Origin of the sequence: Clostridium saccharoperbutylacetonicum N1-4(HMT), from assembly GCF_000340885.1 — a bacterium.
In the GTDB taxonomy this organism is placed as follows: Bacteria; Bacillota; Clostridia; order Clostridiales; family Clostridiaceae; genus Clostridium; species Clostridium saccharoperbutylacetonicum.
On sequence record NC_020291.1, the window covers coordinates 1,439,384 to 1,497,054 of the forward strand.

General features: G+C 29.9%; 55 protein-coding genes and 1 riboswitch (1 of these 56 cut by a window edge). Of the genes, 53 read left to right on the forward strand and 2 right to left on the reverse strand.

The window, feature by feature from the left end; all coding sequences use genetic code 11:
• The 14 genes from rnc to CSPA_RS06470 form a co-directional block, all read left to right on the forward strand.
• Positions 1-177 carry the end of a ribonuclease III gene (gene rnc / locus CSPA_RS06410; protein WP_015391402.1) on the forward strand. It extends 522 nt beyond the left edge of the window, so the window shows 177 of its 699 coding nt (coding positions 523-699); its start codon lies off the left edge, out of view; it ends in the stop codon at positions 175-177.
• The gene (locus CSPA_RS06415) at positions 170-1,198 is read left to right on the forward strand and encodes an elongator complex protein 3 (RefSeq protein ID WP_015391403.1); all 1,029 of its coding nucleotides are present in this window, start codon (positions 170-172) and stop codon (positions 1,196-1,198) included. Before rnc ends, CSPA_RS06415 begins: the two co-directional genes overlap by 8 nt.
• A 221-nt stretch (positions 1,199-1,419) precedes the next feature.
• The gene (locus CSPA_RS29990; RefSeq protein WP_015391404.1) at positions 1,420-1,518 is read left to right on the forward strand and encodes a hypothetical protein; all 99 of its coding nucleotides are present in this window, start codon (positions 1,420-1,422) and stop codon (positions 1,516-1,518) included.
• An 11-nt stretch (positions 1,519-1,529) separates the two neighbouring features.
• Positions 1,530-5,093 (forward strand): chromosome segregation protein SMC, encoded by a 3,564-nt coding sequence (gene smc, locus CSPA_RS06420; protein WP_015391405.1) that lies wholly within the window; start codon positions 1,530-1,532, stop codon positions 5,091-5,093.
• A 12-nt stretch (positions 5,094-5,105) separates the two neighbouring features.
• A complete protein-coding gene (gene ftsY, locus CSPA_RS06425; protein WP_015391406.1) occupies positions 5,106-6,014 on the forward strand; it encodes a signal recognition particle-docking protein FtsY in 909 nt (302 codons plus the stop codon).
• A 325-nt stretch (positions 6,015-6,339) separates the two neighbouring features.
• On the forward strand, positions 6,340-6,669 hold the full coding sequence (locus CSPA_RS06430) for a putative DNA-binding protein (protein ID WP_015391407.1): 330 nt from the start codon (positions 6,340-6,342) through the stop codon (positions 6,667-6,669).
• Positions 6,670-6,682: 13 nt separating this feature from the next.
• Positions 6,683-8,035 (forward strand): signal recognition particle protein, encoded by a 1,353-nt coding sequence (gene ffh / locus CSPA_RS06435; protein WP_015391408.1) that lies wholly within the window; start codon positions 6,683-6,685, stop codon positions 8,033-8,035.
• Between the two features lie 47 nt (positions 8,036-8,082).
• On the forward strand, positions 8,083-8,328 hold the full coding sequence (gene rpsP / locus CSPA_RS06440) for a 30S ribosomal protein S16 (protein ID WP_015391409.1): 246 nt from the start codon (positions 8,083-8,085) through the stop codon (positions 8,326-8,328).
• Between the two features lie 48 nt (positions 8,329-8,376).
• Positions 8,377-8,604, forward strand: a complete 228-nt coding sequence (locus CSPA_RS06445; RefSeq protein ID WP_015391410.1) for a KH domain-containing protein — start codon at positions 8,377-8,379, stop codon at positions 8,602-8,604.
• Positions 8,605-8,758: 154 nt separating this feature from the next.
• Positions 8,759-9,256 carry a ribosome maturation factor RimM gene (rimM, locus tag CSPA_RS06450; protein WP_015391411.1) on the forward strand — a complete coding sequence of 166 codons (498 nt, stop codon included), beginning with the start codon at positions 8,759-8,761 and terminating at the stop codon, positions 9,254-9,256.
• The gene (trmD, locus tag CSPA_RS06455; protein WP_015391412.1) at positions 9,246-9,959 is read left to right on the forward strand and encodes a tRNA (guanosine(37)-N1)-methyltransferase TrmD; all 714 of its coding nucleotides are present in this window, start codon (positions 9,246-9,248) and stop codon (positions 9,957-9,959) included. Before rimM ends, trmD begins: the two co-directional genes overlap by 11 nt.
• A gap of 116 nt (positions 9,960-10,075) precedes the next feature.
• On the forward strand, positions 10,076-10,426 hold the full coding sequence (gene rplS / locus CSPA_RS06460) for a 50S ribosomal protein L19 (protein ID WP_015391413.1): 351 nt from the start codon (positions 10,076-10,078) through the stop codon (positions 10,424-10,426).
• Positions 10,427-10,630: 204 nt separating this feature from the next.
• Positions 10,631-11,497, forward strand: a complete 867-nt coding sequence (gene ylqF, locus CSPA_RS06465; protein WP_015391414.1) for a ribosome biogenesis GTPase YlqF — start codon at positions 10,631-10,633, stop codon at positions 11,495-11,497.
• Complete coding sequence (locus CSPA_RS06470; RefSeq protein WP_015391415.1) at positions 11,484-12,296, forward strand: ribonuclease HII; 813 nt, start codon at positions 11,484-11,486, stop codon at positions 12,294-12,296. The genes ylqF and CSPA_RS06470 overlap by 14 nt, the downstream gene beginning before the upstream one ends.
• Before the next feature lie 112 nt (positions 12,297-12,408).
• On the opposite strand, the gene CSPA_RS06475 is transcribed toward CSPA_RS06470, so the two are convergent.
• A complete protein-coding gene (locus tag CSPA_RS06475) occupies positions 12,409-12,777 on the reverse strand; it encodes a YraN family protein (protein WP_015391416.1) in 369 nt (122 codons plus the stop codon).
• Between the two features lie 157 nt (positions 12,778-12,934).
• Between CSPA_RS06475 and CSPA_RS06480 the strand changes: the two genes are divergently transcribed.
• The 38 genes from CSPA_RS06480 (at position 12,935) to ltrA (ending at position 54,831) form a co-directional block, all read left to right on the forward strand.
• A complete protein-coding gene (locus CSPA_RS06480; protein ID WP_015391417.1) occupies positions 12,935-14,455 on the forward strand; it encodes a YifB family Mg chelatase-like AAA ATPase in 1,521 nt (506 codons plus the stop codon).
• 18 nt (positions 14,456-14,473) lie between these two features.
• Complete coding sequence (dprA, locus tag CSPA_RS06485; RefSeq protein ID WP_169330717.1) at positions 14,474-15,529, forward strand: DNA-processing protein DprA; 1,056 nt, start codon at positions 14,474-14,476, stop codon at positions 15,527-15,529.
• A gap of 47 nt (positions 15,530-15,576) precedes the next feature.
• Entirely contained in the window at positions 15,577-17,670 is a 2,094-nt protein-coding gene (topA, locus tag CSPA_RS06490; RefSeq protein ID WP_015391419.1) for a type I DNA topoisomerase, read from the forward strand.
• A gap of 200 nt (positions 17,671-17,870) precedes the next feature.
• Positions 17,871-18,647 (forward strand): GTP-sensing pleiotropic transcriptional regulator CodY, encoded by a 777-nt coding sequence (gene codY / locus CSPA_RS06495; RefSeq protein ID WP_015391420.1) that lies wholly within the window; start codon positions 17,871-17,873, stop codon positions 18,645-18,647.
• Positions 18,648-18,979: 332 nt separating this feature from the next.
• Positions 18,980-19,681: a 30S ribosomal protein S2 gene (gene rpsB, locus CSPA_RS06500; protein ID WP_015391421.1), complete on the forward strand. Its 702-nt coding sequence runs from the start codon at positions 18,980-18,982 to the stop codon at positions 19,679-19,681.
• A 195-nt stretch (positions 19,682-19,876) separates the two neighbouring features.
• Positions 19,877-20,794 (forward strand): translation elongation factor Ts, encoded by a 918-nt coding sequence (gene tsf / locus CSPA_RS06505; RefSeq protein ID WP_015391422.1) that lies wholly within the window; start codon positions 19,877-19,879, stop codon positions 20,792-20,794.
• A gap of 143 nt (positions 20,795-20,937) precedes the next feature.
• Positions 20,938-21,651, forward strand: coding sequence for a UMP kinase (gene pyrH / locus CSPA_RS06510; RefSeq protein WP_015391423.1), 714 nt, complete (start codon positions 20,938-20,940; stop codon positions 21,649-21,651).
• Between the two features lie 10 nt (positions 21,652-21,661).
• Entirely contained in the window at positions 21,662-22,219 is a 558-nt protein-coding gene (frr, locus tag CSPA_RS06515; protein WP_015391424.1) for a ribosome recycling factor, read from the forward strand.
• Between the two features lie 152 nt (positions 22,220-22,371).
• Positions 22,372-23,130 carry an isoprenyl transferase gene (locus CSPA_RS06520; protein ID WP_015391425.1) on the forward strand — a complete coding sequence of 253 codons (759 nt, stop codon included), beginning with the start codon at positions 22,372-22,374 and terminating at the stop codon, positions 23,128-23,130.
• Between the two features lie 15 nt (positions 23,131-23,145).
• On the forward strand, positions 23,146-23,940 hold the full coding sequence (locus CSPA_RS06525) for a phosphatidate cytidylyltransferase (RefSeq protein WP_015391426.1): 795 nt from the start codon (positions 23,146-23,148) through the stop codon (positions 23,938-23,940).
• Positions 23,941-24,086: 146 nt separating this feature from the next.
• The gene (locus CSPA_RS06530; RefSeq protein ID WP_026106433.1) at positions 24,087-25,055 is read left to right on the forward strand and encodes an AI-2E family transporter; all 969 of its coding nucleotides are present in this window, start codon (positions 24,087-24,089) and stop codon (positions 25,053-25,055) included.
• Between the two features lie 134 nt (positions 25,056-25,189).
• Positions 25,190-26,353 carry a 1-deoxy-D-xylulose-5-phosphate reductoisomerase gene (locus CSPA_RS06535; protein WP_015391428.1) on the forward strand — a complete coding sequence of 388 codons (1,164 nt, stop codon included), beginning with the start codon at positions 25,190-25,192 and terminating at the stop codon, positions 26,351-26,353.
• A gap of 14 nt (positions 26,354-26,367) precedes the next feature.
• The gene (locus CSPA_RS06540) at positions 26,368-27,390 is read left to right on the forward strand and encodes a M50 family metallopeptidase (protein ID WP_015391429.1); all 1,023 of its coding nucleotides are present in this window, start codon (positions 26,368-26,370) and stop codon (positions 27,388-27,390) included.
• Between the two features lie 74 nt (positions 27,391-27,464).
• The gene (ispG, locus tag CSPA_RS06545) at positions 27,465-28,514 is read left to right on the forward strand and encodes a flavodoxin-dependent (E)-4-hydroxy-3-methylbut-2-enyl-diphosphate synthase (protein ID WP_015391430.1); all 1,050 of its coding nucleotides are present in this window, start codon (positions 27,465-27,467) and stop codon (positions 28,512-28,514) included.
• Between the two features lie 335 nt (positions 28,515-28,849).
• A complete protein-coding gene (gene rimP / locus CSPA_RS06550) occupies positions 28,850-29,311 on the forward strand; it encodes a ribosome maturation factor RimP (RefSeq protein ID WP_015391431.1) in 462 nt (153 codons plus the stop codon).
• 16 nt (positions 29,312-29,327) lie between these two features.
• The gene (gene nusA, locus CSPA_RS06555; protein WP_015391432.1) at positions 29,328-30,494 is read left to right on the forward strand and encodes a transcription termination factor NusA; all 1,167 of its coding nucleotides are present in this window, start codon (positions 29,328-29,330) and stop codon (positions 30,492-30,494) included.
• 14 nt (positions 30,495-30,508) lie between these two features.
• Positions 30,509-30,775: an RNase P modulator RnpM gene (gene rnpM / locus CSPA_RS06560; RefSeq protein WP_015391433.1), complete on the forward strand. Its 267-nt coding sequence runs from the start codon at positions 30,509-30,511 to the stop codon at positions 30,773-30,775.
• Positions 30,768-31,082, forward strand: a complete 315-nt coding sequence (locus CSPA_RS06565) for a 50S ribosomal protein L7ae-like protein (protein WP_015391434.1) — start codon at positions 30,768-30,770, stop codon at positions 31,080-31,082. Before rnpM ends, CSPA_RS06565 begins: the two co-directional genes overlap by 8 nt.
• A 22-nt stretch (positions 31,083-31,104) precedes the next feature.
• Positions 31,105-33,183, forward strand: coding sequence for a translation initiation factor IF-2 (infB, locus tag CSPA_RS06570; RefSeq protein WP_015391435.1), 2,079 nt, complete (start codon positions 31,105-31,107; stop codon positions 33,181-33,183).
• 17 nt (positions 33,184-33,200) lie between these two features.
• The gene (rbfA, locus tag CSPA_RS06575; protein ID WP_015391436.1) at positions 33,201-33,551 is read left to right on the forward strand and encodes a 30S ribosome-binding factor RbfA; all 351 of its coding nucleotides are present in this window, start codon (positions 33,201-33,203) and stop codon (positions 33,549-33,551) included.
• Positions 33,551-34,537 (forward strand): DHH family phosphoesterase, encoded by a 987-nt coding sequence (locus tag CSPA_RS06580; RefSeq protein ID WP_015391437.1) that lies wholly within the window; start codon positions 33,551-33,553, stop codon positions 34,535-34,537. Before rbfA ends, CSPA_RS06580 begins: the two co-directional genes overlap by 1 nt.
• Before the next feature lie 21 nt (positions 34,538-34,558).
• Entirely contained in the window at positions 34,559-35,434 is an 876-nt protein-coding gene (gene truB / locus CSPA_RS06585) for a tRNA pseudouridine(55) synthase TruB (protein WP_015391438.1), read from the forward strand.
• A 147-nt stretch (positions 35,435-35,581) separates the two neighbouring features.
• Positions 35,582-36,508: a bifunctional riboflavin kinase/FAD synthetase gene (locus tag CSPA_RS06590; protein WP_015391439.1), complete on the forward strand. Its 927-nt coding sequence runs from the start codon at positions 35,582-35,584 to the stop codon at positions 36,506-36,508.
• Positions 36,509-36,637: 129 nt separating this feature from the next.
• Entirely contained in the window at positions 36,638-36,901 is a 264-nt protein-coding gene (gene rpsO, locus CSPA_RS06595; protein WP_015391440.1) for a 30S ribosomal protein S15, read from the forward strand.
• Between the two features lie 105 nt (positions 36,902-37,006).
• A complete protein-coding gene (locus CSPA_RS06600; protein WP_015391441.1) occupies positions 37,007-39,112 on the forward strand; it encodes a polyribonucleotide nucleotidyltransferase in 2,106 nt (701 codons plus the stop codon).
• Positions 39,113-39,161: 49 nt separating this feature from the next.
• Positions 39,162-40,469 (forward strand): M16 family metallopeptidase, encoded by a 1,308-nt coding sequence (locus CSPA_RS06605; protein ID WP_015391442.1) that lies wholly within the window; start codon positions 39,162-39,164, stop codon positions 40,467-40,469.
• 67 nt (positions 40,470-40,536) lie between these two features.
• Positions 40,537-40,818 (forward strand): YlmC/YmxH family sporulation protein, encoded by a 282-nt coding sequence (locus tag CSPA_RS06610; RefSeq protein ID WP_015391443.1) that lies wholly within the window; start codon positions 40,537-40,539, stop codon positions 40,816-40,818.
• A gap of 15 nt (positions 40,819-40,833) precedes the next feature.
• Positions 40,834-42,030 carry an aspartate kinase gene (dapG, locus tag CSPA_RS06615; protein WP_015391444.1) on the forward strand — a complete coding sequence of 399 codons (1,197 nt, stop codon included), beginning with the start codon at positions 40,834-40,836 and terminating at the stop codon, positions 42,028-42,030.
• Positions 42,031-42,120: 90 nt separating this feature from the next.
• Entirely contained in the window at positions 42,121-42,828 is a 708-nt protein-coding gene (locus tag CSPA_RS06620) for a ClpP family protease (protein ID WP_015391445.1), read from the forward strand.
• 112 nt (positions 42,829-42,940) lie between these two features.
• Positions 42,941-45,325 carry an FtsK/SpoIIIE family DNA translocase gene (locus CSPA_RS06625; protein WP_015391446.1) on the forward strand — a complete coding sequence of 795 codons (2,385 nt, stop codon included), beginning with the start codon at positions 42,941-42,943 and terminating at the stop codon, positions 45,323-45,325.
• Between the two features lie 243 nt (positions 45,326-45,568).
• Entirely contained in the window at positions 45,569-46,888 is a 1,320-nt protein-coding gene (rimO, locus tag CSPA_RS06630; protein WP_173682154.1) for a 30S ribosomal protein S12 methylthiotransferase RimO, read from the forward strand.
• A complete protein-coding gene (pgsA, locus tag CSPA_RS06635; protein WP_015391448.1) occupies positions 46,872-47,462 on the forward strand; it encodes a CDP-diacylglycerol--glycerol-3-phosphate 3-phosphatidyltransferase in 591 nt (196 codons plus the stop codon). The genes rimO and pgsA overlap by 17 nt, the downstream gene beginning before the upstream one ends.
• A 201-nt stretch (positions 47,463-47,663) precedes the next feature.
• Complete coding sequence (gene recA, locus CSPA_RS06640; RefSeq protein ID WP_015391449.1) at positions 47,664-48,755, forward strand: recombinase RecA; 1,092 nt, start codon at positions 47,664-47,666, stop codon at positions 48,753-48,755.
• A 268-nt stretch (positions 48,756-49,023) separates the two neighbouring features.
• Positions 49,024-50,565 carry a ribonuclease Y gene (gene rny / locus CSPA_RS06645; RefSeq protein ID WP_015391450.1) on the forward strand — a complete coding sequence of 514 codons (1,542 nt, stop codon included), beginning with the start codon at positions 49,024-49,026 and terminating at the stop codon, positions 50,563-50,565.
• A gap of 157 nt (positions 50,566-50,722) precedes the next feature.
• On the forward strand, positions 50,723-50,983 hold the full coding sequence (locus tag CSPA_RS06650; protein ID WP_015391451.1) for a stage V sporulation protein S: 261 nt from the start codon (positions 50,723-50,725) through the stop codon (positions 50,981-50,983).
• Between the two features lie 115 nt (positions 50,984-51,098).
• Positions 51,099-51,359 carry an HPr family phosphocarrier protein gene (locus CSPA_RS06655; RefSeq protein WP_015391452.1) on the forward strand — a complete coding sequence of 87 codons (261 nt, stop codon included), beginning with the start codon at positions 51,099-51,101 and terminating at the stop codon, positions 51,357-51,359.
• Between the two features lie 147 nt (positions 51,360-51,506).
• A complete protein-coding gene (purB, locus tag CSPA_RS06660; RefSeq protein ID WP_015391453.1) occupies positions 51,507-52,937 on the forward strand; it encodes an adenylosuccinate lyase in 1,431 nt (476 codons plus the stop codon).
• Between the two features lie 478 nt (positions 52,938-53,415).
• Positions 53,416-54,831, forward strand: a complete 1,416-nt coding sequence (gene ltrA, locus CSPA_RS06665; protein ID WP_015391326.1) for a group II intron reverse transcriptase/maturase — start codon at positions 53,416-53,418, stop codon at positions 54,829-54,831.
• Positions 54,832-54,936: 105 nt separating this feature from the next.
• Here the strand turns inward: ltrA and CSPA_RS06670 are convergent, their stop codons facing one another.
• Entirely contained in the window at positions 54,937-55,920 is a 984-nt protein-coding gene (locus CSPA_RS06670; RefSeq protein ID WP_015391454.1) for an amidase domain-containing protein, read from the reverse strand.
• A 335-nt stretch (positions 55,921-56,255) separates the two neighbouring features.
• On the opposite strand from CSPA_RS06670, the gene CSPA_RS06675 reads away from it, so the two are divergent.
• Positions 56,256-57,479 (forward strand): DUF6398 domain-containing protein, encoded by a 1,224-nt coding sequence (locus CSPA_RS06675; RefSeq protein ID WP_015391455.1) that lies wholly within the window; start codon positions 56,256-56,258, stop codon positions 57,477-57,479.
• A 50-nt stretch (positions 57,480-57,529) separates the two neighbouring features.
• Positions 57,530-57,646, forward strand: a riboswitch (FMN riboswitch).
• Positions 57,647-57,671 lie beyond the last annotated feature (25 nt).

The following is a 57,671-nucleotide window of genomic DNA, read 5'->3' on the forward strand; positions in this document are numbered from 1 at the left end:
GTAGCAATTCATTATGAACTAGTAAAGTATGAGGGACCACCTCACAGAAGAAAGTTTTATACTAACGTAAAAATTGATGATAAACTCATGGGTGAAGGTTCTGGTTATAGCAAAAAGGAATCTGAACAAAATGCGGCTAAACAAGCTTTAGATATGTTGGAAGGTATACATGAGTAAAAGTTATTATATAATACCTATATTTGTACCACATGAAGGATGTCCTCATAATTGTGTATTTTGCAATCAGGATAGAATAACAGGGGTTGACGAAGAGGTTACAGCAAAAATAGTAAGAAATACAATAAATGATTACTTAGACACAATACAAAATAAAAATGCAATTATTGAGGTTTCGTTTTTTGGAGGCACATTTACAGGCGTAAAAGAAGAAAAACAAAAAGAGCTTTTAACAGTAGCGAAAGAATTTAAGGATAAGAATCTTATTAATAAAATAAGATTGTCTACAAGACCAGATTATATTAATGATTATATTTTAACTTATCTGAAAGAATATGGTGTTGATATAATAGAACTAGGAGTTCAATCTTTGGATGAAGAAGTTTTAAGAAAGGCTGGAAGAGGTCATAGTGTTGATGATGTTGTGAATGCATCCAGATTGATAAAAGAATATAACTTCGTTTTAGGGCATCAAGTAATGCCTGGGTTACCTGGAGACACTTTTGAGAAGGATATAAAGACAGCTGAGAAATCAATTAGTATGAAACCTGATATTTGCAGAATATATCCATCTCTAGTAATAAAGGACACACCTATGGAGGAAATGTATAATCGTCAGGAGTATATTCCATATTCTTTAGAAGAGGCAGTGCATATAAGCACTATTATGTATGAGATTTATAGAAGAAATGAAATAAATGTAATACGAATTGGTCTTCAGCCTACAGAAAGTATAAATGAGGGGAAAGATATTGTAGCAGGACCATTTCATCCTTCATTTAGAGAACTTGTTGAGGGCAATTTAATAGTGGATAAGATTCTTGAAAATATGGGGGCTGAAAAAAGCGCTACGCTTTATATTAATCCTAAAGATATAAGCAAGCTTTACGCTAATAAAAAAATCTATTTTAATAAGCTTAAAATGAATAATAAAGAAGTTGTGGTTAAGCAGAGTGATGATATTGCTAGAGGATGTATAAAGTTATTTTTAAAGGATAAAGAATTGGATATAATATATTAGCGAGAGGACACTCTCGCTTTTATTTACAGTTAACAGTTATGAGCTTTTGTTAGTTATGAGTTATGAGTTATGGATAAAATCCCTACAGGGATTTTTGAAAAATATAATTTAAAGGAAAGCCGTTAGGCTTTTCGTCCCAAAACTCTTAACTCATAACTGATTTAAAGTTGATATTTATTATTCTATACTATAAACTAAGTTATAATGAAGGAGTGTATAATATGAGAAAAAGAACTAGGGAAAAAATGAGAATTGGAATGGCTATTTTCGTTATAATAATATTTATTATAGGATTAATACCTACTATACTTTACTGGTAAGGAGTGGGCATATGTTTTTAAAATCTCTAGAGATACGAGGATTTAAATCTTTTGCTGATAAAACGGAATTAAAATTTAGAAAAGGTGTTACAGCAGTAGTAGGACCTAATGGAAGTGGAAAAAGCAATATTTCAGATGCTGTAAGATGGGTACTAGGTGAACAAAGTATTAAAGTCTTAAGAGGCGGGAAGATGGAAGATGTAATTTTCGCAGGAACTCAATTTAGAAAACCTGTTGGACTAGCGCAAGTTTCATTAACTCTAGATAATAGTGATGAAAAATTAGCTACAGAATATAATGAGGTTACAGTATCTAGAAGAATATTTAGATCAGGTGAATCGGAATATTTGATAAATAATTCAAAATGCAGACTTAAAGATGTAACTAATCTTTTTATGGATACAGGAATAGGAAAAGAAGGGTATTCATTAATTGGACAAGGTAAGATAGAGGCTATATTAAGTGGTAAGCCTGAGGACAGAAGAGCGCTTTTAGAAGAAGCTGCTGGAATTGTAAAATTCAAAAATAGAAAAGAAGAGGCAGAAAAAAAATTAAGTAATACTGATGAAAATTTAGTTAGAATAAATGATATATTATCAACCTATGGAGAAAGAATAGAACCATTAAGAATTGAAAGAGAAAAGGCATTAGAGTTTAATGAATTATCTAAAGATTTAAAGAAAAAGGAAGTTTCTCTTATAGTTCATAATATAGATAAGATGGAAGCGGAATTAAAAAATTACAATGACGAATTAAATCTTAAAGTAAAAGAGATTGAAGATAAGCAAAAAGAATTAGCAGACGATAAGATTAAGCTCAAAGAGTTAGAGTTTAAAATAGAGGAATTAGATAGAAAGAACTTAGAAGATAAAGAACAATATTACAATCTAAAGGAAATAGTAAGTGAAGATGAAAAAAGTATTGAGCTTTACCGTGAAAGAATTAAGGGCTTTGAAGAGCGCATTAACAGAAATAATTATGAATTAACTGATATTACAGTTAAGATAGAGCAATTAAAAGAAAATAAAATACTACTAGAGAATGAATTAGATAAAAGGTTAGAAGAACAAAAAGGTAAGAATGAGGCTATTGTAAAATTAGAAGAAGATAATATTAAAAGTTCGAAAGAACTTAAAGTTATTGAAGAGGAATTGAAAGTTTTAAAAGAGGGAGAATTCGAACTTTTAAGAAGTAATTCTGATATAAAAAATGAAATCACCATATTGAATAAGGATATTTCGCTTAGAGAGGAAAAGAGAGACACTTTAAATTCATCTATTTCATCGTTAGAGAGTAACATAGTAATTAATCTAGCAACTTATAAAGATTTAAGTGATGATATTGAAAATAGAAAAGATAAAATAAAACTATTAAACTTAAAAGTTGCAGAGGATAAGAAAAAAATAGGAATATTATCTGCTAATTTAACAAAAAAAGAAAATGAACTTAGAGAAGTAAATGGAAGTTTAACAAAGCTTGATGCAAATAGAGGAATGCTTGAAAATTTAGAGAAGCATTATGAAGGTTACAATAGATCTGTAAAATCTTTGATGGAGTCAATCCATAGGGACAGAATTGCTTCAGCTAGTGATACGAAAGTTCTAGGAGAAATTTTCTCGGTAGATAAAAAATATGAAATAGCTATTGAAATAGCATTAGGTGCAGCAATTTCCAATGTAATAACCAAAAATGAAGAAATAGCTAAAATTCTTATAGGATATTTGAAAAAGAATAATTTAGGTAGAGCAACATTTTTACCATTAAACATAATAAGAGGTAAAAAACTTGAATTAGATAAAAGTATTATTGGAGCTGCTGGTTATATTGGAATAGCAAGTGACATAATATCCTATGATAAAGAGTATAGTAATATTATGGATTATGTACTTGGAAGAACTATAATTTGTAGTAATATGGACTGTGCCTTAAATATTGCGCGAATAGGAAGATATAATTATAGAATTGTGACCTTAGATGGAGAAATAGTAAATCCAGGTGGAGCTTTAACGGGTGGTAGCATAAAAGGAAAAAATTCTAATGTCCTAGGAAGAAAAAGAGAAATTGAAGAACTGACAAAAGAAATAGATAAAAAGAAAGAACACTATAGTGAATTAATAAAGTTCGTGCAAGAGTTAAAAGAAGAAATTAAGAATTTAGATGAAGGCATATTAAATCAAAGAGATGAGGCTCATGAAAAAAGTATAGAATTAACTAAAAAGGAAAGTGAAATTAAATCTTTACAAAATGATACTGATGCTTTGAGAAGAAACTTAGAAATAACAAAAGAAGAAATTAAGCGAATAGTAAATGAAAAAGAAAGTATTTTAGAAAAAGTCAAACTTAAAGAAGCTGAAATTGAATCTCTTGAAAGTGAAAATACCGTTAATAAAAGCAAAGGGATTGAATTAGAGCAATTAATGAAAGTTAAAGCTCAAGAAGTAAATGATAATGATACTAAATTAACAGAAATGAAGATTGCTAAAGCTACTTTAGATGAGGCTATTGAAAATAGAAAGAATGAATTTTTGAGAATAGAAAAAGAAATAAATGATTTTATTTCTAAGAATGGAATTTTAAATAAAGAAAATAGTGAAAATAAAAATAGTATTGAAAGTTTAAATTCAGACATTAAAGTTAAAAATAAAGAAATAGAAGAAAATGTTAATAAAATTAATGGACTAGAATTAAAATTTAAAGATGAAGAAATAATAAAAGAAAAGCTAAAACAAGAATTTAAGGAAAAAGATAATTTTATTAGTAATCTTTTAGATGAAGTAAGAGTAAAAGAAATAGAGGTTAATAAAAGAGAAGTAATTAAGGCTAAAAAGGAAGCAGATAAAGATAATGCTTATAATAAATTAAACGAAGAATTGGAATTGACTTATGCAGAAGCAATGGATATATGTGAAGCAGTAGAAGATGAGGAAACCTTAAAGCAAGAGATTACTACTACAAAAGGAAAAATAACAAGACTAGGAATTGTAAATTTAGCTGCTATAGAAGAGTATGAGGAGATAAAGGAAAAATATGAATTTATGTCTGCTCAAGCAGAAGATTTAGAAAAGGCTAAAAAAGAATTAAATGAAGTTATTCAAGAAATGACAAATGAAATGAAAATTTTATTTAAAGAGAATTTTAAAATTCTTAATTATAACTTTAATGAAACATTTAAGGACTTATTTAAGGGTGGAAGTGCAGAACTTATTTTAGGGGAAGGCGATGAGCTAACAGCTAATATTGACATAAATGTAGAGCCACCAGGTAAAAAACTTCAGAATATTAATCTAATGTCAGGTGGAGAGAAGGTTTTATCAGCTATAGCATTACTCTTTGCAATATTAAAAATGAAACCAACACCTTTCTGTATATTGGATGAAATTGAAGCTGCTTTAGATGATGCTAATGTAGATAGATATGCGGAATTCTTAAAGATGTTCTCTACAAATACTCAATTTATAATTATTACACACAGAAAAGGTACAATGGAAGTCAGCGATATAATATACGGTGTAACTATGGAAGAAAAAGGTGTTTCAAAAGTTGTATCTGTAGACTTGACTGAAAATTATAATTAGGAGGAAATGAATTTGTTTGGAAATTTATTTAATAAATTAAAAGATGGGCTAACTAAAACTAGAGATGGATTAACAGATAAAATTAATGAGGCCTTAAAATTAGCGATAACAATAGATGAAGATTTATATGAGGAATTAGAAGAAATTTTAATCACATCTGATGTTGGTATGGATACTACAATAGACATAATAGAGAGATTAAGAAATAAAATACGTAAGGAAAAGATTAATGATCCTCAAGAAGTTAAACCAGCCCTAAAAGAAGTAATTAGGGAAATGCTCCTTGAAGGAAATTATGAAGATAATGAACAAGGGAAAAAAGTGATGCTTGTAATTGGTGTTAATGGAGTTGGAAAAACAACTTCTATAGGAAAGCTTGCAGCTAAAAATAAAGCAGAAGGTAAAAAAGTATTATTAGCAGCAGCAGATACGTTTAGAGCAGCAGCAATAGACCAATTAGAAGTTTGGAGCAATAGGGCTGAGGTTGATATAGTTAAACACCAAGAAGGTTCAGATCCTGCAGCAGTAGTATTTGATGCTATAGAAGCATCTAAGGCTAGAAATGTTGATTTGTTAATATGTGATACAGCAGGGAGACTTCATAATAAAAAGAATTTAATGAATGAACTTGAAAAGATAAATAGAATTATAGATAGAGAGTTGGAAGGTTTTGAGAAGGAGACTTTACTTGTTTTGGATGCAACAACAGGACAAAATGCTGTGATTCAAGCAAAACAATTTATGGAAGCTTGTCCTATTGACGGAATAATATTAACTAAGTTAGATGGTACTGCCAAAGGAGGAGTAGTTCTTTCAATAAAACAAAGTTTAAATATTCCAGTTAGATATATAGGTGTTGGTGAAGGTATTGATGATCTTCAAAAATTCGATGCAGAAGCTTTTGCAGAAGCTTTAATTTAGCAGTGCACAGTTTACAATTTACAGTTGGATGGGGAAATTCCAGACGGAATTTTTGCGAGTTTTGAGGTTGGATTTGATATTTCGTTCTTCGAATTTTATATTGTGAAACTGTGTAGTTGATTACATGAATTTTATTCTTGGAGTTTTAGTTATTAACTGATAAGTTAGCATTGGTAAAACACAAGGCTGAAAAAATAGCGCGAATTGAACATTGAAAATCGATAATTGATAATTGAAAAAAATAATTTTATAAGTGTTAAGTAAAAGTACTTGACACTTATAAAAAATCCTGTTAAAATCTCTTTTGTGGGTAAGGTGATTAGAAATGGAAGATAGAGTTGAAATTTCATTGCTTATGGATTTGTATAGTTCATTATTAACAGAAAAGCAAAATGAAATTATGCAGTGGTATTATGATGATGATTTATCTCTGGCTGAAATAGCTGAACTTAACAAGACAAGTCGCCAAGCTATTCACGATTTAATTAAAAGATGTTATAAACAGCTTCTATCCTATGAAAGTAAGCTTCACTTACTTGAAAAGAGTATAAACAAAGAAAAAGAGATTATAAATTTTTTAGAGGATTTAAAAAATAAATATTCCATAGATGATAAGGATATTATAAAATATAAAGAAAAACTAGAAAATTTATAAGGAGGATGTAAACATGGCTTTCGAAGGATTAGGTGAAAAGTTACAGGAAACTTTCAGAAAATTAAAAGGAAAAGGAAAGTTAACTGAAAAAGATATTAAAGAAGCCATGAGAGAAGTAAAGCTTGCCTTGTTAGAAGCAGACGTTAACTATAAAGTTGTAAAGCAATTTATTTCATCTGTTAGTTCTAAGTGTGTTGGAGACGAAGTTCTTGCAAGTTTAACACCAGGACAACATGTAATAAAAATAGTTAATGAAGAACTTACTAATCTTATGGGTGGAAGTGAAAGTAAACTTAACTACAGTAGTTCAGGTCTTACTGTGATAATGTTAGTTGGTTTACAAGGAGCAGGTAAAACTACTATGTGTGGTAAGCTTGCATTAAATCTTAGAAAAGATAATAAAAAACCATTATTGGTTGCATGTGATATATACAGACCAGCTGCTATAAAACAATTAGAGGTAGTAGGAAAGCAAATTGAGATTCCTGTATTTTCAATGGGGGATAAGGTTAATCCAGTAGAAATTGCGAAAAACGGAATTGCTCATGCGAAAGAAAATGGTAATAATGTTGTTATTATTGATACTGCAGGTAGACTTCATATTGATGAAGAATTAATGCAGGAATTAAAAAATATAAAAGAAGATGTAAAGCCATCAGAAATATTATTGGTAGTAGATGCTATGACAGGACAAGATGCTGTTAATGTAGCAGAAAACTTTAATAATGATTTGGATTTAACTGGAGTTATTTTAACGAAGTTAGATGGTGATACTAGAGGTGGAGCTGCACTTTCAATTAAAAGCATAATTGATAAGCCAATTAAGTATGCTGGTGTAGGCGAAAAAATGAATGATTTTGAGGTGTTCCATCCTGATAGAATGGCATCAAGAATCTTAGGAATGGGAGATGTATTATCACTCATTGAAAAGGCTCAAGAGGCTATTGATGAAAAGGAAGCTGCAGATTTAGGTAAGAGAATGTTAAATCAAGAATTTAACTTTGAAGATTATCTAATGGCAATGGAGCAAATGAAAAAGCTTGGACCTCTAAATAAAATATTAGAAATGATGCCTGGACTAAATTCTAAAGAACTTCAAGGAGTTGACTTTGATAAGAGTACAGAGGCGCTAGATAGAACTAAGGCGATTATTCAATCTATGACAGCTAAAGAGAGAAGAAATCCTAGTCTTATATTGAAATCAGCTTCAAGAAAAGGCAGGATTGCTAAGGGATCAGGTACAAGTGTGCAAGAAGTTAATAAACTCATGAAAGGCTATGAAATGATGAAGAAGAACATGAAACAGATGAAGTCATTTCAAAAGCAGGCTAAAAAAGGTGGATTATTTGGTAAATTACCTTTTTAGAGTTGAAATATATAATATAATTACCCTTTAAAGGAGGTGAAATAAAAATGGCAGTAAAAATTAGATTAAGAAGAATGGGTGCTAAGAAAGCTCCTTTCTATAGAATAATCGTTGCTGATTCAAGAGCACCAAGAGATGGTAAATTCATCGATGAAATTGGATACTACAATCCATTAACTGAACCAGTTGAAGTTAAAATCAACGAAGAAAAAGCTAATGAATGGTTATCTAATGGAGCTCAACCAACAGAAGTAGTTAAAAGACTTTTCACAAATGCAGGTCTTACTAAGTAATTTTTGGAGGTGAATTCTACAGTTAGTACATACTAATTGTGGACGTTTATGAAGGAATTAGTTGAATTTATAGCTAAATCTCTTGTTGAGAACCCAAATGAAGTTGTTGTTAATGAAGTAAATGGAGAACAATCCATAATACTTGAATTAAAAGTAGCTCCAGAAGATATGGGGAAGATTATCGGTAAACAAGGGAGAATTGCTAAAGCTATAAGAACAGTTGTTAAAGCTGCAGCACTTAAACAGAATAAACGAGTTATAGTAGAAATCATCTAAAAATTAAGAGTTAGGGTTAACCTAGCTCTTTTTCAATATAGATAAATAATTTATAATTAAATTTATAGATATAAAATTAACTGTCAATAATAAAGAAGGGTGTTTTAAGGTCGATCCTTGAGTGTTGATAATTAATTTAAGCAGAGGTGAAAGAATGGTAAAGTTATTTAAAATAGGCCAGATTGTAAATACTCATGGAGTTAAGGGGGAAGTTAAAGTATACCCATTAACAGAGGATGTTAATAAATTCAAACGCTTAAAAACTGTTTTAGTAGATGGAGTAGAAAAAAATATACTTGGAGTTAAGTTCCAAAAGGATAGAGTTATTTTAAAAATAGAAGGAATAGATTCTATGAATGATGCTGAAACTTATAAACAAAAGTATATTGAAATACCACGAGATAACGAACCAGAGCTACCACCAGATACTTATTATGTTGTGGATTTAAAGGAATGTACTGTTTATGATACTAATGAAAAAGAAATAGGCAGGATTTTTGATGTAATTAGTACACCTAATAACGATGTATACTGGGTTAAAGAACCTAAGGAAGTTTTAATACCGGTTCTTAGAGACATAGTTCTTAGTGTTGATATAGATTTAAAAAAGGTTGTTATTAAACCAGTAGGTGAATGGCAAGATGAAGATTAGTATATTAACATTGTTTCCAGAAATGTTTTCGATTTTTGACCATAGTATTATTGGAAGAGCAAGAGAAAATAATATAATAGATATAGATCTATTAAACATAAGAGATTATACCTTAAATAAGCATAAAAAGGTTGATGATTATCCTTATGGTGGTGGTGCTGGAATGGTAATGGCAGCCCAGCCAATAGTTGATACAATAAGGAAGGTAAAAGAAGATAATAAAGGTAAAGTTGTTTTTCTAGGACCTAGAGGGAAAAAATTTAATCAAGAAATTGCTAAAGAGTTATCTAAAGAAGATAATCTTATATTTTTGTGTGGACATTATGAAGGCATAGATGAAAGAGTTTATAAGTATATTGACATGGAAATTTCTCTTGGAGATTTTGTTCTGACTGGAGGAGAAATGGCGGCAATTCCTGTTATAGATTCTATTCTTAGGTTAATACCAGGTGTTTTAGGTAAGGAAGAAAGTTTTATGGAAGAATCTTTTTATAATGGATTGTTAGAATATCCTCAGTATACTAGGCCAGAAGAATTTGAAGGAGATAAGGTTCCAGATATTTTGTTATCAGGGCATCATGAAAACATTAGGAAATGGAGAAGGCTGAAATCTCTTGAGATAACTAAAAAAAGAAGGCCAGACTTATATAAAAATGTTGTATTAACTAAAGAAGATATTAAGCTGTTAAAAAATAAAAGATAATTTCTGTTGAAATGTGAAAAATTATGTGGTAATATTAAATTTGTGCTAGTACGGGCGTTCCTCTGTCATTAATCTGTGTTAAGAACGTCAAATTATCGTTAAGGAGGGAATGCACAATGAACGAAATAATTAGAGCTATAGAAGCTGAACAAATCAGAACTGACTTACCTAACTTTGCTATCGGAGATACTGTAAAGGTATATGTTAAAATCCAAGAAGGTAACAAAGAAAGAATTCAAATGTTCGAAGGTACTGTTATTAAGAAACAAAATGGTGGATTAAGAGAAACTTTCACTGTAAGAAGAGTTGCTTATGGAACTGGAGTTGAAAGAACATTCCCAATGAATGCGCCAATCATCGACAAAATTGAAATCGCTAGAAAAGGTAAAGTTAGAAGAGCTAAACTTTACTACTTAAGAGATAGAGTTGGTAAGGCTGCTAAAGTTAAAGAGTTATTAACTAGATAGTATAAAAAGGGGACTGTTTCAGTCCTTTTTTTATTTATATTTAAAAACAAAATATGAAATTTTAAATGTTAAAGCATAAAATAAGAATGCAGTTAATGTACACATAAGGATAAATCCAAAACTTTAAAAAAATCACGGAGTGATTTCGTCCAATACTGTGCACTGTAAGCTGTAAACTGTAAACTGAAAAAAGGGAGGGTTCATATGGCAATTAATTGGTTTCCGGGACATATGAAAAAGACTCAAAGAGAAATTAAAGAAAATTTAAAGCTGGTAGATGCTGTAATTGAAATAAGAGATGCCAGAATTCCAAGAAGTTCAGCAAATCCTGATATTGAAAAATTATTAGAAGGAAAGCCAAGAATTATACTTTTAAATAAAAGTGATTTAACTGATAGTAATGTTACTAAGGAATGGATCGACTATTTAACAAATGATATTGTTAGAGTTTTAGAAGTAAATTGTTTGAAAGGCGATGGATTAAAAAATATAAAACCTATGTTGTTAAATCTTTTAAAAGAAAAGCATGATAGATTAAGAGCAAAAGGTATGGTTAACATAATGATGAGAGTTATGGTAGTTGGTATACCTAATGTTGGAAAGTCAACATTTATAAATAAAATGGCAAGGAATAATATTGCTAAAACTGGAGATAGACCAGGTGTTACAAAAAGCAAACAATGGATAAAAACTGGAGCTGGAATTGAACTTTTAGATACACCAGGAGTACTATGGCCAAAATTCGAAGATGATGAAACAGCATTGAATTTAGCTTTTACAGGGGCTATAAAAGATGAAATAATGGATATTGAAGAATTAGCCTTGAAGCTTGTTGATAGATTACAGGAAAGCTATGAAGCTAAATTAAAGGAAAGATATAAATTGACGGAGGTTTTTGAAAACCCGTTAGATACTTTGGATGCTATTGGTAAAAAAAGAGGTACTTTAATTTCAGGTGGACAAATTGATTATAATAGATTAGCGGTTATTTTACTTGATGAATTTAGGGCAGGTAAAATGGGAAAAATTTCATTAGAGCGTCCAGGAGAAGAAGAAAATGAGGATAATTAATGAAGGGATAGCAGCATTATCATTTTCTGAAATAAAAGCTGAAATAAGTCAGATTCCAGTAATCGACTATTATAGAAATGGGAAGCTGTCAGAAGTAATAAAATGTTTTGAAAATGAAAAAAGAAAGAATGTATTATCGATAAAAACTAGGATTGAAAAAGAATTAGATTCCTATTTAACTGAAATTAATAGAGTTAAAAAAATGTATGAATTTGATAAAGCTTTTGGAAATTATAAATATGTTGCAGGCGTAGATGAGGTTGGAAGAGGCCCTCTAGCAGGACCAATTGTTGCATGTAGTGTTATATTGGATTTGAATGTTCTAGATGAGGACTTGATTTTATATTTAAATGATTCTAAAAAAGTAAAAGAATCTAAACGAGAGGAACTTTCAGAAATTATAAAAGAAAAAGCTGTGAGTTATAGTATTGCAGTTTCTTCTAATGAGGAAATTGATGAAAAAGGAATAGCTTTTTCAAATAACAAAGTATTCTTAGATAGTTGTAATTCTTTAACTGTGAAGCCTGATTTGGTATTATCTGATGGATATTTAGTGAAAAATATTCAAATAGAAAATAAATCAGTAATAAAAGGTGATACAAAAAGTGCAAGTATTGCAGCGGCATCAATTGTAGCTAAGGTATATAGAGATAATCTTATGAAGAAGTATGCTGAAAAGTATCCATATTATGATTTTGAAAAGAATGTTGGATATGGAACACCAAATCATATTGAAGCATTAAAGGCTTATGGAAAATGTGAGATACACAGAAATAGTTTTTTAACTAAGTTGTTATAAAATAAATAATATATAGCTAGGCGTATATCTATTAGAAGAGATGTACGCCTAATTGCAATGAATTTAAATAGGAAGAATTATAAACTAGTTTGGAATAGAAAAGAAATTAGAATTATAATCTGAATGCATCAGTTATATGATTTATTTTAAATAATGTATTATATGAATTTAAATAAACTTCAATAATATCAAATCTTATATTGATATTAAATAGTTTTTTATAATTAATATATGATTTAGTAATGTTTATTATGGACATTTGTTTTGTATAATTAACTGATTCTTTTGGTAATCCAAAACTGTAATTATATCTACCTTTGACTTCAAGAATTATTAATAAATTATTTTTTATACATATTATATCTATTTCTCCTAAATGATTTCTAAAATTTCTGTCTAATATATTATAATTTTTATTCTTAAGGTATTGAGTGGCTAATTCTTCACAATAGCTCCCGATATCTTTATTTGATCTTTTCAATAAATCACTCCAATTTAAAATAAATTCTTATTATATTAAAATAATTGTTGTATATGCCTACCTTAAGATTATTAACAATAAAAAATTATCTAAACAAATTTTTGTTTATAGAATTATTTTTAGAATGTGTGTCTATAATCATTAGAGGGTGATATATATGGCAGTGAAAATAATTAGTGCAACGCACAATGGTTTAGAAGGTTTCTTAATAAAAGTGGAAGTAGATATAACAAAGGGGTTACCAATGTTTAATATAGTCGGACTTCCAGATGCATCAGTAAAGGAAGCGAAAGAAAGAGTTAGGTCAGCAATTATAAATTGTGGATTTGAGTTTCCTTTAGGAAGAATTACAATAAATTTGGCTCCGGCAGATGTGAGAAAGATAGGGTCTCTTCTGGATTTACCTATCGCTATTGGAATATTAATGGAGTCTGGACAAATTTGTAAGAAAAACATCGAAAATTGTATGGTGTTTGGTGAGTTATCACTATTTGGTGAACTTAAGGGTATAAAAGGAACCATACCAATAATAATAGAAGGAGCAAAGGAAAAAATAAATAAGTTTGTTTTTCCTTATGAAAATTTAAAAGAAAGTTATTACTTTAAAGGTGTGGAATACTATCCTTTAAAGAATTTAAAGGAAGTTATTTCTTATATTACATATGAAGATATACTTCCATATGAAGAAGAGAATTGTTTACAAGAAGAGAACAATTATGAAGCATTGGATTATGGAGATGTAATAGGGCAGTATTCAGCTAAAAGAGCTTTAGAAATTGCTGCAGCTGGAAAGCATAATATTATTTTATATGGTGAACCTGGATGTGGTAAAACAATGCTTGTAAAGGCATTAATTTCAATATTACCGTCATTATCTCAAGATGAGTTAATAGAGACTGCTAAAATTTATAGTGCGTGTGGACTTATTAATAAAATTTCGCACATTAACAGACCGTTTAGATCCCCGCATCATACAATAACAAAGCAAGCATTGATTGGCGGTGGCAAAGAAATAAAACCAGGAGAAATAACTCTTGCGCATAATGGCGTGTTGTTTTTAGATGAGATTTTAGAATTTAAAAAAGAAGTTTTAGAAACGTTAAGAGAACCTCTTGAAGAGAAAAATGTAAATATAAATCGAATTAGCGGAAGCTATCAGATGCCAGCAGATTTTATGTTAGTTGGAGCATTTAATCCTATTGAAAATAATGAGGATAAAGATTTTACAGATAATAAATACTATTTTAATACAAGAATAAATAAATATAATAAAAAAATTTCTAGTGCTCTTTTAGATAGAATTGATATTTTGAATTATGTGCCTAGGTTAAATTATGAGGAAATTGAAAATAATAAAGATTCGTATAATTCAGAAGTAATGAGGGAAAATGTTTTTAGAGCAAGAGAAACTCAAAAGGAAAGGTTTAAGAATACAGGGTATAAATATAATTCTGATTTAAGAGGAAAGGATATATTTGAAATCTGTAGAGTTGATCAAAGATGTACTGATATTTTAAAACAATATTATAATACATCAAATGTGTCTTTAAGAGGGTTTGGTAAAGTTATTAAATTATCAAGGACGATAGCAGATATTGATAATAAAAAAGATATTTTAGAGGGGCATATTTTAGAAGCATTTAGCTATAGGAAAAATATTAATGGAGAAATTATATAATATAGAAGGGAAAAAATGATGGATTATGATTTATGGTTGATACTTATTGAAATATCAAATTATCAAAAAATAAAATTAATAAAAAAATATAAAACTGCAGAAAATGTATATAATAATTTTGAGAATATTCTAAAAGAAAATGAAGTTGTAAGAAAAAAATTAAAAAATTTTCAAAAAGAAGATTTGAATTATGCAGTATTGAAATTAAAGGAAGTAATAGCTAGAGAAAAAATAAACTATATTACATATGCAAATCCCTTGTATACAGAGAAATTGAGCGGGATTCTAAGTGCTCCATTTTTCCTGTTTTATAAAGGAAATATAGATGTAATTAATAACAAATCCATAGGAGTTGTGGGAGCGAGAAAATGCTCAAGTTATGGAATTGCTGTAACAAAACTCTTGACAAAGGAGCTTATTACTAATAATATTACGCTTATAAGCGGAGGTGCAAGAGGAGTAGATTCAATTGCACATAAAACTGCTTTAGAAAATGATGGATATAACATATGTGTCCTAGGTTGTGGCATAGATATAGCATATCCAACGGAAAATAAAGTGCTATTTTCAAAAATAGCTGAAAAAGGTGTAGTGATTTCAGAATTTTTACCTGGAACTAGACCACTCAGGGAGAATTTCCCTAAGAGAAATAGAATAATTAGTGGACTTAGTAGCGGAGTAGTAGTAACTGAAGCATCAGAAAAAAGTGGATCGTTAATAACAGCAAGGCTTACGCTTCAACAACAAAAAACTGTTGCTGTTGTGCCTGGTTCTATATTATATGCTGGTTCAAGTGGATCAAATAAGTTAATTAGAGATGGTGCTAGTATATGTACTGATAAAGAAGATCTAAAAAGCTTATTAAGCTTGGAACATATCGATATTGGACCTATGAATTTTACACCAGAAAAAAGTGAAATATTAGATTTAATTACTGATTCACCAATTCACATAGATGATATTTTTAAAAATACGTCTGTTGATAGAGGAGCTTTATATGCACTACTATTTGAGATGCAAATAAAAAGTGAAATTATTTGCCTACCGGGGAATTACTATGTGAAAACAATTTAAAAATGTGTAGGGGGTGAAGGCTTCATAATTTTTTATGAAGTTATACTATGGGTCAAAAACTTGTAATTGTTGAATCGCCAGCAAAAGCTAAAACAATAGGAAAATATTTAGGAAAAAATTATACAGTAGAAGCATCTATGGGACATGTTAGAGATTTACCTAAAAGTACTTTAGGAGTTGATATAGAAAATAACTATACCCCTAAGTATATAACTATTAGAGGAAAGGGCGAATTAATTGATAAATTAAGAAAAGCTGCAAAGAAAGCAGATAAAGTTTATCTTGCTACCGACCCTGATAGAGAAGGGGAAGCTATTTCTTGGCATCTAGCTAATATTTTAAAAATTTCTGACGATGATACTTGTAGAATTGTATTTAATGAGGTTACTAAATCAGCTGTAAAAGCATCTATTAAAGAAGCTAGAAAGATAGATTTGGATTTAGTTGATGCACAGCAAGCAAGAAGAGTATTAGATAGACTTGTGGGGTATGAAATAAGTCCGATTTTATGGAAAAATGTTAAGTGGGGACTTAGCGCAGGAAGAGTACAATCAGCTGCATTGAAATTAATATGTGATAGGGAAAAAGAAATTAATGATTTTATTCCTAAAGAATATTGGTCAATAGATTGCACACTTAAAAAAGAAAAAAAGAAATTTCCAGTGAGACTTTCAACATATAAAGGAAAAAAGATTGAGATAGAAAAAGAAGATATAGCAAATGATATTCTAAAAGAATTAAAAACCGGAGATTTTATTGTTCAATCAATAAAAAAAGGTAAGAAAAGTAGAAATCCACTTCCACCTTTTACAACAAGTACACTTCAACAAGATGCAAACAGAAAATTAAATTTTATGACTAAAAGGACTATGTCTATAGCTCAGGGACTTTATGAAGGAGTTGAAGTAAAGGGATACGGAACTGTTGGTTTAATAACATATATGAGGACAGATTCAGTAAGAATTTCTGAAGAAGCACAAGAAAGAGCAAAAGAGTATATAGGAAGTACTTATGGAAAAGAATATTTACCAAATTATCCTAGAATATACAAAGGTAAAAAGAATATTCAAGATGCCCATGAAGCAATAAGGCCTACATATGTGGAAATTACGCCTGAAGTTGCAAAAGAAAACTTAACAGCAGAGCAATATAAATTATATTCATTAATATGGAATAGATTTGTAGCAAGTCAAATGGCTTCATGTGAGTTAAATACAAATTCTATAGATATATTAAATGGTGATTATAAGTTTAAAGCATCTGGATCGATAATTTCATTTGATGGTTTTATGAAGATATATGAATACTCTAATGAAGATGATGAAAATTCAGTAATGTTACCGGAATTAGAGGAAAATGAAAAACTTAAAGTAGATTCACTTGAAGGAACTCAGCATTTTACTCAACCAGCACCAAGATATACAGAAGCTTCATTTGTAAAATTATTAGAGGAAAAAGAAATAGGTAGACCAAGTACCTATGTACCAACAATTTCGACTTTGCTTGGAAGAAATTATGTTATTCGTGAAAAGAAAAACTTAGTGCCTACAGAACTTGGGGGAATAGTAAATAACATAGTAAGTGAATATTTTAAGCAAATAGTAGATATTGATTTTACAGCAGATATGGAGAAAAAACTTGATGATGTCGAAGAAGGAAATGAAAATTGGACTAAAATAGTGGAAGAGTTTTTTGGACCATTAAAAGTTGCCATAGAAAAAGCTGAGAAAGAAATATCAAAAGTGGTTATTGAAGATAAAGTAAGTGATGTAAAATGTGAAAAATGTGGGCGAATGATGGTTATTAAAAGAGGAAGATTTGGTGAATTTTTAGCATGTCCAGGGTATCCAGAGTGTAAAAATGCTAAACCTATAGTTGAAGAACTAGATGTTCCTTGTCCTGAGTGCGGTAAAGCAATTGTAGCTAAGAAAAGTAAAAAGGGAAAGAAATTTTTTGGATGTGTTGGATATCCAGAATGTAAATTTGTAAGTTGGTATGAACCAGTTAAAGAAAAATGTCCTAAATGTAATTCTTATATGGTATTGAAGTATTCGAAAACAAAGGGGAAATTTGTACAATGTTCAAATACTGAGTGTGATTATACAGAAAAATTGAAGGATGAAAATCAAGAACAAAATTAAACAATTATAAGTATATTTAATAAATGAAGTGATGCTTTTTTGTCGAATAGCAAAAAAGAAGTGTTGAAAATGAGAATTTTATGTGATAAACTAGTTTTAATAGTGACTTGTTAAAAAATTCAGTATATTGCGAATTTTCTAACAACTTAGAAGGTTCATTTATATAACAGTTATATACTGTTACCAAGGAGGATAATAATATGACATCATTATTAAATAAAACTAGAATGTTAAATAAAATTCTACAGAAATCTGGTACAGAACCTGTAGCATTTCAAGATATATGTACATTATTAAGCGAAGTTCTTGAATGTAATGCATACATAATAAGTAAAAAAGGTAAAGTGCTAGGATACACATTTGGAAATGATTTTGAATGTGAAGCAATGGAGAAAAAAGTTATAGAAGATAAGAGATTTCCAGAAGATTACAATAACACATTGTTGGAAGTTAACGATACTTTGGCTAATCTTCCCAATGAAGGAAGATGCGTGTTTCAAGAAATTGGTAAATGCAAAAAAGTAGATAAGCTATCAACAATAGTTCCGATTATAGGAAGCAGAGAAAGAATAGGAACATTAATATTAGCTAGATTCGGTAATCCATTTACTGATGAAGATTTGGTTTTAGTAGAATATAGTGCTACAATAGTTGGGATGGAAATGCTTAGAGCTATGCAAGATGAAATTGCTGAAGATACAAGAAAAAAGGCAGTAGTTCAATTAGCGATAGGAACTCTTTCTTATTCTGAATTAGAAGCAGTTGAGCATATATTTGATGAACTGAATGGAAATGAAGGTTTGCTAGTTGCTTCGAAAATAGCAGACAAAGTTGGAATTACTAGAAGTGTTATAGTAAATGCTTTGAGGAAATTTGAAAGTGCAGGAGTTATTGAATCTAGATCTCTTGGAATGAAGGGAACTTACATTAGAATTTTAAATGAAAAATTAATAGAAGAATTAAGAAAAATTAAATAAGTTTTATAGCTATAGGCATTAAGCCTATAGCTATTTTTTTTGAAAAAATAATTATAATATGTAATATAAAAAAATAAACTAAAGGATATTTTAAATATGTATAAAATTTATTAAGTATGATAAAACTTAAAATAAATAACATATATTTTTTGATAAGTTGTATTTTATCTGTCTAAAATTAAAAAATTTTTGTTGATACGTTAAATACCTTGTGATATACTACATAAGGTAAGAAAATACGCACATAACCAAATTGATAAATTAGGTGCTCTTAATTTAAGAGAAGTTTATTAGCTGAAGGTTGTGGAGGTAAAAACCAAGGAGGTAACAAAATGTCAGTAATATCAATGAAACAATTATTAGAAGCAGGTGTACATTTCGGACACCAAACAAGAAGATGGAACCCTAAGATGGCTCCTTATATCTTCACAGAAAGAAACGGAATCTATATTATAGATCTTCAAAAAACAGTAAAGAAAGCTGAAGAAGCTTATAACTTTATTAAGCAAGTAGCTGATGAAGGTAAAGATATACTTTTCGTTGGGACTAAGAAACAAGCTCAAGAAGCAATACAAGAAGAAGCTATCAGAAGTAACATGCATTTCGTAAATAACAGATGGTTAGGTGGAATGTTAACAAACTTCACTACTATCAAAGGTAGAATTAGAAAATTAGAACAAATTGAAAAAATGCAAGAAGATGGAACTTTCGAAGTTCTTCCTAAGAAAGAAGTTATAAAACTTAAGGGAGAAATGGAAAAGCTTGAAAAAAATCTTGGTGGTATCAGAAATTTAGATGCTACAAATGTTGGAGCAATGTTCATTGTTGATCCAAGAAAAGAAAAGAATGCTATCTTAGAAGCTAAAATCTTAGGAATACCAGTAGTTGCTATCGTAGATACAAACTGTGATCCAGAAGAAGTTGATTACGTAATACCAGGTAATGACGATGCAATCAGAGCTGTTAAATTAATAACTGCTAAAATGGCTGATGCAATTATAGAAGCAAGACAAGGTGAACAAATAGCTGAATAATTAAATATAAGGGTAAGTGAATTTTGTTTCAGTTACCCTTTTTGTTAGGTATAGAATAGCAATTGTCACATGAAAAAGACATTTTAGTTGCTTATAAATGAAGTCAGTTTGTGGATAATTCAACTAAGATTAAGATAAATATATAAAATTTAATGAATTAAATTTCACTTGATATATAGAGGAGGAATTAATGTTATGGCAAATATAACAGCACAATTAGTTAAAGAACTAAGAGAAATGACTGGAGCTAAAATGATGGATTGCAAAAAAGCTTTAGTTGAAACAGAAGGAAGTATTGAAAAAGCTATTGAATTCTTAAGAGAAAAAGGACTTGCAGATGCAGCTAAGAAATCAGGAAGAGTTGCTGCTGAAGGTATAGTTAAGACATATATTTCAGATGATAAGAAAATTGGATCAGTTCTTGAATTCAACTGCGAAACAGACTTCGTTGCATTAAATGAAGAATTTGTTGGTTTTGCTGAAAAATTAGCTAAAATGGTAGCTGAAACTTCAGTTAAAACAGTAGAAGAACTTCTTGAAGAAAAGTTTGATGGAGATGCTACAGTTGCAGAAAGCTTAAAAGCTTTAATAGCAAAACTTGGTGAAAACATGTCAGTAAGAAGATTTACTAAATTCTCTATTGATAATGGAATAGTTAGTAGCTATATTCATGGTGGCGGAAGAATTGGAGTTTTAGTAGAGGTTTCTTGTGATAAAGCTTCAGAAGTTTTAGATGAAGTTGCAAAAGAAGTTTGTATGCAAATTGCAGCAGCAAACCCATTATTCTTAGGTAAAGATGATGTTGATACAACATCAATGGAAAAAGAAAAAGAGATATATAGAGTTCAAGCTTTAAATGAAGGAAAACCAGAAAATATCGTTGAAAAAATGGTTATGGGAAGAATTCAAAAGTACTTTAAAGAAGTTTGTCTTTTAGAACAACCATGGGTTAAAGATGGCGATAAGACAATTACTAAATTCTTAGAAGAGAAATCTAAAGAGGTTGGTTCTCCAATTAAAGTAACTAGATTCGTAAGATACGAAAGAGGAGAAGGAATCGAAGTTGAAAAGGTAGACTTTGCTGAAGAAGTTGCAAGACAAATCGGTAAGTAGTTTAAACCTATAAGAGAACACTTTGTGTTCTCTTTTTTTAAGAAATAAAGTAAATATAGTAATGAGGTTTTGCAAAGCAAAACTTTACTCAAAGTTGTGGATGACTTGAGATAATCCCTAAAAGATTCAGGAGGTAATTGGAAATGGCAGAGTGTAAATACAAGAGAGTAATTTTAAAACTTTCAGGAGAAGCATTAGCTGGTGAGAGTGGTTTTGGACTTGATTTTAATGTGGCAAAGAGGATAGCACTTGAAATTAAGGAACTAGTTGATATGGGCGTTGAAGTAGGAGCTGTTGTTGGCGGCGGAAATATCTGGAGAGGTAGAAGCGGAGAAGGTATGGACAGAACTACAGCAGATTATATGGGAATGATGGCAACTTGTATTAACGCATTAGCACTTCAAGACTCGTTAGAACAAGTTGGGGTTAAGACAAGAGTACAAACTGCTATAGAAATGAAGGAAATTGCAGAACCATTTATAAGAAGAAGAGCAATGAGACATTTAGAAAAAGGAAGAGTAGTAATTTTTGCAGCTGGAACAGGTAATCCGTATTTTTCAACAGATACAACTGCTGCATTAAGAGCTGCAGAAATTGAAGCTGACGTAATTCTTTTAGCTAAAAAGGTTGATGGAGTTTATGATAAAGATCCTCATAAGTATTCAGATGCTAAAAAATATGATACACTATCATATATAGAAGTATTAGACCAAGGCTTACAAGTTATGGATTCTACAGCAACATCATTATGTATGGATAATGAAATCCCAATTTTAGTATTTGGTTTAGATGACCCTGGAAATATTAAAAGAGCAATGTATGGGGAAAATATAGGTACATTAGTTAAAAAGAAGTAGGAGGAAAATCATGATTAAGGATATTATTAAAAATGCAGAAGAAAAAATGAATAAAACAATATCTGTTTTAAAATCAGATTTATCAACAATGAAAGCAGGAAGAGCAAATCCAACTATGCTTGACAGAATTCAAGTAGATTATTATGGAAGCATGTGCCCGCTTACTCAAGTAGCAAATGTTTCTGCTCCAGAGCCAAGAGTACTTATGATAACACCATGGGAAAAACCTCTTTTAAAGGAGATTGAAAAAGCTATATTAAAATCTGATTTAGGATTAAACCCATCAAATGATGGGGCAATTATTAGATTAGTTGTTCCAGAATTAACAGAAGAAACTAGAAAAACTCTTGTTAAAAATGTTAAAAAGACTGGAGAAGAAGCTAAAGTAGCTGTAAGATCTATTAGAAAAACTGCAAATGATAAAATTAAAGCTCTTAAAAAGGATTCGGATTTATCAGAAGATCAAATGAAAAAAGCTGAAGATGAGGTTCAAAAGAAGACAGATGCAGTTGTAAAAGAAATAGATGCAATAATAGCTGCAAAGGAAAAAGAGGTCTTATCTGTTTAGATTTTAAAACCTGCTAAGAAAGCAGGTTTTTTTATTAAAAGGAAATTTTTAATATTAAAGATGTGATTTTTATTATGTGTAGAATAAAATCCTCATATAAATTACTTAAAGTATATATGAACTCAGTTTTTGCGAGCTAGGGGGATGAAAGCATGCGAAATATATTTAAATCAAAAAAAAAAGAAAATGAAAACTTTGAATTGGATATGGATAATATTCCAAATCATATAGCTATAATAATGGATGGAAATGGAAGATGGGCTAAGGAAAAAAAGATGCCTAGAAGTATGGGGCATAAAGCTGGAATGGAAACCATTAGAGTAGTTTTAAAAGAAGCAACAAGGCTAGGTGTTAAGAACTTAACTTTATATGCTTTTTCAACTGAGAATTGGTCTAGACCTAAGGATGAAGTTGGAACAATAATGAAGTTGTTAGTTACTTACTTGAATAAGGAGTTAAAAGAATGTCATGAAAATGGCGTGAAAATGAATCTGTTAGGAGATATTACAAAACTGCCAGAAGACTGCCAAAAAGCCTTAAATAATGCTATAGAGACTACTAAGAATAATACAAAAATTAACTTGAATTTTGCTCTAAACTATGGTGGAAGAGATGAAATAATAAGAGCAATAAAGCTTATAAGTGAAGATGTAAAAAATAACAAAATATCTGAAGATGATATTGATGAGATACTGGTACAAAATTATTTATATACTAAGGGTATACCAGACCCTGATTTAATAATTAGACCATCTGGAGAACAGAGGCTTAGTAATTTTTTACTATGGCAATGTGCTTATTCTGAATTTTGGTATTCGCATATAAACTGGCCTGAATTTAAAGAAAAAGATTTAAGAAGAGCAATTGCGGATTATCAAAATAGAGATAGGCGATTTGGAAAAGTAAAATAGAGGAGTGGTTGGATTTTGAAATCTGATAATAGATATTTAGGTGCTGCAATGATTGCTCCATTTATAATATTCATTTTTCTTGGAGGTGTTTATCTAAAAGGATTTGTATTTGCAATATCTATGATAGGACTTTGGGAATTTTATAGAGCATTGAAAGAAAAAAATCTTAAGCCAATAAAAAGTGTGGGATATATTCTACTGATAATATACTATTTATTAAATAATAACTTTGAACTTATGATGTATATACTTGTTGCTGCTGTATTTATATTGTTAATAGTTCCAGTTATAAATTTAGAATACTCATTTATTGATGTTGCAGTAACTTTATTAGGAGTAATTTATTGCGGAATTCTATTCAGCTTTGTATATTTAGTTAATGCAAAGCCATCTGGTCACTATTTAGTTTGGATTATATTTATAGGTTCATGGCTTTCTGATACTGCGGCATTTTATAGTGGAAAGTTATTTGGGAAACATAAACTTTCACCTAAAGTATCTCCTAAAAAGACTATAGAGGGTTCTGTTGGTGGACTTATTGGCGCGACAATATTTACTGGGATATTTGGAGTTGTAATACAAAACTATATTAATATTATGCCAATATATAACTACTTTATAATAGGAGCCTTGTGTGGTTTGTTTGGGCAATTAGGAGATTTGGTTGCTTCTTCTATAAAGAGATATGTAGAAATTAAAGATTATAGCAATCTTATTCCTGGACACGGTGGAATATTAGATAGATTTGATAGTATAATATTCTCTGCAACAGTTGTGTTTTATTATTTGACTTTTATGGTTAAAATTTAATAGAATTTAAAAATGAAAATATGAATCTATGCTTATTTGTACTCATACAAGAAAGCATAGATTTTTCTATAATTTTTATTATGAAGTTTTAAGGGAAAATTACAAGCATATAATATAAAAAATAGAGATAATATAAAGTCAGTGAGGTGAAGAATATTTTCAAAACATATAAAAAACTTTTTTCACTTTTAATATGTTTCATTTTTATAGCCATTGGAACGTTTTTTATCAAATACTATTTCAAACCGTTTATATCCATGATTGTTATGGTGATAGTTTGCGCGCCTATATATAAAATTATGATTAATGCTAAAGTTCCTAATAAAATAGCTGGTGCATTAAGTATCATTATTGTTAATATTGTAGTGATTCTTGTAGTTATATATTTGGGGAGTGAGATATTTGCCTTACTAAAGAGAATATATTTATCAAATTTGGAAGGTGTGAATAAATTTATCAATGAAATTTCAAATAGTTTAAATATAGATTTTGGTAATTTTAAATTTGGAAAAAGTGTAATTTCGATAATTAATGATCAAAATATAAGAAATGGAGCTATAAATACTGGAGATAGTGTTTTGGCATACTTTATTGGCAATATTTGTGCATTTTTTGTCTTGGTAGATAAAGCAGAAATTTTAGAATTAATATCTATGTTGCTTCCGATAGAGATAATCTATAAATTTCAGAACCAAAGGACAAAGCTAAACCAGATGATAGTAATTGAAGGAATTCTTGTTCTTATTTCAACTTTAGAAATAATTAGCGGATTTTTTATGCTCAAAGTTCCTAATTTTTTTATGTTAGGTATAGTATGTGGAATTTTAGATATACTTCCCTATGTTGGAACAATAATTGTATTTATTCCTATTATAATATACAATATTATAGCAAAGAAATTTTTTGTGGCATTTGGATTAATATGTGTATACTTATTGGTTCAAATAGTTAGGGAAGTTTTAGAAGCTAAATTTTTAGGAGATAAATTAGAAATACACCCTTTTGTTATATTGCTGTCTATATATATTGGTGCAAAAATATTTGGGATATTAGGAATAGTGATAGGGCCAATGTATGGCATTATCGCTAAAGAAATAATTTTTAGTAAAGATTGATTTTTTAGAGGTAAAGAAGAATATATATCGATTATCAATTAATGCATGGATTATTTCTGTGATATGCAATATTGAATAGAATTTAAATATTGAATTTTTAAGTTTTTAGGGTTTGTGTTGTTAGGAGGAAAAGAATGAAGAAACTTTCGATATTAGGGGTTACAGGTTCTATAGGAACTCAAACCTTAGATGTAATTAGAAAATCAAATGGTGAGCTTAAATTAATAGGAGTAACTGCAAATACTTCGGTAAAAAAGATTGTTGATATAATAGAAGAATTTAAGCCAGCTTATGTTGCTATGATGGACTCAAAGAGTGCTATAGAAGTAAAAAAACATTGTAAGGAAACAAATAAGAAAATTGAAGTCTTAGATGGAATAGAAGGATTAAATAAAATTGCATCTTTAGATGAAATTGACATAGTAGTGACATCTGTAGTTGGTATGATAGGATTAGAACCAACAATGAAAGCTATAGAAGCTAAAAAAGACATAGCTCTTGCCAACAAAGAAACTCTAGTGGTTGCAGGTGAAATGGTAATGAAAGCTGCGAAAAAAAGTAATGTAAGAATACTTCCAGTAGATTCAGAACATAGTGCTATATTTCAATCGCTCAGAGGAAATGATATTAATTCATTAAGGAAAATAATATTAACAGCGTCAGGAGGGCCGTTTAGAGGTAAAAAAATAAGCGAATTGCAAGAAATAAAAGTGAAAGATGCATTAAAGCATCCAAAATGGAATATGGGAAGAAAAATTTCTATAGATTCTGCAACACTTATGAATAAAGGGCTTGAAGTGATTGAAGCACATTGGCTTTTTGATTGTGATTATGATAATATACAGGTCTTAGTTCACCCACAAAGTATTGTACACTCTATGGTGGAATACACAGATGGAAGTATAATAGCACAACTTGGAGCCCAAGATATGAGGCTTCCGATACAGTATGCATTAAATTATGAGGAAAGAAAGAATCTTGTAGCAGAAACTATTGATTTTTATGAAATATCAAAGTTGACTTTTGAAAAACCTGATATAGCTACATTTAAATCCTTAGATTTGTCGTTTAAAGCAGGAAAAATAGGTGGGCTTATGCCAACAATTCTAAATGGGGCGAATGAAGCAGCTGTTGATTTGTTTTTAAATGAAAAAATAAAATTTTTGGAAATTCCTAATATAATAGAAAAATGTATGGAAGTATTTAAAAAAGAGGTAAGTAAAGAATTGAATTTAAATAATATTATTGAATTAGATAAAACAGTTAAAGACTATGTAGTGAATAATGCAGTAAATTAGGAGGTATTTAAAAAATGTATGTAATTTATTTAATTATGGCCATTTTAGCTTTTGGAGTTTTAATAATTGTTCATGAGCTAGGTCATTTTACTTTAGCAAAATTAAATGGTGTAAGAGTTGAGGAATTTTCTCTTGGAATGGGACCGAGAATACTATCTAAACAAGGAAAAGAAACAAGATATTCTTTGAGTCTTTTTCCAATAGGTGGATATGTAAAGATGATGGGAGAAGAAGAGGCTGTAGAAGATGAAAGAAGTTTTTCAGCTAAATCTCCTTTAAGAAGAATAAGTATAATAATTGCTGGTGTTGTTATGAATTATTTGTTGGCCATATGCATATTTACAGCTATAACATTTAATTTTGGATATACACCAACTATTGCAGGTAGTATAGAAAAGGGGTCTCCTGCATATGAAGCAGGACTAATGAAAGATGATAAGATTTTAAAAATATCCAATTCTAAAGTGTTTTCTTTTAATGATATTTTAACTGAGATATATTTATCAAAGGGTGACACAATAAACTTTTTGGTTGATAGAAATGGAGAGATGAAAGAAGTTGCTGTAACACCTAAAATTAATGATGAAGGCCAATATAAAATAGGAATGGCATATCCTGAAAAGATAGCTAATCCGGGTATAGGAGAAAGTTTTAAAGAAAGTTTAAATGAAACAGTATCGCTAGTATCTCAAACTTTTAAAGGATTGAAAATGATATTTACTGGAAAAGCTGATCTAAAAAAAGATGTAGGAGGTCCTCTTACAATAGTTAAGATGTCAGCTGAGACGGCTAAAACTGGAATTTGGAATTTGGTATACTTTGTTGGATTCTTAAGTGTTAATTTGGCAGTATTTAATTTACTACCATTTCCAGCACTAGACGGTGGTTGGTGCGTAATATTACTAATAGAATTAATAACTAGAAGAAAAGTTCCAGATAAAATAGTAGGGGTAATAAATTATATAGGTTTTGCAGCTCTTATAGGATTGATGATATTAGTAACAATAAAAGATATTTTATTTCCGGTACAGTTTTAAGAAGCAATTACCAATTGAACATTAAAAGATGATAATTGAACCGTATATTACTAAGTGTTAGGAAGAGGTTTTTTATGGAAAGAAGAAAATCTAGAAAAGTAAAGGTTGGGAACATATATGTTGGAGGTAATGCTCCAATTACAGTACAATCAATGACTAATACTCCAACAAAAGATGTTGAAGCAACTTTAAAACAAATACAGCAATTATTCGATGCAGGATGTGATATTGTTAGGTGTGCAGTGTTAGATATGGAGGATGCAGAGAAGCTTGGAGAAATAACAAAAAAATCACCTATTCCAGTAGTTGCTGATATACATTTTGATTATAAATTAGCTTTAAAAGCTATAGAAAATGGTGTTTCAGCGTTAAGAATAAATCCTGGGAATATTGGAAGCGTTGATAGGATTAAAATTCTCAAAGAAGCTTGTGTGGAAAAACAGATACCTATAAGAATAGGTGTCAATTCTGGTTCGTTAGAAAAAGATATTTTAGAAAAGTATGGTATGCCAACTGCAGAGGGATTAGTTGAAAGTGCGTTAAGGCATGTTAAAATTTTAGAAGATTTAGATTTTTATGATATTGTAATATCTATAAAATCATCAAATGTACAAATGATGATAGATTGCTATAGAATGATTGCAGAAAAATGTGATTATCCACTTCATTTAGGAGTTACGGAAGCTGGAACAATTCAAAGAGGAACTATTAAATCAAGTATAGGAATAGGAACACTTTTAGCAGAAGGAATAGGTGATACTATAAGGGTATCATTAACTACTGATCCGGTTCAGGAGATAAAAGTTGGGACTGAGATTTTGAGGACTTTAGGGTTAAAGAAAAAAGGTGTTGAATTTGTATCCTGCCCTACTTGTGGAAGGACTCAAATAAACTTAATAAAAATAGCAGAAGAAGTTGAAAAAAGATTAGAAAACCATAAAAAAGATATTAAAGTAGCAGTTATGGGCTGTGTTGTTAATGGTCCTGGAGAAGCTAGAGAAGCTGACATTGGAATTGCTGGAGGTATAGGTGAAGGCATTATTTTTAAAAAAGGTCAAATAATAAAAAAGGTTAAAGAAGAAGAGCTAGTTGATGCTTTAATGAAAGAAATAGAGAATTTATAGCAATTGTAATTTTTATATAAGGATATGGTGTCTAATTAGCATTGTATTCAATTCAAGAATTTCAGAAATAAGTTCATTACTAATTGGTAATTGATAATTGAACGTATAGATATCTAAATTTAAATTTAGATTATCCCTTGTATTGTGAGAAAAATTGTGATATTCTATAAATAGAATTATTTCTAATAGCTAGAAAAGGAGTGGGAAGTTACCCGCTCTTTCTGTTTGTAACGCAACTAACTTAAGATAGTTGCGTTTTTGATTACAAATTTTAAAAATGCATAAAATACCTATGAAATATGTTTTTTTAAAATATGAAAGTGAGGGTTAGAATGATGAAAAAAGATGCTTTAATTGAAAAAATTGAGGAATTAATAAGACCTATTGTTTTAGAATTATCATGTGAATTGTATTATGTTGAATATGTAAAAGAAAGTGGAGATTTTTACTTAAGAATATATATAGACAAAGAAAATGATAGAATATCTTTAAATGATTGTGAAGCTGTTTCAAGAAGAGTTAGTGATTTGTTAGATGCTGAAGATCCAATTAAAGAAGCATATTATCTAGAGGTTTCTTCACCAGGTCTTAATAGGAGATTATATAGTGAAGAACATTTTAAGAAATTCATTGGAAATGAAGTTTTAATTAAGCTTTCAGGTTCAATTGAAGGTGTAAAGAGTGTAAAAGGAATTTTGAAAGAGGTTTCAGAAGAATTTATAATGGTTGAAGCAGATAAAGAGTTTAAAATTCCAAAAGATAAAATAAAATCAGCCAATTTAGAAGGGGAAATATAACGAGGAGGGTATAAAAATGAATCAAGAGTTTGTAGGCGCTCTTAAAGAATTAGTTAAAGAAAAGGGGATTTGTGAAGATTTACTTTTTACAACTATTCAAGATGCAATGGTTGCAGCATATAAGAAAAATTATGCTAATGCTAATACAAATGCGCAAAATGTAAAGGTGAATATAGATAGAGAAACAGGTGAAATACATGTATATGCTCAAAAAACTGTTGTAGATGAAGTGTATGATGATGTCACAGAAATTTCATTAGAGGAAGCTAAGGAAATAAATCCAAATAGTGAAGTGGATGACATTATTAACTTAGAAGTAACTCCTAAAAATTTTGGAAGAGTTGCAGCACAACTTGCAAAACAAGTAGTTACACAAAGGATTAAAGAAGCTGAAAGAAATATTATATATGATGAATATAAAGAAAAGGAATTTGATATAATTACAGGAACTATTTTGAGAAAAGATAAAGGGATGGTTTTTGTTAATTTAGGAAAATTAGAAGGTGTCATAGGACCTAACGAACAAATTCCCAATGAGGAATATAAATTTAATGAAAAGTTAAAACTATATATAGTAGAAGTAAAAAATGGAAGTAAAGGGCCTCAAATACATGTTTCCAGAACACATCCAGGATTGGTAAAAAGATTATTTGAGCTTGAAGTTCCAGAAATATTCGAAGGTGTAGTTGAAATTAAAAGCATTTCGAGAGAAGCAGGTTCAAGAAGTAAAATAGCTGTACATTCTAATGATGAAGAAGTAGATCCAATGGGAGCTTGTGTAGGTCCTAAAGGAGTGAGAGTACAAAGTATAGTTAATGAGCTTAAAAATGAAAAAATTGATATAATAAAATGGAATAAAGATCCGGTAGAGTTTATAGCTAATTCTTTAAGTCCAGCAAAGGTTTTAAGTGTAGTAGTTGATGAAGAAAGTAAATCTGCAAAAGTTGTTGTTGATGACAATCAACTTTCACTTGCAATTGGTAAGGAAGGCCAAAATGTAAGACTTGCGGCTAAACTTACAAATTGGAAAATAGATATTAAGAGTAAATCTCAAAAAGAAGCTCAAGATGAAGAGGATGAAAGAATTTTAAATACTGAAGTAGAAATAGAAAATGAACAAACTACTGATTTAGAAGAAGTTGAAGTTGATATAAAAGCTTCGACAGAAGAAATAGAAGAATAAGCGGGGTGCTTTTCATGAAGGCTAAGAAAATTCCTTTAAGAATGTGTACTGGATGCATGGAAATGAAACCAAAAAAAGAATTAGTAAGAGTTGTAAAATCACCTGAAGGTGATGTAAGCATCGATTTAACAGGTAAGAAGTCAGGCAGAGGTGCATATGTCTGCAAAAGCATTGAATGTTTTGAAAAAGCTTTCAAAACAAAAAGGCTTAGTAGAAACCTTGAAACAAACATTAGTGAAGAAATTTATGAAAAACTAAAGGATGAAGTTAGTAATGAGTAAGTTTTTTAATTTCTTAGGCATTGCAAAGAAATCTGGAGCTTTGCTTGAAGGATATAGCAAATGTGATGATTTAAGAAATAAAACTAAAATTTATTTATTTATAATATCTAATGATTTATCAAATGCTTCAAAAAAGAAATTTATAAAGCATTGTTTAGAAAAAAAAATACCATATATTGAAGAGTTCTCAAAAGAGCAATTAGGAAGTCCTATAGGACGTGATGAAATTATGATTTTAGGGATTTTGGATAAGAATATAGCAGAAAAATTATTAAAGCTATATGAGGAGGAAAAAATATATGAGTAGATAATAATACGGGGGTGACTGCATGTCAAAAATAAGAGTACATGAATTAGCAAAGGAACTTAATATAGGTTCAAAGGAATTAATAACTATATTAATGGAAGAATTTAATATAGAAGTAAAAAATCATATGAGCACAATTGAAGATGAAGATGCTGAATTAATAAAAGAATTATTAGCAGGTAGATCAGCAGAAATTACTGAAGCAGCTACAGGATCAAAGAGCATAGTTGACGTATATGAAGATGAATTAGCAGAAGAGCTTAACAAAGGTGCAAAGAAAAAGAAAAAAACTAGAAGAGAAGAACAAGAAGAAGCACAAAGGGCAGCTGAAGCAGAAAATGCTGAAGGTAAAATAATTGAAATTGGTGAAAGTATAACGGTTAAAGAGTTAGCTGAAAAATTAAATAAACCTTCAAATGATGTTATAAGAACATTGATTTTTGCAGGTGTTATGGCTGCTATTAATGCAGAAATAGACTTTGAAACGGCAGAAAAAGTTTGTGCTGAATATGGAGTTATTCTTGAAAGAAAAGAAGAAATCCAAGAATTAGAAGTGTTAGAAATAGAAGAAGATGAAGAAGAAAATCTTCAAAAGAGACCTCCAATCGTAACTGTTATGGGTCATGTTGACCACGGTAAAACATCTTTACTTGACTGTATAAGAAAAGCAAAGGTTACTGATACAGAAGCAGGTGGTATAACTCAACATATAGGTGCGTATACTATTAAATTGAATGGAGAAGAAATAACTTTCTTAGATACTCCAGGACATGAAGCATTTACTGCAATGAGAGCTAGAGGAGCACAAATCACTGATGTTGTTATATTAGTTGTTGCTGCTGATGATGGTATTATGCCTCAAACAAAAGAAGCTATAAATCACTGTAAAGCTGCTGGAGTACCAATTGTTGTTGCAATAAACAAAATTGATAAGCCAGGTGCTAATATAGATAGAGTTAAACAAGAATTAGCTGAACATGGTCTACTTACAGAAGATTGGGGTGGAGATACTATATCTGTAGAAGTATCTGCAAAACAAAATTTAAATATTGATAAATTACTTGAAATGGTTCTTCTTTCAGCAGAAATGCTTGAACTTAAAGCTAATAAAAATAGAAGAGCTGTTGGTACAGTTATTGAAGCTAAACTTGATAAAGGTAGAGGGTCAGTTGCAAGTTTATTAGTTCAAAATGGAACATTAAGAGTTGGAGATTCTATCTTAGTAGGTTCTACATATGGTAGAATTAGAGCTATGTTTGATGATACTGGTAAGAAGATAAAATCAGCGGGACCATCAATTCCAGTAGAGGTTTTAGGACTTTCAGAAGTTCCAGAAGCAGGAGATAGATTCAATCAAGTAAAAGATGAAAAGACAGCTAGAAATATGGCTGAAACTAGAAAAGATAAATTAAAAGCAGAAACTTTACTTGCTAATCATAGAGTTTCTCTAGAAGATTTATATAATCAAATTAAAGAAGGTAAAGTAAAAGAACTTGCTATTATAGTTAAAGCGGATGTTCAAGGGTCTGTTGAAGCTATAAAGCAATCATTGGAAAAACTTTCTACTGATGATGTAAAGGTAAGAGTAATTCATAGTGGTGCTGGTGCTATAACAGAAACTGACATAACACTTGCAACTGCATCTAATGCAATAGTTATAGGTTTTAATGTAAGACCTGATAATAATGCAGCAGCTCAAGCTGATAGAGATGGAGTAGATATTAAAACTTATAGAATTATCTATGATGCAATTGAGGATGTTAAATCAGCAATGATAGGAATGCTTGAACCAGACTATAAAGAAGTTATACTTGGAACAGCAGAAGTAAGAGAAACTTATAAAATTTCAAATATTGGAACAATTGCTGGATGTTATGTTTTAAAGGGTAAACTTCAAAGAAATGCAGAAACAAGAATAATAAGAGAAGGAATAGTAATATTTGAATCTTCATTATCATCGTTAAAGAGATTTAAAGATGATGCAAAAGAAGTTAATGCCGGATATGAATGTGGTTTAACTGTTGAAAAGTTTAATGATATTAAAGAAGGCGACATTATTGAATGCTTCATGATGGAGGCAGTCAAGAGAAAAGAACTTTAAAGAGGTGAGTAACATACATGGCAAATTATAGAGGTGGAAGAATTAATGAAGAATTTAAAAGAGAAATTAGTAATTTAATTCAAAATGAAGTTAAAGATCCAAGACTTACAGCTATGATTTCAGTAACAGATGTTAAAGTAACTAAGGACTTAAGATATGCTAAAGTCTATGTAAGTATATTTTCTAAAGATGATGAAGAAAAGAAGAGCAATCTCGAAGCGTTAAAAAAAGCAAGTGGATTTATAAGAAAAACGGTAGGTCAAAAAATAAATTTAAGACATACTCCTGAAATAATTATTGAATTGGATGACTCTATTAATTATGGTATGCATATGGATGAGTTAATTCAAAAAATAAGTAAACAATGATGTGTAATATTAAGGATATAAAAGAGGAAATTTTATTATCAAAAAGAATTGGATTGTCATTTCATACTTCCCCAGATGGGGATGCTATAGGTAGTGCTCTAGGATTGCTTAATGCATTGAGATACTTAGGAAAGGATTCTTATATTATATCAAGAGATGTTATCCCAGATAACCTCTCTTACCTTTCCTTAGCTAATGATATTGATGGAAGCACAGTGGAACCTAAAGCTAATACTGATTTAGTAATTATATTAGATTGCGGTAATGTAGAAAGAATATCTGCAGATTTAACAAACTATAATGGAAAAGTAATTAATATTGATCATCATATTTCAAATGATAAATATGGATTTATTAATTACATAGATGTAACTGCAGCTGCTACTTGTGAAATAATTTATTTGCTAGTAAAGGAATTAGGATTTTATTTGAAAAATGAAATTGATAATCAAAAAAGTCATGTAGAAATAGGAAGCGCTATCTATACTGGAATTGTAACAGATACAGGTTCATTCAGACATTCAAATGTTACAAAGAGGACTCACAATATAGTGGCAGAACTTGTGGAATTTGGAATTAATAGCAGTAAAATTCACAGTAATCTTTTTGATAATAAACCTTTTGAAAAAGTAAAATTAATGGGGCATGTCTTATCTGATATAAAACTTGTATTAAATAATAAAGTAGCTGTTCTTGAAATAGAAAAGAAAACATTAGAGGAATTTAACTTACTAAATACTGATACTTCAGATGTGCTTTCGGTCGGGCTTGGAATAAAAGGTGTTGAAGTTTGTTTGCTTTTAAAAGAAGTAGATGACGGAGTAAAAGCAAGCTTAAGATCTAAAAATGATATAGATGTGAGAAAAGTTGCAGAGGTTTATGGTGGTGGTGGTCACATAAAGGCTGCAGGAGTTAAACAAAAAAATGTAAGTATTTCAGAAGCAAGAGAAAACTTATTAAAAATACTTGCACAAGAAATTAACTAATAAAAGGATACGGAACATTATATGAATGGTGTATTAAACATATTTAAAAATAGAGGAATGACATCTTTTGATGTAGTTAGGAAAATAAAAAGTTTAGCTAATGAAAAGAAAGTTGGTCACACTGGTACACTTGATCCTGAAGCAACAGGAGTGTTACCAGTATGTCTAGGAAGAGCCACTAAAACTATTGATTATATAATGAATAGTAATAAAGTATATGAAGTTAAATTTTTGCTTGGAATTAAAACAACTACATATGATTTAGAGGGTGAAGTAATAGACAAAAATGATACCAAACATCTTAATGAGGATGAGGTTTCAAAGGTAATTATGTCTTTTGTTGGAGAATATGATCAAGTACCACCAATGTATTCTGCACTTAAGAAAGATGGAGTAAGGCTTTATGAATTAGCAAGACAAGGAATTGAAATTGAAAGAGAAGCAAGAAAGATTAATATTTTTAATATATCTGACTTGAATTTTGAACTCCCTTATGTTTTCATGAGGGTTGAATGTTCAAAGGGAACGTATATTAGAAGTTTGTGTTATGATATTGGAGAAAAATTAAAAGTTGGGGCTGCAATGACAGAATTAAATAGAGCTGCGACCTCTGTTTTTAAGCAAGAGAACAGTATAAATATAGATGATTTAACTAAAGAAAATATAGAAGATTATATTATTACAATTGAAGAAGCTCTTGCATTTTATCCAAAATTAACAGTTAAAAGTACATTTACTAAATTGCTTGTAAATGGTGTTAAAGTATTTGATAAGCGATTAACAAATGAAAAAAGAGAAAAAAATGTTTTGTATAGAGTATATGATACTGAAGCTACTTTTATAGGTATCGGAAAGCAAGACGAAGATGGATTTAAAATTGAAAAATTATTGCTTTAGGCATTTTGAACAGTTCTGTATGGATTAAATATCTGTCTATTTTACAGCATATTTTTAATTTATTCATTTAGAATTTAGGACAAAATATATTTTTTAGAGCATTGGTTTACTAATTTCTTTCATATGCTTAATTAGGGAGTAAGGATAATGATTGTTATAAATAAAGATTTACAATATATTAAGGATTTTAATAATTATACAGCACTTGGTAGTTTTGATGGACTGCATTTAGGTCATCTTTCACTAATATATAAGGTGGTAGAAATTGCTAAAGAAAATCATGGTAAAAGCATGGTTTTTACATTTAAAAATCATCCTAGAACTCTTATAAATAAGGAAAATGGTCTAAAACTTTTAATGGATAATGAAAGAAAAACTGAGATTTTAGAAAAACATGGTATTGATATAGTTTGTTTCCAGGAGTTTGATTCTGAGTTCATGAAAATGACACCAAGAGAATTTATAAAATTTTTAATATTTGAGTATAATATTAAAGGCATTGTTGTAGGATTTAATTATAAATTTGGATATAAAAATTTAGGGAATGTAGAACTTTTACGAGAACTGCAAGATGAATATGGTTATGAATTGCATGTGATGGAGCCATGTATATATAATGGTGAAGTAATAAGTAGTACTAGAATAAGAAAATCATTAGAAAATGGTGAGGTACTAGAAGCAAGTAAGATGTTGGAAAAACCATATACATTAAGGGGTGAGGTAGTTCATGGAAAGAAGATTGGACGAACAATAGGATTTCCTACAGCTAACTTGAAATTTAATAAAAATTTTGTTTTACCTAAGTGTGGTGTATATTATACTAATGTTAAGGTAAATAATAATATATATAAGAGCATTACATCTATTGGAGATAATCCTACTGTAAATGGTGACAAAATAACGGTAGAAACATACATATTAGATTTTGATAGAGATATATATGGAATGCAGATTGATGTTAGATTTATGAAAAGAATTAGAGATAATGAAAAATTTAATAACCTAGAAGAGTTAAGAAATAAGCTTGAACAAGACAAATCATTTGCAAAAAATGAAAACTATGTGTCGAGTTAAATAATATAGTTTACAATAATAGTTACTTTTGATATAATAACTCATGGAACCTAATTCTAAGTTTAAAGGTGCCATCTTTTTACTTGGTACTAGGGGATAATTAATATAATACACGGAGGTGCACTTATAATGGATAAGGCAAGAAAATTAGAAATAATTAAGAAATTTGGAAGAAGTGAAGGGGATACTGGTTCACCAGAAGTTCAAATCGCATTACTTTCTGAAAGAATCAAGTATTTAACTGAACATTTAAAAGTTCACAAAAAAGATCACCACTCAAGAAGAGGATTATTAATGATGGTTGGTCAAAGAAGAGGTCTTTTAAACTATTTAAGTGATCAAGATATCGAAAGATACAGAACTATTGTCAAAGAATTAGGTTTAAGAAGATAATTTTTAGAGCGGATTGTTCCGCTCTATTATTTTAAAATATACAAAAACTACCAAAATAACAAAAAAACAACAATAGTTGATGAACCTAAAGGGAGGTCAAGAATTATGAATAATGTTCTAACGACTGAAATCGCTGGAAGAGAATTAAAAGTTGAGTTCGGAAAAGTGGGTATGTTATCAAATGCCGCAACATTTACTAGTTATGGAGATACAGTGATTTTAACTAATGTTAATGCATCGCCAGAACCAAGAACAGGTATAGACTTTTTTCCGTTAAGTGTTGAATATGAAGAAAGACTATATGCAGTAGGAAAAATTCCGGGTGGATTTATTAAAAGAGAAGGAAGGCCATCGGAAAAAGCAATATTAAATGGTAGAGCTGTTGATAGAACAATAAGACCTCTATTTCCTAAAGGATACAGAAATGATGTTCAAGTAGTTACTACAGTTGTATCAGTAGAAAAGGATAATTTACCAGAAATTTTAGCAATTAATGCAGCATCACTAGCATTATGTCTTTCAAGCATTCCTTATACAATCCCAACAGCAGCAGTACAAGTAGGAATTATAGATGGAAAATTTATTACAAACCCGGATACAGAAGGACGTGAAAAAAGTACCCTTCATTTAACAGTATGTGCTACTAAAGAAAGAGTAATGATGATTGAAGCTGGTGGTCAAGAAATACCAGAAGATAAAATGATAGATGCTATTAAATATGGCTTCGATGAATGCCAAAAGATTATAGCATTCCAAGAAGAAGCTATGGCTAAATTCGGCAAGAAGAAGGATGAACCAGTATTATATGCTGTAGATCCAGAAATAGAAAAAGAAGTTAAAGAATTTGCACAAGATATGGTTAAAGATGCAATGTATATAATGGATAAAGATGAAAGAAATGCAGCTATAGATCTTGTGTATGAAAAAGTTACTGAAGAGTTTGCTGAAAAATATCCTGATAATATGGGTGATATTAAAGAAATTCTATACACTATGCAGAAAAAAGTTGTAAGACATATGCTTTTAAAAGAAAAGAGAAGACCAGATGGAAGAGCTTTTGATCAAGTAAGACCTCTAGGTTGCGAAGTTGGTATTTTACCAAGAACACATGGAACAGGATTGTTTACAAGAGGATTAACTCAAGTAATGACTGTAGCAACATTAGGATCAATAAGTGAAATTCAAATATTAGATGGAATAGATGAAGCGCAATCAAAGAGATATATGCATCACTATAACTTCCCAGGATATAGTGTTGGTGAAGTAAAACCTTTAAGAGGACCTGGAAGAAGGGAAATTGGTCATGGAGCTTTAGCAGAAAGAGCGCTTGAACCATTAATTCCTTCAGAAGAAGAGTTCCCTTATACAATTAGATTAGTATCTGAAGTTTTAAGTTCTAATGGATCCACTTCGCAAGCATCAGTTTGTGGTTCAACACTAGCATTATTAGATGCAGGTGTGCCAATTAAGAGACCAGCTGCAGGTATTGCAATGGGACTTATCACATCAGAAGATTTATCAGAAGAAGCAGTATTAACAGATATTCAAGGAATAGAAGATTTCTTTGGAGACATGGATTTTAAAGTGGCTGGAACAACAGAAGGTATAACTTCTATTCAAGTTGATACAAAACTTCAAGGGTTTAGTTTTAACGTAGTTGAAAATGCAATTAGAGATGCAAGAAAAGCAAGACTTACTATAATAGATAAAATTAATGAATGTATGTCTGCTCCAAGAGAAGATGTTTCATTATATGCGCCAAAGACACAAATAATGAACATAAATCCTGATAAAATAAGAGATGTTATTGGAGCTGGAGGAAAAGTAATTAATAAAATAATTCAGGATACAGGCGTTAAGATTGACATAAAAGAAGACGGAACTGTATTTGTAAGCTCAACTGACCATGAAGGTGTTAAAGAAGCTCTTAAGATAATAGATGGCTTAACAAAAGAAGTAAAAGCTGGTGAAGTTTATTTAGGTAAAGTTACTAAAATAACTACATTTGGAGCATTTGTAGAGATCTTACCTAGCAAGGAAGGATTAGTTCATATTTCTAAGTTAGCAAATGAAAGAGTAAATAAAGTAGAAGATGTAGTTTCTATTGGAGACGAAATTCTTGTAAAGGTAACAGAAATTGATAATCAAGGAAGAATTAATCTTTCAAGAAAAGATGCTTTATTAGATAATGAAAATAAAGATGAAAAGTAAAAGGCATTAAATTGCCTTTTTTTTAACTAAAAAGGAGGGCAAGTACAAAATGTATAATACATATACCCTTAAAAACGGATTACGAGTCGTAACTGAAAAAATTGAATATCTTAATTCTGTAAGTGTTGGAGTTATGGTTCAAAATGGGTCTAGAAATGAAAGCAAAGAAGTTAATGGAATATCTCATTTTATTGAACATATGTTTTTTAAAGGAACTGATAAAAGAACCTCAAAAGGAATAATGGAAGAAATAGAAAATGTAGGAGGGCAAATTAATGCTTTCACAAGTAAGGAAGCTACATGCTATTATGTTAAAGCATTAAATACTCACTTAGAGTTATCTTTAGACATTCTTTCAGATATAATGTTAAATGCTAAATTCGATCCGGATGAAATAGAAAAAGAAAAGGGAGTAGTAGTTGAAGAAATTAATATGAGTGAAGATTCCCCTGAAGACGTATTAGATGATGCACATTCTAAGGTGTGTTTTAATGAAGATGAATTGGGATATCCTATTTTAGGAACTATACCTTTAGTAAAATCCTTCACAAGAGAAAAAATATTAAAATTCATTGATGAAAAATATACTCCATTTAATTCTGTAATATCAATTTGTGGAAAATTTGATGATAAAGAACTAGAGGATTTACTTAATAAATACTTTGGCGAGTGGAAAAATGATAACAAATATAAACCTGAATATTCAAAAACAGAAATTCAAGTTGGTTCTGCTTATGTTAAAAAAGAAATTGAACAACTTCATATTTCTTTGGGGTTACAAGGGTTACCTTATGGAGATGAAAATAATTATGCGTTAGTTCTTCTTAACAATATATTTGGTAATGGAGCTTCATCTATCCTCTTTCAAAAGGTAAGAGAAGAATTAGGATTGTGTTATTCTATAGCATCTTATTTACAGCCATTTCAAGAAGTCGGTACATTAAATATATATGCTGGCTTAAATAGAAACTATGGAGAAAAGGCATTAGAAGTTATAGATAAAGAAATAAAGTTATTTAGTAAAAATGGAATAACTAATGAGCAGTTTCAGATAAATAAAGAGAAAATTAAAGCAAATTATATTTTAGGTTTGGAAAGTACTAGTTCTAGAATGTTCTCAAATGCAAAAACTTTTCTTTTTAGAAATATGATAAAAACACAAGAAGAAGTTATTAAGAAAATAGATAATATAAGTAAAGATGATATTCAATATGTACTAAAAAAGTGTTTTAATAATGGAATTTTAAATGCAGCTTATGTTGGCCAGGATGTAGAATATACTAAATTGGACTCTATAATTCTTAAAAATGTTAAGGCTTATGATAATTCTGATATTAGTGGTAAACAGAAGTTATAAAAAATTATGTAATAATTAACCTCTTTTTCTCATATTATTTTATGAGTATTATAAAGGAGGTTTTTTTATGGGTGAAGAAAATAAGATAAAATATTTAAGTGACATAGAAAGATATGAACTGATTAATGTTAATGATGGGGAAAAATATGATTATTTACTTAATAATGATTTGATAATAGATGATGATGGAAACTTTAAATATTTAATAGTTAATTTAAATGGTGGGAAATTTAATATCTTTAGCAGTAAGGATTTTTTAGAAATTCCATGGAGTTGTGTAAAAAAAATTGGTGCTAAAACAATTATTCTAGATGCAGAAGAGGATGTAATAAAGAAGGTTAAGCTGTAATTGGGAGGAAATTCAATGAAAATAGTCGTACAAAAATTTGGAGGAACTTCAGTCTCTACTGAAGATAACAGAAAAAAAGTTGTTGAAAAGGTAGAAGGTGCAATTAAAAAGGGGTATAGTCCTGTTGTTGTTGTATCAGCAATGGGAAGAAAGGGTGAACCTTATGCTACAGATACATTATTATCCTTAATTGATGATAAATTTAGAAATACAAATAAATTAGCGCAAGATTTACTCATGTGCTGTGGAGAAATAATTAGCTCTGTGGTTATGAGCAAAGAATTGTTTAATTCTGGAATTGATGCTATACCACTTACTGGAGGGCAAGCAGGTATATTTACTGATAGCAATTTTACTGATGCTGCTTGCATTGAAACTACACCTAAGAAAATTTTAGAGTTAGTATCACAAGGAAGGGTTCCTGTGATTACTGGATTTCAGGGGATTACTGAAAATGGATATTTTACTACCCTCGGAAGAGGTGGAAGTGATACTACAGCATCAATTTTAGGGGTAGCATTAAAAGCAGCAGCTATTGAAATATATACTGATGTTGATGGTATTATGACAGCTGATCCTAGAGTTGTTAAAAATGCAAATTTAATTGATGTTATAAGTTATAATGAGGTATTTCAATTAGCTGATAAGGGAGCAACTGTAATACACCCTAAGGCAGTGGAAATTGCGATGGAAGGAAATATACCTATTTTTATTAAGAATACAATGAATAGTTGCAAAGGAACACTTATAAATAATTTTGGAGATAAGGCTACTGATAGATTGATGACAGGAATAACGAGCCAAAAGAACAGAATCCAAGTTTCGATTAGAGCAACAGATAATGAAGGTAATTCTAAATATAAAAATGTTTTAGATTTAGTGGCAGCTAATAATATAAGTTTAGATTTAATAAATATTTTCCCTAAAGAGCAAATTTTCACTATAACTCAAAATGATAAAAATATTTTAGAAGATGTTTTAGAAGCTGCTAATTTAGAATATACCTTGATTGAAAATTGTAGCAAAGTAGCAGTTATTGGTTCAAGAATGAAAGGAATACCAGGGGTAATGGCAAAGATTATAAAAGCTTTAAGCGAAAATAATATTGAAGTATTGCAAACAGCAGATTCACATATGACAATTTGGTGTCTGGTGCATTCTGAAAATGAAAAGGAAGCTATAAATGTCTTACATAAAACTTTTAAGTTGTAGAAGATAAATTAATTAGTTATTATTTATTACAATAATGAATAAAATACCTCCTAGTGTAAAGAATAAAAAAAGTATAGGAGGTATTTATTTATGAAGGAATATAATTTAAATAACAATAATATAGAAAAAGAAGATGAAAATAAAACAAAGGTACAGGATAAAATTGAAGATGTAAAGGAACTTGGTAATATGGCTTTGGCAAATCCTAATAAGAGAATTCAAGTTTTATCAATAATAGGGCAGATAGAAGGACATTCAGTTCTTCCACCTCAAACAAAAGCTACAAAATACGAGCATATAATTCCACAGTTAATTGATATTGAGCAAAATGAAGAAGTTAAGGGATTATTAATAGTATTAAATACTGTAGGAGGAGATGTGGAAGCAGGGCTTGCTATTTCTGAAATGATCCGCAGCATGTCAAAACCAACGGTATCAATAGTAATTGGTGGAGGGCATTCCATAGGGGTACCACTTGCAACATCGGCTGATTTTTCATTTATTACTCCATCAGCAACAATGATTGTACATCCGGTAAGGATGAATGGATTTGTAATTGGGGTATCACAAACTTTTGAATATTTTAAAAAAATGCAGGAAAGAATAAATGATTTTATTGTGAGAACATCAAAAATCAAATTAGAAACATTGCAAGAATTTATGCTCAAAACTAATGATTTACTTAATGATGTGGGTACAATGTTAGTTGGAAAGCAAGCTGTTGATTGTGGATTGATTGATGAAGTTGGAGGAGTACATGAAGCATTAGATAAATTAAATGAACTTATAGAAAAATAGGAGTATTTTAAAGGTTATAGAAAAAATCTATAGCCGATTTTTGTTTTTAGTGTTATCTTATTAAAGGAGAGTAGATATTTATATTTAAACATAAATAAGAGGTGATGAAGTTTTGAGCAGGACTAAAGGGAAAAATAGGACTACAAAAAATAAAAAGGAAGAAAATACAGTAAATCCTGAAATTGTTGGTATAGTATATATTGCTACTGGAATAATATTAGGAATTGCAATATATACTTCTTTAGCAGGTATATTGTCTATTTTGGCCCAAAGAGTATCGTATGCAGTAATTGGAATAGGTGCTAATGCATTACCTCTTTATCTTATATATTTTGGATTTCAATATATAAAAACAAGAGGTAATATTGAGATTAAAAAAAGTTTTTGGGGAATTACTATTTTAGTAATTGTTATTATGTTAACTTTTGGAATTATAAATATTCAAAGTATAGGTGAGTCAAGTGATTTTTTTGCAAATATAAAGCAAATAATTAGTGATGATAATCAAACTATGCATGGAGGAATATTATCTTATATTATATGTTATCCGCTTAATAAGATTATTGGGGCATTAGGAACTTATGTCATACTTCTTACATTTTCAATTATTGCAATTATTTTGATTTTTGATATCACATTATATGATTTAGGGCTAAAAGCTTACAATAAAGGTGAAGAATTAAGAAATGTTAGAAGTAAAAGGATTAAAGAAAAAAATGAATATCAAGTTGCAGATGAAGAATTCATTAATATAGTAGATAACAATGAGAATAAAGATAAAATAGCAGATGAAAAAGAAACTTTTTTATCTAATGTTGACAAGAAAATAAAAATTTTAGACTTTATGAAGAATTCTCAGGAAAATAATGAGCTTTCGCCAGAATTGAAGTCTGAAATCTCATCAGACATTCAAGTAGAAAGTTTTGTAGAAAAGAGTTCACAAAATATTTCACATAAAAAAGAAAAGTTAGATAATGATGTTAAAGATGTTGTTAATAAAGAAATACAGGAGCATATTTCTGAGCATAAGGAACAAAGAGAATACAAGCATCCAAGTCTTGAGTTATTAAAATTAAATTCAAATACAAAGCTTAATAGCAGTGATAAAAAAGAATTAATAGAAAATGCTAATAAACTTGAGGAGATATTATCTAATTTTGGAGTTGATGCTAAAGTTACTCAAGTAACAAAGGGACCATCGGTTACAAGGTTTGAACTTCAACCAAGTCCTGGAGTTAAAGTAAGCAAAATAGTAAATTTATCTGATGATATAGCTTTGGGGCTTGCTGCTTCAGGAATAAGAATAGAAGCCCCAATTCCAGGAAAAGCTGCAGTTGGTATAGAAGTGCCGAATGGAAAACAAACACCAGTATTTTTGAGAGAAGTATTAGAAAATGATGAATTTATAAACTCAAAGAAAAATTTAGCTTTTGCTTTAGGAAAAGATATTTCTGGTAAATGTGTTGTAGGAGATTTGTGCAAAATGCCTCATACGCTAATTGCAGGGGCCACTGGTTCTGGGAAAAGTGTATGTATAAATGCACTTATAATAAGTTTATTATATAAGTATAATCCAGATGAAGTTAAACTTCTTATGGTTGACCCTAAAGTGGTTGAATTAAATGTTTATAATGGAATACCACATCTTCTTATACCAGTTGTTACAGATCCCAAAAAAGCGGCTGCAGCTTTAAATTGGGCAGTAAATGAAATGACTAATAGATATAAGCTGTTTGCGGATTCTGGAGTAAGAAATATGGAGTCGTATAACGAACTATATAATAAAGGGGCAATCGAACAAAAGCTACCTTATATAGTTATAATTGTAGATGAGTTAGCTGATCTTATGATGGTTTGTCCTAATGATGTGGAAGATTATATTGGAAGATTGGCCCAAATGGCTAGAGCTGCTGGTATGCATTTAGTTATAGCAACTCAAAGGCCATCTGTAGATGTTATAACTGGAGTAATTAAAGCAAATATACCATCAAGAATATCTTTTGCAGTTTCATCACAAATAGATTCAAGAACTATTTTGGATGGATCAGGAGCAGAAAAGCTTTTGGGAAAAGGAGATATGTTATATTATCCAGTAGGAGAAAGTAAGCCACTTAGAGTTCAGGGGTGTTTTATATCAGAAGAGGAAGTTGAGCAAGTTGTTTCATTTATTAAAAGTGAGCAAGGAGATATTAATTACGAAGAAGATATAATTGATCACATAAATAATAATTCTGATTCTAAAACTTCAGATCCAAATGAGAAAGATGAAGAAGTTGATGAATTGCTTAGTGAAGTAATAAATGTTGTTGTAGAATATGGTCAAGCATCAACTTCATTTATTCAAAGAAAGTTTAGAATAGGATTTAATCGTGCATCCAGAATCATGGATCAATTAGAAGAACGAGGAATCATATCTGAAAAAGATGGTAGTCGGCCAAGACAAGTACTTGTTAGTAGACAACAATTAATGGAAGATGGCAGTGATGATGAGAATTAAATGTTTAGAAATTTGAATTATATATGAAATTATAATTAACTTTATGTAAATTTTTTTATAGAGTATATAATACGGATATTAATATGGTTTATAGTATAATAATTAGCTTGTAAAATGCAATTTTATTTTGTTATAATATAAACTATTAAAATACAGGAGGATTAGAATTTGAATCAAAGTAAAATAGAAATAATAAACGAGCAAGAAAGAAATGATAATATTTTAAATAAATATAAAGTTGGAATGGTGAGTTTAGGCTGTGATAAAAATAGAGTTGACTCTGAGATAATACTAGGCAAGATGAGTGATGAGTATGTAATCACAAATGATCCTAAAAATGCAGATATAATTATTGTAAATACATGTGGATTTATAGAAAGTGCAAAACAAGAGTCTATTGATACAATTTTAGAAATGGCAGATTATAAATTAAATTATAAATGTAAATTGCTTATTGCTACAGGATGTTTAACACAAAGGTATGGTGATGAATTAGGAAAGTTAATACCTGAAATTGATATAATGCTTGGAGTAAATGATTATAACAAAATAAATGAATTAATTACAGATTTTATAGAAGGAAATAAGCTGGCTTCAGAACTTTTAAATTATTCAGATGAGAATATTAATGAGGGGAAAAGAATTCTTACAACTCAAAAAGAAAGTGCATATATTAGAATTGCAGAAGGTTGTAATAATTTTTGTACATATTGCATAATTCCTAAAATAAGAGGAAAATTTAGAAGTAGAAGCATGGAAAACATTATAAATGAAGCAAAAGATTTAAGTGAAAATGGAGTACAAGAAATAATATTAATAGCTCAAGATACAACATTATATGGTAATGATATTTATGGAAAGAAAAGTCTTCACTTATTACTGAAAGAATTATCTAAAATAGAAAAAATTAAGTGGATTAGGGTTTTGTATTGTTATCCAGAAGAAATATATGAAGAACTAATTGATGAAATTGCTAATAATGAGAAGGTAGTAAAATATCTAGATTTGCCAATTCAACACATAAGTGATAAAATTCTAAAACTTATGGGAAGAAAAACTACTAAGCAAGATATATTAAATAAAATAAATAAATTAAGAGAAAAAATTTCAGATATTGTTTTAAGAACTACTTTTATAGTTGGTTTCCCAAATGAAGGGGAAGAAGAATTCAATGAAATAATAGACTTTGTTAAGGAGTATAAGCTTGAAAAGGTAGGTGTGTTCACTTATTCACAAGAAGAAGATACACCAGCTGCAAAGATGAGTGGTCAAGTTTTAGAAGAAATAAAGAAAAAAAGAGAAGAGCAATTAATGTTGGTACAAAGAGATATTTCAGAAGAAATAAATAAATTGAAAATTGGGAAAATATATGATATTCTTGTTGAGGGATATGATGGAAATAAATATTGTGGAAGAAGTTATGAAATGGCTCCTAATATAGATGGAAATGTGTTCTTTGAATCAGATAAGAATATTAATATTGGTAAATTCGTAAAAGTAAAAATAGTTAAAAATATGGATTATGATTTGGTAGGAGTTGTTGTCAATGAACCTTGCAAATAAGTTAACCTTAATTAGAATTTTTTTGGTTCCTGTTTTTTTAGTATTTTTAGCAGTTAAAGATATACCATATGGAAGCTTTATAGCTACGTTCATATTTGTTTTAGCTTCTTTAACTGATAAGTTAGATGGATATATTGCGCGAAGCAGAAATCAAATAACTAATTTTGGAAAGTTTATGGATCCATTAGCAGATAAATTATTGGTTACAGCAGCGCTAATTTCGTTAGTAGAATTACACGTTGTACCATCATGGGCTGCAATTGTAATAATAGCACGTGAATTTGCAGTTTCGGGATTAAGATCAATAGCAGCAGCACAAGGAAGAGTTATTGCTGCTAGCTGGTGGGGAAAGATAAAGACTGTTATACAGATAATTGCAATAATATTACTATTGTTAAAAGTAAATATACATGAGGCTAAACTTTTGAAAATATTTGTGATTGATAATCATTATGTTAAAGAATTTTTTGCTATAGCACCAACGATAGCACTTATGTTAGCTGTTGTTGTTACTTTAATTTCTGGTTATGATTATTTTAAGAAAAATAAAGAAGCAGTATCTATTGATAAGTAGAAAATTTGAAATGTTAATAAAAATATTATCTATTTGAAAAATTATTGTTTAAAAATATAAAATATGGATATAAATTAAATAATTCCTTCTTTCATTAAGTAAAGAAGGGATTTTTAATAGATTTTATTATTGACTATAGTTTAAAATTAATCTATAATAGATAAAGAACATAAGTTCGATAGAAGGGAGTTAATTAGTATTATGGGAAATATAAATGCAGAAAAGTTAAAAGCAATTGAAAGCGCTATGAGTCATATAGAAAAACAATTTGGTAAAGGAGCGGTAATGAAATTAGGTGATCATAATATTTCAAATATGGATGCTATATCAACTGGTTGTTTAGATTTAGATATAGCACTTGGAATTGGTGGAGTACCTAAAGGAAGAATTATTGAAATTTATGGACCAGAAAGTTCAGGAAAAACTACAATTGCTCTTCATATAGCAGCAGAATCTCAAAAAAAGGGAGGAGCTGTAGGATATATTGATGCAGAGCACGCATTAGATCCTAGCTATGCACAGAAGCTTGGAGTTGATGTTGACAGCTTAATAATTTCTCAACCTGATACAGGAGAGCAAGGATTGGAGATTGCTGAAGCTTTAGTTCGTTCAGGCGCAATTGATGTTCTTGTAGTAGACTCAGTTGCAGCTTTAGTTCCAAAAGCAGAAATTGAAGGCGAAATGGGAGATTCACATATTGGACTTCAAGCAAGACTTATGTCACAAGCATTAAGAAAATTAGCAGGTACAATAAATAAAACAAATTGTGTTGCAATATTTATAAATCAATTAAGAGAGAAAGTAGGGGTTATGTTTGGTTCGCCAGAAACAACAACTGGTGGAAGAGCATTAAAATTCTATGCGTCAGTAAGGCTTGATATCCGAAGAATTGACTCTATTAAACAGGGGGATGCTATTATTGGAAATAGAACAAGAATTAAAGTTACTAAAAATAAAGTTGCACCACCATTTAAGCAAGCAGAATTTGATATTATGTACAATGAGGGAATTTCAAGATTTGGTAATATAGTTGATGTAGGTGTAAAAGAAGAAATAGTTCAAAAAAGTGGGGCATGGTTCTCGTATGGAGATATAAGACTAGGACAAGGAAGAGAAAATGCAAAACTTTATTTGAAGGAGAATCCAGAAGTAGCTTTAGATATAGAAAATCAAATAAGAGAAAAATATAGCCTTCCGTTAGCTGAAGCAATTAAAGAAAATTTATCTAGTGAAGTAGAATCAAATAAAATAAGTGATTCAAATAATTCAAGTGTTGAAAAAGATAAAGAATAATTAAATAATTTTGCGATATATTAAAACTTATTTTTGAATAAAAAATATTGTATTTAGTATGAAGTGCAAATGTTGATGAATGCCACTAATACAGCACGATACAGGATAAGCCCATTATATGAGCAAACTTGACATAATATTGTTTTTCATATAGAATAAAAAGGAATACTGGTTTATCATATTCCAAATACAGTGAGAAGAATATGACACCTACTATACTTTCTTGTTAGTAATATAATGAGAAAATAATAAATTAGGAGGTGTTTATGTGGAAATAGCTGGAATGATATTAATAGATATTGTTGTTCTATTAGTATTGGGAATAGTGGTTTATAAAACGATTCAAAATACGTCAAAAGCGAAGATTGAATCGCTTGAAAAAGAAGCAAAGGAAGTTTTAGATAAAGCTAAAAAGGAAGCAGAATCAACTAAAAAAGAGTCTATCCTTGAAGCAAAAGAAGAACTTCATAGATTAAGAAATGATTTTGATAAGGAGTCTCGTGACAGAAGAAATGAGATTCAAAGGCTTGAAAGAAGAGTAATTCAAAGAGAGGAAGCTCTTGATAAAAAGAGTGAACTTCTTGAAAAGAAGGACGAAACAATCAATGAAAGAATGCTTGAGTTAGATCAAGTAGAAGCACAGGTACAGAAGCTTTATGATGAAAGAAGAGTGGAACTTGAAAGAGTAGCTGCACTTTCAACAGAAGAAGCAAGAGGGATTCTTTTAGATGAGATTAGGAAAGAAATCACACATGATGCTGCCTTAATGATAAAAGATATTGAAAGTAAGGCAAAAGAAGAAGCAGAGAAGAGGGCGCGTGAAATAATAACAACTGCGATCCAAAGATGTGCTGCTGATCATGTGTCAGAATCAACTGTACACGTTGTTGCACTACCGAATGATGAGATGAAAGGTAGAATAATAGGTAGAGAAGGAAGAAACATTAGAACCTTGGAAACATTAACAGGAGTAGATTTAATTATTGATGATACTCCAGAAGCAGTCATTCTTTCTAGCTTTGATCCAATTAGGCGTGAAGTTGCAAGAATGGCACTAGAAAAGTTAATAGTGGATGGCAGAATACATCCAGCAAGAATCGAAGAGATGGTTGAAAGAGCAACTAGAGACGTAGAAAATAGTATAAAAGAAGAAGGAGAGCAAGCAGCTCTTGAAACTAGTGTACATGGACTACATCCAGAAATTATTAGACTTCTTGGTAGATTAAAGTATAGAACAAGTTATGGGCAAAATGTTTTAAAACATTCCATAGAAGTTTCATACTTAGCTGGCTTAATGGCTTCAGAGCTAGGTTTAGATGTTACTTTAGCTAAAAGAGCTGGATTACTACATGATATTGGTAAAGCTGTTGACCAAGAGCAAGAGGGACCTCATGCTTTAATTGGTGGAGATTTAGCTAAAAAGTATCATGAATCACCATTAGTAATTAATGCAATAGCAGCACATCATTCAGATGTAGAAATGCAATCTTTAGAAGCTGTACTAGTTCAAGCAGCAGATGCAATATCAGCAGCTAGACCAGGAGCTAGAAGAGAGACATTAGAAGCATACATTAAGAGATTGGAAAAGTTAGAAGAAATTGCAAATTCACATGAAGGTGTAGAAAAGTCATATGCCATTCAAGCTGGTAGAGAGATTAGAATTATGGTTAAACCAGATAAAGTAGACGATGCTGGAACAGTTGAATTGGCACGTAGTTTAGTAAAGAGTGTCGAGGAAGAACTTGAATATCCAGGTCAAATTAAAATTAATGTTATAAGAGAAACTAGAGCAGTAGATTTTGCCAAGTAATAAAATGAAGTATATTTTATTTTAAAATGAAATATGCTTCATTTTTTTAATAAACAAATTTAAAAAAAATATTGTTTAGAAAAGGAATTTAAGATAAAATATAGAATATAATTAATGTAAACGATTCGCATAATAAATTCTAGGAGGAATAACAAAAATGGAAGTATTAAAAGTATCAACAAAATCAAATCCTAATTCTGTAGCTGGAGCACTAGCAGCAATAATAAAAGAAAAGAACACTGCAGAAATACAAGCAGTTGGCGCAGGAGCAATAAATCAGGCTGTTAAGGCTATTGCTATTGCAAGAGGTTTTATAGCACCTAGTGGAAAAGATATCATATGTGTACCTGCATTTACAGATATACAAATAGATGGGGAAGAAAGAACAGCAATAAAATTAATAGTACAACCTAGATAGAAAGCTATTTTAAAACATGTGCGGTGATTTTTAAGTTGAAATTATTAATAAAAACGATTATACTATAATAGTTAAACGCTATATGTATTAATTTTTAATAAAAGAGGTGTATATTATGATAGAAAAACAAGTTTCAGTAAAAAATTCATCTGGTCTTCACGCTAGACCTGCAACATTATTAGTTAAAAAAGCTTCATCATTCAAATCTGACGTTAGTATTGAATATAACGGAAAGAAAGCAAATGTAAAGAGCTTAATTGGTGTTTTATCTTTAGCAGTAACTAAGGATGCAGTGATCAAAGTTATAGCTTCAGGTGATGACGAAGCTTTAGCAGTTGAAGAAATCGTAAAATTAGTTGAAACTTTAGAAGACTAATATATGTAAAATAAGGTTCCGTATTTTTTAATATGGAACCTTTTTTTATATTAGTTTTAAAATTTGATAGTCAAATATAAAAAAGATATGATATAATACGAATGATGAAACGAAAAGAATAAAATATATTCGTGTGGAGGTTTTTTGATGAGAAATTTATATAGTACACCATTAAATTCAAGATATGCATCTAAAGAAATGAGTTTTATTTTTTCAGATGATATGAAATTTACAACTTGGAGAAAATTATGGGTTGCTCTAGCTGAAGGAGAAAGAGAACTTGGATTAAATATAACAGAAGAGCAAATTAAAGAACTAAGAGATCATATAAATGATATTAATTATGAAGTGGCAGCTGAAAAAGAAAAAGAAGTTAGACATGATGTTATGAGCCATGTATATGCATATGGATTACAATGCCCAAGTGCAAAAGGAATTATACATTTAGGAGCTACATCTTGTTATGTTGGAGATAATACAGATATCATAATAATGAGAGATGCTTTAAATTTAATTAAGAATAAAATAGTTACTGTTTTGAATCATTTAAAAAAATTTGCATTAGAATATAAAGATATGCCAACATTAGGTTTTACTCATTTTCAACCAGCTCAATTGACTACAGTAGGTAAAAGAGCTACATTATGGATGCAAGATTTAGTTATGGATGTTGAAAATATTGATTTCTTATTATCGACTTTAAAGCTTAGAGGAGTAAAAGGAACAACTGGAACTCAAGCTAGCTTTATGGAACTTTTTGATGGAGATGAAAGTAAGGTTAAAGCATTAGATACAATAGTTGCAGAAAAAATGGGATTTGAAAAGAGTTATGGAGTTACAGGTCAAACTTATCCAAGAAAATTAGATTCTATAGTATTAAATACTTTATCAGAAGTTGCGCAAAGTGCATATAAATTTAGTAACGATTTAAGGTTACTTCAAAACATGAAGGAGATGGAAGAACCGTTTGAAAAGAATCAAATAGGATCATCTGCTATGGCATATAAGAGAAATCCTATGAGAAGTGAAAGAATTAGTGCATTGGCGAGATATGTTATAGTTGATGCGTTAAATCCAGCTATAACTGCAGGAACTCAATGGTTTGAGAGAACTTTAGATGATTCTGCTAATAAGAGATTGTCTGTAGCAGAAGGGTTCTTGGCTCTAGATGGGGTGTTGAATTTATACATTAATATAGCTGAAAATATGGTAGTATATGATAAGGTAATAGCATCGCATGTACTTAGAGAATTACCATTTATGGCAACTGAAAACATAATGATGGAAGCTGTAAAAAGAGGTAAGGATAGACAAGAATTACATGAACAAATAAGAGTACACTCAATGGCTGCGGCTCAAAGAGTAAAAGGCGAAGGTCTGGATAATGACTTGATTGATAGAATTATAGGTGATGCTTCATTTGGTCTTTCTAAAGATGAGATTTTAGCAATTATTGATCCGACTAAATTCGTTGGAAGAGCACCAGGCCAGGTTATAGAGTTTATTGAAGAATATGTGAATCCAATCATTGATAATAATGAAGAAGCTTTAAAAATTAAAAGTGAAATAAATGTTTAATTAATAGATACTTAAATGAAGAGGGGATTGAAAAGCAATTTTTCAATCCCCTTGTTTTGTGTGCCCAGCATGGGTACGTACTAATCGGTGAAAGTCCGTAATGGGGGCTGATAGTGCCAACCATTAGCCTAAGACAAGGGTGTCCATCGTGAGATGGAATCTGAAGGAAGTCGGCGGCAAAGCCTTGGTCTGAGGTACACGAATTACATTTGAGGCTCAAAGCTACGGGTAAACTTGCAAAACAAAGTAAAGCCCTATAACTATCCGAAGTAGCTTGAGTAAATGTAGCAGATGGATGAGGTGAAAGTGCGTGTTCTTACCTGGGGAGATCTGATAGATACGTACCATAAGAATTAAATTTCTAGGTCACAACCTATATAGTGATATATAGCTGAACTATCAGAAGTCAGCAGAAGTCATAGTAACTCCGCTAATCGCGATAGCGGATGAAGGACTGAACGTTAGGAGGTTTACAACTTTGGATAAATCAAAGAAATTGCAAAGAAAGCAGAAAACTCAATATAGAGACCAATTGATGGAAGTAGAAGTGGAACTTCAAGGTAAATCAAAGGTGCCGAGTAATTCTAGGGTTTTACCAAATAGAGAAAGCGTAAACGATGGAGCATTTGATACTAGTAGATTACTTGAAGAAGTTCTAGAAAGAAATAATATGCTTTTAGCACTTAAAAGAGTAATTAGCAATAAAGGTAGTCATGGTGTTGATGGAATGAAGACCGATGAACTTCGTGAGCATATCAAGAAACACTGGGAAACAATTAAAGTTAAACTACTAGAAAGTAAATATAATCCGTCACCTGTAAGGAGAAAAGAAATATCTAAACCAGATGGTGGAGTTAGACTTTTGGGAATACCAACTGTACAAGATAGATTAATTCAACAAGCAATTGCTCAAGTATTATCTAAAATATATGAACCTCTATTCTCCGAAAATAGTTTCGGTTTCCGACCTCATAGAGGAGCAAAGGACGCTATAACGAAATCAAAACAGTATATAACTCAAGGAAATAGATGGGTTATAGATATGGATTTAGAGAAATTCTTTGATAAAGTTAATCATGATATTCTCATGAACAAACTTGAAAAGAAGATACAAGACAAAAGGTTATTATCTCTAATAAGAAAATATCTTAAAAGCGGAATTCTCATAAATGGGGTCTCGGTAGCAAGTGAAGAAGGGACACCACAAGGTGGTCCGTTAAGTCCGCTATTAGCTAATATAATGTTAGATGAATTGGATAAAGAACTTGAAAGACGAGGTCACAAATTTTGTAGATATGCAGATGATAATAACATATATGTTAAAAGCAAAAGAGCAGGGTTTAGAGTAATGAAATCTATAACCAATATAATTGAAAATAATTTGAAACTTAAAGTAAACAAGGATAAAAGTGCAGTAGACTTTGTATCAAAACGAAAGTTTTTAGGATTTTCGTTTTACTTCTCGAAAAGCGGAGCAGAAATAAGAATCCATGAGAAATCTATAAAGAAATTCAAGGAAAAGGTCAAATTCTATACTAACAGAAATAAAGGAATTAGTATGGAATACAGGCTACACAAATTAAATCAAATCACAAAAGGATGGATTAATTACTATGGAATTGCTAACGCACGCGGAAAGCTAATTGAACTAGATAAATGGATTAGAAGAAGACTAAGAGCTTGCATATGGAAACAATGGAAGAAGATCAGCACTAAACAAAGAAATCTGGCTAAATTAGGAATCGATAAATACAAAGCATGGGAATATGCAAATACAAGAAAAGGCTATTGGAGAATATCCAAAAGCCCAATTTTGAGCAAGTCTTTAAACAATAAATACCTAGAATCTCTAGGATTTATTAGTCTAACACAAACATATCAAATGAGACATTAAATTCTGATGAACCGCCGTATACCGAACGGTACGTACGGTGGTGTGAGAGGTCGGAAAACAAAATAATTGTTTTCCTCCTACTCGATTGTGGTTGGAAAATTAGTTTTATTGAAATCTTAAGGCTCTAAGTGTTGGATACTTATTTGGATATATCTCACTAAGAGGATAATTTAGTTTGTTATAGCTATGGCAGCAATATAAGCAATCGTTATTTGGTAGTTTGTAGGTTATGAATCCATTATGAAAGTAGCGGCCTATTTTAGGAGTATAAAATTGAATTAAATCACCTTTTGATAACAAACTATCGTTAGGAACCTTAATAGCTAAATTATTATTTATCAAATAAGAGTAAAGCTCTTGTACCCGAATCCAGGAATTAGTATAAGGGGCCCATATTTTATTCTTTTTTAAACCACCAGAATAAAGTATTTGAGAAGCGAAGTTGGTGCAGTCACCTCCAATACCTTCAAAATATTTATATTCAGGATTTGGAGTTAATGCAAAGGTTTCCGCGTAAGTACAAGCAGATAAAATATTAAAACTGTAAGAGTCTCTATCTCTTGCACTAAGATAAAAAGATGATTCACAAGTATTGAAGGTTTCATTTGTAGAATTAATTAGGGGGAAATTTGTTTCAATGACAAAGTCATCTTTATAATATTTTAAACACTTTATTTTAGATAAAGGAGTGTCTAATAAGTAATTATATAAAATAGGATTATCTTCATTTTCAATCAAAAGTTGTATTTTGAAATTATTTTGCAAATTTTCTAAAATAGTAATATATTCAGAAATATAGGAAGAAATTATTTTAGTTGGAGCATTTTTTAATTTGAAGCAGATTCTTAAGTTGAGTTTTAATTTTATTATTTCTTTATTCTTTTCTAAAATACTATATTTATAGGTGAAATGAATATTTTCAAGTATTGAATTAATAAATTTCCGATATTTATAAAGTTGTAGTTTATCTAAGTAAATTTTTTCTAAAATCAAATGATTAATATAAGGAGACATATCAGGAACTAAATTGAGGTTATCATAAGGAGTTGAAAGTAGATGACATAAATCATATAAAACTTTTGATAACATTAATATTTCTCGATTTAAAATTGTTAATAGTATATATGTATGATGAAAATTAAAAAAATATATACACGATTGAAATTAAAAAATATGTACACAAAAATTCTTTTGATTACTTAAAATCTAAAAGTAAAAAATTTAACTTGTAGATATAATAATTATAATAAATATGCTATAATACAATATAAATGAGTTTTTTACAAATTACTATAAATTTATATTAAAATAATCAAATTATATTTAGAAAAATATATAAATTTGTTAAGTGAGCTTACAAATTACATATTATTGTAAGTTGGACAAAATTTATGAAGATTTTTATAAAGGAGCTATAAAAAGGAATGCAAGAATTATCTAACGTAATAGCTGATAGATATGAAGAAATAATTAAGATGATGAAAAGTTTTACAAATGAATATCTTAATGAAGAGTATATGAGAGTTTGTACTTTAGCTACAAAAACACTTTGTTTAAACAATGTAGAGCAGTTAAAAAAGGGGAAAAGTGCTTCATGGGCAGTTGGAGTGGTACATGCAATAGGAACATTAAATGATTTATTTGATTCAAAAGGAGTACCATACATTAAAGCTGTTGATTTATATAAGGCATTCAATGTTAGTAGTAGTACAGGTTCTAGTAAGTCTAAGGAAGTGAAAAATCTATTGAATTTATCAAAAGAAGATAAGCAATGGATTATAGTAGAGACTGATAAATCTAAAAGCACAAAAGATAATGTGTTTGAAGAAGAGGTAGCTGTTACAACAGAAGAAGTTAAAAATGAAACAAAAGAAGAATTAAAATTTACAGTAGAAAAGAATGTCATAATGGCACAGCAAATTGTTGATTATGCATGGAAACAAAAAAATTATAAGAACAAAGCAAAATATGCTAAAGAAGCATTAGCAATATGTGAAGATTGTTCGGATGCATATATTATTTTATCAAAAGATTCTAACTTGAATTCTGATGAAAGAAGAGCTTTTTTAGAAAAAGCAGTAAAAGCAGCGCAAAATGTTTTGAAAATTGATAATTTAGAAAATGCTAAGCCTGAACTGCTTAATTCAAAAATTGCCGAACCTTTTTTTGGAGCTAAATATAATTTGGCAATTCATTTATGGGATAGTGGAGAAAGAGAGGCAGCAATAGAAAGTGCTCTTGAAATTTTAAAATATGATGAAAAAGATAGTTTAATGGTAAGGAGTATAGTAGTTAATTGGCTTCTTATTGAAAAGAAATATGAGCAATTAAAAAGTTTGATAGAAAAGTATGAAAAAGATAAATTAGCAGCTATTCATTATAGCAATGCAGTTTTATTATATAAAACAAAAGAAGTTAAAAATGCTGAACATGCATTAAGAAGAGCATATAAGAGAAATCCTCATGTTATACCATATATTTTAAAACAAAAAAAGGTACCAAATTTATTGCCAAGATTAATTAGATTTGGTAGCGAAGAGGAAGCTATGAAGTATGCTAGCCTAGGATTAGAAGTATGGAATGACGCTGATTTAATTAAATGGGTAAAAGAAAAGAAAAAAGATTTTGATATGGTAATACAAAATTAATACTTTACATATATATTACAATATGGTATTCTGTAACAGAAAATTAAATAAAAAATCTTCGGGGTTGGGTGAGATTCCCTACTGGCGGTATAGCCCGCTAGCTTTAAAAAGCAGATTCGGTTAGATTCCGAAGCCTACAGTTATAGTCTGGATGATAGAAGATAGTTATATAAATAATATTTAAAATTAAAA

Bases quoted from the DNA above. Each gene is read 5' to 3' on its own strand.
- CSPA_RS06480 (WP_015391417.1), top strand. From the start codon at position 12,935: ATGGCAGTGAAAATAATTAGTGCAACGCACAATGGTTTAGAAGGTTTC.
- CSPA_RS06600 (WP_015391441.1), top strand. From the start codon at position 37,007: ATGAATAATGTTCTAACGACTGAAATCGCTGGAAGAGAATTAAAAGTT.
- topA (WP_015391419.1), top strand. From the start codon at position 15,577: ATGGGTCAAAAACTTGTAATTGTTGAATCGCCAGCAAAAGCTAAAACA.
- CSPA_RS06535 (WP_015391428.1), top strand. From the start codon at position 25,190: ATGAAGAAACTTTCGATATTAGGGGTTACAGGTTCTATAGGAACTCAA.
- CSPA_RS06445 (WP_015391410.1), top strand. From the start codon at position 8,377: ATGAAGGAATTAGTTGAATTTATAGCTAAATCTCTTGTTGAGAACCCA.
- CSPA_RS29990 (WP_015391404.1), top strand. From the start codon at position 1,420: ATGAGAAAAAGAACTAGGGAAAAAATGAGAATTGGAATGGCTATTTTC.
- rimO (WP_173682154.1), top strand. From the start codon at position 45,569: ATGGTGAGTTTAGGCTGTGATAAAAATAGAGTTGACTCTGAGATAATA.
- CSPA_RS06620 (WP_015391445.1), top strand. From the start codon at position 42,121: ATGAAGGAATATAATTTAAATAACAATAATATAGAAAAAGAAGATGAA.
- rpsO (WP_015391440.1), top strand. From the start codon at position 36,638: ATGGATAAGGCAAGAAAATTAGAAATAATTAAGAAATTTGGAAGAAGT.
- smc (WP_015391405.1), top strand. From the start codon at position 1,530: ATGTTTTTAAAATCTCTAGAGATACGAGGATTTAAATCTTTTGCTGAT.
- rpsB (WP_015391421.1), top strand. From the start codon at position 18,980: ATGTCAGTAATATCAATGAAACAATTATTAGAAGCAGGTGTACATTTC.
- CSPA_RS06520 (WP_015391425.1), top strand. From the start codon at position 22,372: ATGCGAAATATATTTAAATCAAAAAAAAAAGAAAATGAAAACTTTGAA.
- CSPA_RS06610 (WP_015391443.1), top strand. From the start codon at position 40,537: ATGGGTGAAGAAAATAAGATAAAATATTTAAGTGACATAGAAAGATAT.
- rplS (WP_015391413.1), top strand. From the start codon at position 10,076: ATGAACGAAATAATTAGAGCTATAGAAGCTGAACAAATCAGAACTGAC.
- CSPA_RS06580 (WP_015391437.1), top strand. From the start codon at position 33,551: ATGTGTAATATTAAGGATATAAAAGAGGAAATTTTATTATCAAAAAGA.
- rpsP (WP_015391409.1), top strand. From the start codon at position 8,083: ATGGCAGTAAAAATTAGATTAAGAAGAATGGGTGCTAAGAAAGCTCCT.
- ffh (WP_015391408.1), top strand. From the start codon at position 6,683: ATGGCTTTCGAAGGATTAGGTGAAAAGTTACAGGAAACTTTCAGAAAA.
- CSPA_RS06540 (WP_015391429.1), top strand. From the start codon at position 26,368: ATGTATGTAATTTATTTAATTATGGCCATTTTAGCTTTTGGAGTTTTA.
- dprA (WP_169330717.1), top strand. From the start codon at position 14,474: ATGGATTATGATTTATGGTTGATACTTATTGAAATATCAAATTATCAA.
- nusA (WP_015391432.1), top strand. From the start codon at position 29,328: ATGAATCAAGAGTTTGTAGGCGCTCTTAAAGAATTAGTTAAAGAAAAG.
- CSPA_RS06650 (WP_015391451.1), top strand. From the start codon at position 50,723: ATGGAAGTATTAAAAGTATCAACAAAATCAAATCCTAATTCTGTAGCT.
- ylqF (WP_015391414.1), top strand. From the start codon at position 10,631: ATGGCAATTAATTGGTTTCCGGGACATATGAAAAAGACTCAAAGAGAA.
- CSPA_RS06655 (WP_015391452.1), top strand. From the start codon at position 51,099: ATGATAGAAAAACAAGTTTCAGTAAAAAATTCATCTGGTCTTCACGCT.
- pgsA (WP_015391448.1), top strand. From the start codon at position 46,872: ATGAACCTTGCAAATAAGTTAACCTTAATTAGAATTTTTTTGGTTCCT.
- CSPA_RS06670 (WP_015391454.1), bottom strand. From the start codon at position 55,920: ATGTTATCAAAAGTTTTATATGATTTATGTCATCTACTTTCAACTCCT.
- pyrH (WP_015391423.1), top strand. From the start codon at position 20,938: ATGGCAGAGTGTAAATACAAGAGAGTAATTTTAAAACTTTCAGGAGAA.
- CSPA_RS06590 (WP_015391439.1), top strand. From the start codon at position 35,582: ATGATTGTTATAAATAAAGATTTACAATATATTAAGGATTTTAATAAT.
- frr (WP_015391424.1), top strand. From the start codon at position 21,662: ATGATTAAGGATATTATTAAAAATGCAGAAGAAAAAATGAATAAAACA.
- CSPA_RS06565 (WP_015391434.1), top strand. From the start codon at position 30,768: ATGAGTAAGTTTTTTAATTTCTTAGGCATTGCAAAGAAATCTGGAGCT.
- CSPA_RS06675 (WP_015391455.1), top strand. From the start codon at position 56,256: ATGCAAGAATTATCTAACGTAATAGCTGATAGATATGAAGAAATAATT.
- truB (WP_015391438.1), top strand. From the start codon at position 34,559: ATGAATGGTGTATTAAACATATTTAAAAATAGAGGAATGACATCTTTT.
- dapG (WP_015391444.1), top strand. From the start codon at position 40,834: ATGAAAATAGTCGTACAAAAATTTGGAGGAACTTCAGTCTCTACTGAA.
- ispG (WP_015391430.1), top strand. From the start codon at position 27,465: ATGGAAAGAAGAAAATCTAGAAAAGTAAAGGTTGGGAACATATATGTT.
- CSPA_RS06605 (WP_015391442.1), top strand. From the start codon at position 39,162: ATGTATAATACATATACCCTTAAAAACGGATTACGAGTCGTAACTGAA.
- recA (WP_015391449.1), top strand. From the start codon at position 47,664: ATGGGAAATATAAATGCAGAAAAGTTAAAAGCAATTGAAAGCGCTATG.
- codY (WP_015391420.1), top strand. From the start codon at position 17,871: ATGACATCATTATTAAATAAAACTAGAATGTTAAATAAAATTCTACAG.
- trmD (WP_015391412.1), top strand. From the start codon at position 9,246: ATGAAGATTAGTATATTAACATTGTTTCCAGAAATGTTTTCGATTTTT.
- purB (WP_015391453.1), top strand. From the start codon at position 51,507: ATGAGAAATTTATATAGTACACCATTAAATTCAAGATATGCATCTAAA.
- tsf (WP_015391422.1), top strand. From the start codon at position 19,877: ATGGCAAATATAACAGCACAATTAGTTAAAGAACTAAGAGAAATGACT.
- rbfA (WP_015391436.1), top strand. From the start codon at position 33,201: ATGGCAAATTATAGAGGTGGAAGAATTAATGAAGAATTTAAAAGAGAA.
- rnpM (WP_015391433.1), top strand. From the start codon at position 30,509: ATGAAGGCTAAGAAAATTCCTTTAAGAATGTGTACTGGATGCATGGAA.
- infB (WP_015391435.1), top strand. From the start codon at position 31,105: ATGTCAAAAATAAGAGTACATGAATTAGCAAAGGAACTTAATATAGGT.
- rimM (WP_015391411.1), top strand. From the start codon at position 8,759: ATGGTAAAGTTATTTAAAATAGGCCAGATTGTAAATACTCATGGAGTT.
- CSPA_RS06415 (WP_015391403.1), top strand. From the start codon at position 170: ATGAGTAAAAGTTATTATATAATACCTATATTTGTACCACATGAAGGA.
- CSPA_RS06430 (WP_015391407.1), top strand. From the start codon at position 6,340: ATGGAAGATAGAGTTGAAATTTCATTGCTTATGGATTTGTATAGTTCA.
- rimP (WP_015391431.1), top strand. From the start codon at position 28,850: ATGAAAAAAGATGCTTTAATTGAAAAAATTGAGGAATTAATAAGACCT.
- CSPA_RS06470 (WP_015391415.1), top strand. From the start codon at position 11,484: ATGAGGATAATTAATGAAGGGATAGCAGCATTATCATTTTCTGAAATA.